Origin of the sequence: Luteimonas qiangzhengi, assembly GCF_039548515.1 — a bacterium.
Taxonomy (GTDB): Bacteria; Pseudomonadota; Gammaproteobacteria; order Xanthomonadales; family Xanthomonadaceae; genus Luteimonas.
In genome coordinates this window covers 1-57,192 of sequence record NZ_JBCLVE010000016.1, presented here as the reverse complement: position 1 = coordinate 57,192, position 57,192 = coordinate 1, and the positions used below count along the sequence as shown (strand labels likewise).

The following is a 57,192-nucleotide window of genomic DNA, read 5'->3' as shown; positions in this document are numbered from 1 at the left end:
CCTCGGATTTCAAGATCCTTACCCGTTCCACCCTGGCCTCCTCTGCGAAGGAGACGGTCAAGTGGGAAGACGGCAACGAATACCCGCTGGTCAAGGTCGAAGTTTCTTCGGCTTCGCACCCGTTCTACACGGGTCAGAACAAGATCGTTGACACCAGCGGCCGGGTCGACAAGTTCCGCAGGCGCTACTCCAAGTAATCGCCGCGTTCCCGCTGTGCGGGGCGTGTTCCGCAACGGCCGCCACTGGGCGGCCGTTTGCGTTCCTGAAGGGTCGCTTCCGGGCCCGGATTCCACCAGCGACGCAATGGACCACGCGCCCGGTGTGCGATAATCGGCCTGTTGCGGTGGCCGCGGTCACCGTTCCCCCTTACGCGAACTCACGCTTCTCCCCGGCCCTCGGCCCTGGATGACGAAGCGCTCTGAATAGGAGTGAACCGTGTCAGATTTTGACCAGGTCTCGCTGGACGCCGGCGGCAAGCCGGTGACCCTTCCGGTGCTCAAGGGCACCCTGGGCAATCCCTGCATCGACATTGCCACCCTGCCCAAGCAGACCGGCTGCTTTACCTACGATTCGGGCTTCACTGCCACGGCTTCGTGCAAGTCGGCCGTCACCTACATCGACGGCGATGAGGGCGTGTTGCTGTACCGCGGCTACCCGATCGACCAGCTGGCCGGAAAATCAAGCTTCCTGGAAGTGGCCTATCTGCTGATCAATGGCGAACTGCCGACGGCCGACCAGATGGCCGGCTTCGAGCATGACGTGACCCATCACACGATGATGCACGAGGCGTTGAAGAACTTCTTCACCGGCTTCCGTCACGATGCGCATCCGATGGCCATGCTGTGCGGTTCGGTGGCCTCGCTGTCCGCGTTCTACCACGACACCCTGGATCTGAACGATCCGGAGCAGCGGCGCATGGCCGCGATCCGGCTGATCGCCAAGATGCCGACCCTGGCAGCCGCCGCTTACCGCTATTCCATCGGCTGGCCGATCGCGCACCCGAAGAACAAGCTCGATTACTCCACCCGCTTCCTGCACATGATGTTCGAAGCCCCGGGTGACCAGCTTGAACTCAACCCGGTGGTGGCCAAGGCGCTGGATCTGCTGTTCATCCTGCATGCCGACCATGAGCAGAATGCGTCCACCTCCACCGTTCGCCTGGTGGGCTCCACCGGTGCCAACCCGTACGCCTGTGTCTCGGCCGGCATCGCCGCGCTGTGGGGACCTGCGCACGGTGGCGCCAACGAAGCCGTGCTCAAGATGCTGGAAGAGATCGGCACGCCGGACAACGTCGACGCGGCCATTGCCAAGGCCAAGGACCGCAGCTCCGGCTTCCGCCTGATGGGCTTTGGTCACCGCGTGTACAAGAACTTCGACCCGCGCGCCAAGATCATCCGCGAGATGACCCACAAGGTGCTGGACGAATTGGGCGTGGACGACCCGCTGCTGGACGTGGCGATGAAGCTGGAAGAAGCGGCGCTCAAGGACGACTACTTCGTCGAGCGCAAGCTGTATCCGAACGTCGATTTCTACAGCGGCATCATCTACAAGGCGCTGAAGATCCCGACCGAGATGTTCACCGTCATGTTCGCCATCGGCCGCACTGCCGGCTGGGTGGCGCACTGGCTGGAGCAGCAGGTGGATCCGGAAGCCAAGATCGGCCGCCCGCGGCAGATCTACACCGGCGCCGACGTGCGCGACTACGTACCGGTCGACAAGCGCTGACCCGCTGCTGCATCGTTTGAGAAACGCCCCGGCCATCCGGGGCGTTTTTATTTCCCCTCGTCCAGCAGCAGTTTCAGCTGCGCGGCGCTGGCCCGCGCCATGGGCTTTTCGTCGATGTTGGACAGCGGCGCCTGGCGCAATGCCAGCTGCGGCAACACGGTGAGGTCGATCGTCAGGTCGTCGGCGCTGAATACCCACACCGGGAAGTCCCCGCTGCGGCTGCGGTCCAGGCGGATCCTGCGGCTGCGCTCGGTTGCCGGGATGCCTTGTTCGTCCAGGAATACCGGCACCTCTTCCGCATGTTCCGGATAGAGCTGCAGCGTCACCGCCGAATTGGCGTCGGCCGTCCCTTCCAGCACCGGTCCCACCAGGCGCGGCTGGAACGGGGCGAAAAACTCCAGCGCGTTCAGCGCGGCTTGCCGGCGCAGACGCAGCGCGTCGCCCTGCTCCGGACCGTGGAACAGCCGTTGGTGCTCCCGCAACGCTTCCTCGACCTCGCTGTTGCGCGGCAGTGATGCGTCGTCGTTGATCCCCAGCCGGCTGGCGGCTTTGCGCTTGGCCAGGTGGAAATCGCTGATCCCGCCCTCGCTCATCAGTCGGGCGGCTTCATGGGCCAGCCGCAGCCGGCGCTCACGCGTGCGGCTGGCGCCCTGTTGGCGGGGACGTGACATGGCGGACTTCCTCAGGACACGAGGCCCTGACTGTAGCCCGGCCGATGTGAGAGTGCCGCACGGCAGGGCCCCGGCATTCAGAAAATATCGAACACCTCTTCAGCCGGCATCGAATCATCAAAGCCGTCGTCGATCTCCGCTGCCATCCGGTCCAGGTCCTCGATCTTGACGTATTCGGTGCGACCGCCGGAACCGGCCGGAAGCAGTCGGCCGCCTTCGCTCACGCTCACCTGTACCAGCCCGTCGGGGACCTCGTGTGGCATCAGCGGCTGGTCTTCCAGTGCCGCGGCCATGTAGTCGATCCAGATCGGCAGCGCCGAACGGCCGCCGTACTCGCGCCGGCCCAGTGAGCGGTTGTCATCGCGACCCACCCACACCGAGGTGGCCAGGTTGCCGCCGAAGCCGGCAAACCAGGCATCGCGGAAGTCGTTGGTGGAGCCGGTCTTCCCGCCCACGTCCTCACGCCCGATGGAACGTGCCGCGGTGCCGGTGCCGCGCTGGACGACATCGCGCATGATCGACACCAGCTGCCATGCCACGCGCTCATCGATCGCCCTTGGGGCGAGGATGAGCTCAGCATCGTCGTCAGCACCATTCAGGGCGATCGAGTCGTCCTGGGAGTCGTCTTCCGATTCCGCCGCCACCGGCGGCGGTGCGGGCGCGGGTGCCGGGGCCGGAGTGGCCGGGCCGAAGTCAAAACCGTCGACGATGTGCGACGGCGCCGCAGCCGCCGTTGTGCTCTGTCCCGGGCGTGCGCCACCGCCGCAGCCGCGGCAGGCGCGGGCAGGGTTCTCCTTGAAGATCAGCTCGCTGTTGCGGTCGCGCACTTCATCGATGAACCACGGTGTGACGCGGAAGCCGCCGTTGGCGAACACCGCATAACCGCGGGTGACATCCAGCGGAGTGAGCGAAGGCGTGCCCAGTGAGATCGACAGGTTGGGCGGCAGCTCGGATTCGTCAAACCCGAAGTGGCTGATGTAGCGGCGGGCGTAATCCACCCCGATCGCGTCCAGCAGTCGCACCGAGACCAGGTTGCGCGAAAGCGCCAGCGCATTGCGCAGCTGCATCGGGCCCATGAAGCGGCCATCGGCGTTCTGTGGGCGCCAGTCCTGTCCGCGACGCATGCGGAACACCACCGGAGCGTCAGGAACGATCGAGGCCGGGTTGAAACCGCGCTCGAACGCAGCCGCAAAAATGAAGGGTTTGAACGCCGAACCCGGCTGACGCCGCGCCTGGGTGGCGCGGTTGAATTTCTGCCCGGCAAAGCTGAAGCCGCCCACCAGCGCCCGCAGCGCACCGGTGTCGTATTCCATGGACACCAGCGTGGCCTGTCCGCGCGGCACCTGGCCAAGCTGGTAGCTGACTTCCGGCGGCGGTGCCGGCGCATCTTCAGGGGCGTCGGTGGCAGGCTTGACCGGCGTTTCGATCCGCTGCACCCGCACCAGGTCGCCACGCTCCATCAGCGCCGATGGCGCGCGCTGGGTCCAGCTGCTGGCCTTGGCATCCAGGGTCACTGCGGTGCCGTCGGCCATCACCACATCAGCGGTGCCGTCGCCGCTGCGCAGCACGATCGCCGGACGCAGCCCGGCCTGGGTCGGGATACCCCGCAGCCGCGCTGCCACGGTGGCGGCGTCTTCGTCGGCAGCCAGTTCGAACGACTGCTCCGCACCGTTCCAGCCATAGCGGCGGTCATACACGGTGAGCCCGTCGCGCAGTGAACGCTCAGCCGCGGCCTGGTAGTCGGGATCGATGGTGGTGGTGACGTGATAGCCCTTGGTCAATACGTCGCCGCCGTAGCGGGCGATCATCTCCTGGCGCACCATTTCCGCCACGTACGGTGCGTACACCTCCACCGGGCGTTCATGCGGCCGGGCGTGCATGGGCGTGGCCTTGCCGGCCATCTCGGCGGCCTGGTCGATATAGCCCAGCTCACGCATGCGCTGCATGGTGTAGTCGCGCCGGATCCTGGCGCGCTCGGGGTTGGTGACCGGATTGCCGCTGGACGGGAACTTGGGGATCGCCGCCAGGGTGGCCGATTCTTCCAGAGTCAGGTCATCAAGCGATTTGCCGTAATAGAACTCGGCCGCCGCGGCCACCCCGTAGGAGCGGTTGCCGAAGAAACTCTTGTTGAGATACAGCTCCAGGATCTCGTCCTTGCTCAGCTCGCGCTCCATCTTCAGCGCCAGCAGCATCTCGGCGAATTTGCGGGTGTAGCTGTACTCCGAGCTCAGGAAGAACTGGCGCGCCACCTGCTGGGTGATCGTTGAGCCGCCCGGTACGCGCCGGTCGTCGGTGGTGGCCAGCAGCCACACGGCGCGGGCCACACCCTTGGGATCCACCCCGTGGTGGCTGTAGAAGCGGGCGTCCTCAATGGCAATGAATGCCCGCTTGACCTGGTCCGGTACGTCGTCGATCTGCACCGGGTAGCGACGCGTTTCACCGAACAGCGCCATCAGGCGTCCGTCGCGGGAATACACGTACAATGGCTCCTGCATTTCGATGTCGCGCAGGGTCTGGACATCGGGCAGGCGCGCTGACACGACGTAATAGAGAGTGGCCAGTGTCAGGGCGCCGAGCACGCCAAGGGCCAGGGCCGCTATGGCGAGCCAGCGCAACACGCGTTTGAAGGTGGGCATGCGGACCTGTGGTCAAGTGGCAGCAGAGGCGCGGATTATAGATGACAGGGCGCCTTGCCCCGCACGGGTCGGGATCACTGTTCAGGGGCAAAGACGGGTAGAAGGGGGCACTGGGCCACGGTTTGGGCTCATGCAAGGTTGCCAAGGGGTAAAAAGTCCGTTATCTAATCCGTCGGGGCACGTTGCGCGTTCAAGCGCCCGTGACAATAGGGGAAATTCGTGGGTTTATTCACAAAAAGCCAGCCGCCAATCGTGGGCGTGGATATCAGCTCGACTGCCGTGAAGCTTCTGCAGCTCTCCCGCAACGGTGATCGCTACCGCGTTGAGCACTATGCCGTCGAGCCGCTGCCGCCGAATGCCGTGGTGGAAAAGAACATCGTCGAAGTGGAAGCCGTAGGCGAGGCGATCAGCCGCGCCATGGCCCGCTCCGGCAGCAAGGCCAAGCACGCCGCGGCCGCCGTTGCCGGTTCGGCCATCATCACCAAGACCATCCCGATGCCGGCCGACCTGGACGAGGAAGAGATGGAGTCGGCCGTCGAGCTGGAAGCGGTCAACTACATTCCCTACCCGATCGAAGAAGTGAACCTGGACTTCGAAGTGCTCGGTCCGATGCCGGGCAACGAGGAAATGGTGCAGGTGCTGCTGGCAGCGTCGCGCTCGGAGAACGTGGAAACGCGCGCCGACGCACTCAAGCTTGGCGGGCTGACGGCCAAGGTGATCGACGTGGAGGCATTCGCGATCGAGAACGCATTCAGCCTGCTGGCCGGAACGTTGAACGCGCCGCACGACGGCATCGTGGCTCTGGTGGACATCGGCGCCACCATGACCACCCTCAACATCATCCGCGAAGGCCGCAGCCTGTATCACCGCGAGCAGGTCTTCGGCGGCAAGCAGCTGACCGACGAGGTCATGCGTCGCTACGGCCTGAGCTACGAGGAAGCCGGCCTGGCCAAGCGCCAGGGCGGACTGCCCGAGAGCTACGAGATCGAGGTGCTGGAGCCGTTCAAGGAAGCACTGGTGCAGCAGATCAGCCGGCTGCTGCAGTTCTTCTATGCCGGCAGCGAGTTCAACCGCGTTGACCAGATCGTGCTGGCCGGCGGCTGCGCCTCGATTCCCGGCATGTCCGAAATGGTGGAAGAGCAGCTCGGAGTGCCTTCGACGGTGGCCAACCCGCTGGCGCACATGACCCTGGGGGCGCGGGTCCAGGCCCATGCGCTGGCCCAGGATGCTCCGGCGTTGATGATCGCCTGCGGACTCGCACTCAGGAGCTTTGACTGATGGCCAGGATCAACCTGCTTGCCTGGCGCGCCGAGCGCCGGGCCCAGCGGCAGAAAGAATTCGGATTGATGGTGGCCCTGTCCGTGGTGGCCGGGGCGCTGCTGTGGTTCCTGGTCAACGGCTATTACAACGCCCAGATCGAGGGCCAGCAAACCCGCAACCGTTATCTGGACCAGCAGATTTCCCAGGTCGACGAGACCATCAAGGAGATCGAGGAACTTGACCGCCAGCGCGCCCGCCTGCTGGCCCGCAAGGAAGTGATCGAGGAGTTGCAGGCCAGCCGTTCGCAGATGGTGCATCTGTTTGACGCGCTGGTGCGCACCATCCCTGACGGGGTGATGCTGACCACGCTCAAGCAGGAAGGCCAGAAGCTGACCCTGGAAGGGCGCGCGCAGTCCAACGCCCGGGTCAGTACCTACATGCGCAATCTTGAGGGGGCCGGCTGGATGGCCGATCCGCGCCTGGCGGTGATCGAGGCCCGGCCGGAAGGCGCCGGTGTGCACAGCGCCGCGCTGCCTTACGTGTTCAACCTTTCCGTGACCCTGACCACTCCGTCCGAGAGCGCCAACGAGGCGGTGGACGAAGTGGGCGGACAGCCCGACGCGGACGTGGCCCCGACGCAGGCCGATGAAGAAGGAGCCGCATCGTGAGTACAAGACGCAAGATGTCGCTGCGCGAGCTCGACTTCAACAACATGGGCTCGTGGCCGAAGGAGTACAAGATCGGCTTCTGCGTGCTCATCGGGCTGCTGGTGTTCGGCCTGCTCTGGTGGCTGGTGGTGCGTGACAAGCTGTCCACGCTGGAAGGGCTGGAGCGCCAGGAAACGCAGAAGCGCGCCGAGTTCTCGGAAAAGCAGGGCCGCGCCACCAACCTCGAGCCGCTCAAGCAGCAGCTGGCGCAGATGGAGCAGCAGCTCCAGCAGATGCTCAGGCAGCTGCCGAGCCGGACCGAGATGCCCGACCTGATCACCGATATTTCCCAGACCGCGGTCGCCACCGGCATCCAGAACGACCTGTTCCGGCCCGGTGCCGAGTCGCCCAAGGAGTTCTATGCCGAGCAGCCGATTTCGCTGCGCATGCGCGGCAGCTACCACCAGTTCGGAGCGTTCGTCAGCGGCGTGGCTTCCCTGCCGCGGGTGGTCATCATGACCATGCACGATATTTCGCTGCAGCCGCGCGACGGCGGGGCGATCCGGCCGGGCGCCAGCCTGGAGCTGGCGGGCACGGTCAAGACGTATCGCTATCTCGACGATGAAGAGACGGCCGAACAGCAGGCCGCCCAGGCCGCGGGGGGACGCTGACATGCGCACGATTGGACATGTGGCGCGGGTCGCGCTGGTCTCGATGCTGGTACTCGGCGTTGCCGGCTGCGGGCGCGGCGTCACCAGCAAGCCCGGTGATGCGCCGAACCTGGAAGAATGGGTCGCCAACGAGCGTGCGCGTCCTGCGCCGCCACTGGAGCCGCTGCCGGTCATGCAGCAGTTCGAGACGTTTGAATACGCCGCCCAGGATCTGCGCGATCCGTTCAGCGACGCCTTCGCCGATTCGGGCGGCGTCGGTCCACGACCGGATTCGGACCGCCGCAAGCACGAGCTGGAGGATTTCCCGCTCGACAGCCTGGAAATGGTTGGCACCATCGGTCGCGGCGCGTCGATCATCGGTCTGGTGATGGCGCCCAACAAGGTGACCCACCGGATCCGCAACGGCGACTACATGGGCCAGGCGGATGGTCGGATCACCTCGATCGCCGAAGACCGCATTGAACTCGTGGAACTGGTGCCTGACGGTGCCGGCGGCTGGCTGGAACGCCCTGCCGCAATTTCAATTGAATAACACGCCCTCGAACAACAAATCGATTAGGGATTAGGGGAAGTCAGATGATGAGCAACGGGCAAGATCCTCGGGCGACGCGTCGCATCCAGCCGCTCCGTTCGGCCACATTCGGCCTGGCGGTGGGCCTGCTGGCCGCGACGTCCGCAGCGCACGCAGCGCAGTCGCCCGGCATCGCGCCACGGATGGCAGCCCTGCAGGTTGCCATGACGGGAAGCGACCCGGCCAAACAGCTCCCCGGAGCGATTGCGGTCGATGACATCGACTTCCACCGCGGCGAAGGTGGGTCGGGCAAGCTGGTGCTGCGCTTCGACGGTGAAGGCGCGGTGCCGGATATGCGCACGCACGGCGCGAGCGTGGTGATCGAGGTGGGCAACGTCAATCTGCCGGGAAGCCTGCAGCGCCCGCTGGACGTGTCGGATTTCGCCACGCCGGTGCGTCGCATCGATGCGGTGCAGAGCGGCACCAATACCCGCATCGTGCTGACCGCCCATGGCGAGTTCGAGCCGATGGCGTATCAGTCCGGGCGCGAGTACATCGTCGAGCTGGTTCCCCGCGCCGATGTGCCGGGGCGTGCCGTTGGCGCCGTGGGTGCCATGGCCGCGGGTCAGCTCAGTGCCGCTGCGGTGGCCGAGGAGCGCACCTACTCCGGGCATCCGGTGGTGTTCAACTTCCAGGACGTGCCGGTGCGCACGGTGCTGCAGATGATCGCCGAGGAGTCGGACTTCAACGTGGTCGCCTCCGACAGCGTGACCGGCAACGTCACCCTGCGGCTGGACAACGTGCCGTGGGACCAGGCGCTGGACATCATCCTGCGCGCCAACTCGCTGGACAAGCGCCGCGACGGCAACGTGATCTGGATCGCGCCGCAGAGCGAAATCGCCGCCTACGAGCAGGCCCGTGAGGATGCGCGCGCCAATCTCCAGGAACGGGTCGAGATGGTCACCGAGTACATCCCGATCAGCTACGGCAACGCCGAGGACATCGCCACCCTTCTGACCGATGAAAGCAAGACCGGGCAGGGCGCGGGTGGTGGCAGCGGAACATCCAGCAGCCGCGGCTTCCTGTCCCAGCGCGGCAGCCTCAGCTTCGATCGGCGTACCAACACCCTGCTGGTGATCGACATCCCGACCCGGGTGGCCGAGATCCGCCGCCTGGTGCAGGAGCTGGACAAGCCGGTCGACCAGGTGGTGATCGAAGCACGCATCGTGATTGCCAATGAATCGTTTGCGCGGGATATCGGTGCACGCTTCGGGGTGTATGGCACTGACCGCAATGACTGGATCACATCCGGAAGCCTGGAAGGCAACCAGAGCGCGCTGGATGGCCTGATCGACGATCCGAACGGCCCGATTTCCTTCAACAATGCGCTCAATTTCGCCAACCCCGCAGATACTTCGCTCGGCGCAGGGTCGCTTGCCCTGACAATTCTGGGCAGGTATGTGAACTGGGACATGGAAATCTCCGCACTCCAGCAGGAAGGCCGCGGTGAAGTGATCTCCAACCCGCGTATCGTCACCAGCAACCAGCGCGAGGCGGTGATCCGCCAAGGCCAGGAAGTCGGCTACCTGACCGTGACCGGCGGACAGAGCAACAACGTGCCGACCGTGCAGTTCAAGGAAGTGCTGCTGGAGCTGAAGGTCACGCCGACCATCACCAACGACGGACGGGTGTTCCTGGCGATGGAAATCACCAAGGACGAGATCGCCGGGTACACCAACATGGGCGCTTACGGGTCCGTACCGAACCTCAACAAGCGTGAGATCACCACGGCGGTGCTGATCGATGACGGCCAGACGGTGTCAATCGGCGGTGTGTATGAGTTCCGCGACCGCAGCGAGATGTCCAAGGTGCCGTTCCTGGCTGATCTGCCGGTCATCGGCAACCTGTTCAAGCGTCGCGGCCGCGACCGCGAGAAGGCTGAGCTGCTGATCTTCGTCACCCCAAAGGTGATGCGCGTCAGCCAGCGCTGAGCGCTGCCATCGCTTGATTGAAACGGGGCCCTATGGCCCCGTTTCCTTTTGCGCCGCCGCGGCACCTTGTTCGCGCCGCTGCCTGCCACCGGTTCACCTGCCGGTGAACCTCGCCCGGCGCTTTGGGTCAAACTGGACCCTGGTGCGACCGGCGCCGCGAGCCTTCGGTAAACAATGCCCGACTCCGTTCCTGAGCAGTCCATGTCAGCGCATTCCACTCCAGAGCAGTCCGATATTCCCCGCCTGCACGATGCGTTCGTCGCCCTGCGCGCCGCGCTGTCGGCCGAGATCGTCGGCCAGGCCGACCTCATCGAGCGCCTGCTGATTGCGCTGCTGGCCGATGGCCATCTGCTGGTGGAAGGGGCGCCCGGTCTGGCCAAGACCAGCGCCATCCGCGCGCTGGCCGCGCGCATCGATGCGGATTTCGCACGGCTGCAGTTCACCCCCGACCTGCTGCCGGCCGATCTGACCGGAACCGATGTCTGGCGGCCGCAGGAGGGTCGGTTCGAGTTCCAGCCGGGCCCGGTGTTCCATCCGCTGCTGCTGGCCGATGAGATCAACCGCGCCCCGGCCAAGGTGCAGTCCGCCCTGCTGGAGGCGATGGGCGAGCGCCAGGTGACCGTAGGCGGAAAAACCTGGCCGCTGCCGGAACTGTTCCTGGTGATGGCCACCCAGAATCCGATCGAGCAGGAGGGCACGTTTCCCCTGCCCGAAGCGCAGCTGGACCGCTTCCTGATGTACGTGCGCGTGGGCTATCCGGATGCGTCGGCGGAAGCGGAGATCCTGCGCCTGGAGCGGGCGCGTGCGCGGCGCGTGCTGGATCACCAGGCGCCCGCGCCGGCACGCATGCCGCAGGCGGATGTGTTCGCTGCGCGTGGCGCCGTGCTGGATGTGCACATGGCCCCGCAGCTGGAGCGCTACCTGATCGAGCTGGTGCTGGCTTCCCGCGATGCCGGCCGTTACGACGAGGCGCTGGGCAGGCGGATCGCCTGGGGTGCCAGCCCGCGCGGATCCATCGCGCTTGAGCGCTGCGCCCGCGCCCGCGCCTGGCTGGCCGGTCGTGATTTCGTCACCCCGGAGGATGTGCAGCAGGTCGCGCCGGACGTGCTGCGCCACCGGGTGCTCCCCAGCTACGAGGCCACGGCCGAAGGCTGGGATGGTGACCGGCTGGTCGCCGAACTGCTGGAACAGGTTCCGCTGCCCTGAGGGCGGGCCTTGCAGGCGCAGACGGATGCACAGCAAGCGGACATCAAAGCCGGAGCAAGCGTTCAGCGGGGTGCAGCCGACGCTCGCCGAACTGGTAGCGCTGCGTGCGGCGGCACTCGCCCGCAGGCCGCCGCGCCGGGGACAGCTGGGAGCCGGCCAGGCACCCTCGCCGCTGCGCGGGCGGGGGATGGAATATGCGGAGTCCCGCGAGTACGCCGTTGGAGACGATGCCCGCCACATCGACTGGCGGGTCACCGCGCGCAGCGGCAAGCCGCATACCAAGCTGTTCCAGGCCGAGCGCGAGCGGGTGACGCTGGTGGTGGCCGATACCTCGCCGGCGCTGTATTTCGGTACCCGGGTGCGCTTCAAGTCGGTGCAGGCGGCACGCGCGGGTGCGTTGGCAGTGTGGGCAGCAGTGGGCGATGGCGATCGGGTGGCGGCACTGCGCGGCAGCTCCACGGAGCCTCCGGTGAAGCCGGCCGCCGGCCCGCGTGGCGCGCTGCGTGTACTGGATGCGCTGGTGCGCTGGTACGCGCAGCCGCCGCCGGAGGACGAAGGCCTGGATGTCGCCCTGGAACATGCAGCGCGGGTGTTGCGACCGGGCTCGCGGCTGCTGGTGCTGGCCGACCCGGCCAGCCTGGCGGCCGTTCCTGATCGACGCTGGCCAGCGCTGTCCATGCACAACCAGGTGACCGTGCTGTTGCCGGTCGATCCGCTGGAGTCCGACCCGCCGGCAGAAACGCTGGCACTGGAGATTGAAGGCGCCCGGCGGGATGTTGATCTGGGCAGTGGATCCGGGCGCGCACTCTGGGCTGGCGCTTTCGCGACGCCGCTGGAGTCCGCGCTCGCCCAGCTGCCCCGCTACGGCGTCCGCGCGATGGCGCTGCCCTGCGACAGCCCAGGGGACGAGTGGCTGCCGCTGTTCTCCGTTCCGGGGGCCGCGCGCGCATGATTCCCGGCGACGCGCTTCCGCTGCGTGACATCCATGTTCCCGCCGCCCCCGATTGGTGGCCGCCCGCCCCCGGCTGGTGGATGCTGGCGCTGCTGGTGCTGATTGTCGCGGGAGTGATCACCGCGCTGCTGTGGCGACGGGTGCGGCGCCAGCGCAGCCTGCGGAACATGTTCGACAGTCATGTGGCCACTGTGGATACGGCGCCGGAGCGCATCGCGGCAATGTCCGAATTGCTGCGCCGGGCGGTGCGGGAACACGACCCGGCGGCCGCCACCCTGCAGGGCGACGCATGGCTTGCCTACCTGCAGCGTGACCCCGCCATCCTCCAGCTCGACGGACAGTCACGCAGGATGCTGCTCGAGGGCGGCTATCGCCGTGACCTGGGTGATGTGGATCTGCAGGCGCTGCATGAGGCGACGCGCGCCTGCTTCCTGCGCCTGGCCGGGGGGCGGCATTGAACTGGTTGCCTGCAGCCTTCGCGGGATTCGCCTGGCCTTGGGCGCTGTTGGCGCTGCCACTGCCGTGGTTGGCCTGGCGCCTGTTGCCGCCGCGCCGGCCGTCTGGTGCAGCCTTGCGGATGCCCCACGCCGCACGGCTGGCGGAAGCGTCCGCCAGGCCCGGACGCGACAGACAGCCCCTGCGGAGCTGGCCGCTCGCGTTCGCCGCCTTGGCGTGGGTGCTGCTGTGCCTGGCGGCGGCGCGTCCGCAGCAGCTGGGTGATCCGCAGCAGCCGCCGCGGATCGGACGCGAGCTGATGCTGGCGGTGGACCTGTCGGGGAGCATGGGCGATGAAGACATGCTGCTTGGGGGCCGCCCCGTGGACCGCCTGACGGCAGCAAAGGCGGTGCTTGCCGACTTCCTGGATCGGCGCGAGGGCGATCTGGTGGGGCTGCTGGTCTTTGGCCGCCGCGCCTACGTGCTGGCACCGCCCACCCATGATCTGGATACGGTGCGTCAGCAGCTGATCGACAGCACGGTCGGGCTGGCCGGACGTGAAACCGCGATCGGCGACGCCATTGGCCTGGCGGTCAAGCGGCTGCGTGACCGGGACGCCGCGGACGGTGAAGCTTCGGAGCGTGAAGCGGGCGAGCGGGTGCTGGTGCTGTTGACCGATGGGGTGAACACGGCGGGACTGCTGGAGCCGTTGAAGGCCGCTGAGCTGGCTCGGGCCTACGGCGTGCGGGTGCATACCGTGGCCTTCGGCGGCGCCGGCGGCGAGCTGTCGATGTTCGGCTATCGCCTGCCGATGCCTGGCGGCGGCGATGAGATTGACGAAGCCACCCTGCAGGCCGTGGCCGAGACCACCGGCGGGCGCATGTTCCGCGCCCGTGACGCGCAGGAGCTGGCGGGAATCTACGCCGAAATCGACCGGCTTGAGCCGGTGGAGCGGCCGGGGCCCGCGGCGCGCCCGCGCATCGAGGTCTATCCATGGCCGCTTGGCCTGGCGCTGGCCTGTGCGCTGCTGGCGATGCTGGGCAGGCACGGCCGCTGGCGGCCGCTCGCATCGCGCGCGCGGGCAGTGAATCCCGGGGGCGGACCATGATCCAGACGCTGGCCGAAGTGCAGTTCATGCGTCCGCACTGGCTGTGGCTGCTGCTGGCCCTGCCACTGCTGGCGCTGTGGTGGGTGCGCCGGCGCAGCCGCGAGGATGCATGGCACCGCCGGGTTGATCCGCACCTGTTGCCGCACCTGCTGGCGCCCGGATCCGGGCGGCGGCGGGTGGCGGGCGCGGTGCTGGGGGTTTCCACATTCGGTCTGGCTGTCCTGGCGCTGGCCGGCCCGGGTTGGCGCGTGCAGCCGCAGCAGCTGTGGCAGGAGGCCTCGCCGCTGGTGATCGCGCTGGATCTGTCCAGCGCGACGGGCGCCGCGGACCTGCAGCCATCGCGCCTGCTGCAGGCGCGCGCTGTCATCGACAGCCTGCTTGAGGCAAGGACCGGCGGGCAGGTGGCGCTGGTGGCCTTTGCCGGCAGTGCGCATACGGTGGCGCCGCTGACCGGTGATGTGGACAACGTGGCGATCTTTCTGGATGCGCTGGCGCCGGACATCATGCCCACCGACGGCAGCGACCCGGCGCGCGCCATTGCCTGGTCGGCTGGATTGCTGGCGCAGGCGGGGCTGGAGCGTGGCGATATCCTGGTACTGACCCACGATGCCGACGCGGGCGCCCGGCGCGCCGCCGCCGCGGCTGCGCGGACGGGATACACCGTGTCGGTGCTTGGATTGGGCACCGGTGAAGGCGCCATGCATCGCGATGCGCGTGGTCGCGTGGTGCACAGCCACATGGCGGCCGGGGCACTGCAGGCGCTGGCCGATGCAGGCGCCGGGCGATTCGTGGCGCTGGCCGGAGCCGACGGCGCGCAGGAATTCGCCAACCTGGGTAATGGGGCGCGGGTGGACAGAGCGGACAGCGGCGCAGGCGCGGGCATCCGGGCCGATCAGGGCTACTGGCTGCTGCTGCCATTGATGTTGCTGGCGGCGCTGGCGTTCCGCCGCGGTGGCGGCCTGTTGCTGCTGGTTCTCATGCTGGGCCTGCCGCTGGGTCTGGTTCCAGCCCACGCCCAGGTCCGGGCTCAAACCCAGGCCCCGGCTCCTGAGGCCGGCACCCGTGAAGGTGCCCCTGAGGGCGACCTGTGGCGTCGCGCCGACCAGATTGGCCATGCGCGCGGCTTGGCCGCAGTGGAGGCTTACCGCCGCGGGGAATACGAGGCCGCCGCCCGCATCTGGGCCGAACTGCCCGGGGTGGACGACGCCTATAACCGCGGCAACGCGTTGGCCAGGGCGGGGCACCTGGAGCCGGCGCTTGAAGCCTATGACGAAGCGCTCGCACGTCAGCCGGATCTGGAAGATGCAGTGGCCAATCGCCGGGTGGTGGAGGAGGCGCTGCAGAAGCGGTCACCGCCGTCTGGTGACCAGGGCAACGAACAGGGCGACGACACTGATCCTCAGAATGCCGATGGGCAACAGCCGCCGCAGCCATCCCGGCAGCCCGGCAGTGAAGGCCAGCAGGGCGGGGCACAGGATCAGGACACAGATCAGGATCCGGGGCAGGAACAGGACGGACAGCAGAGCAGCCACGGGCAGGACAGCCAGACGCAGGAAGATGGCGACGCCGACCTGCAGCCGGATTCCGCCCGGCCGGATCCCGCCGATACCGATGCCCAGCAAACCGCCGATGAGGCCCTGCGCGAGCAGATGCAGCAGACTCTGGAAGGGGGTGAATCATCGGACGAAGACCCGCAGGATGCGCGCCAGGCGCTGGACGATATCCACGAGCAGGAGCGTCGCGAGGCCGACGAAGCCTGGCTGCGGCGGATTCCGGACGATCCCGGCGGCCTGCTGCGCGCCCGGTTCAGGCTCGAGCATGAACGCCGCGTCCGTGAAGGGGCAGACTGAACCCATGTTTCGCCCGCTGCCCACCGCCCTCGTGTTGATCGCCCTGCTGACGCTGCTGTCGGCCATGCCGGCGCGCGCCGATACCCGCGCCTGGCTGGACCGCGACCGGATCGCGTTTGGGGAAACGGCCACCCTCAACGTGGAAACCGACCAGGATGGGGTGACCGCGCCCGACTGGTCGCCGCTGGATGCGGATTTTGAAGTCAGCGGCCATACCAGCACGCGCCGGGTTGAACAGGTCAACGGCCAGACCCGGACGCAATCGCTGTTTGCGGTGGCTCTGCGGCCGCGGCGCGAGGGCGTGGTCAGTATTGCTCCGCTGCAGGTGCACCAGGAGCGCACTGCCGCGCTGACCCTGACTGTCTTGCCGGCAGAAGATACTCCCGCGCAGGCAGGGGCCGATGCCTTCATCGAGGCCGAGTTGGATACCGACCAGGCCTGGGTGCAGCAGGCGGTGGGCTACGTGCTGCGGCTGTACTACGCCACTTCGCTGGTGTCGGGTCAGCTGGAGCAGCCGCAGCCGGAAGGCGCCGCCCTGCAGCGGATCGGTGACGACCTGCAGTACAGCCGGGAGATCGCCGGCAGGCGCTACAGGGTGGTCGAGCGCAGGTTCCTGCTGTTGCCCGAGCGCAGCGGCGTGCTGGAGATCCCGCCGGCGAATTTCCGCGGACGCGGGGCCGGCGGCTTTTTCGATGACATGTTCGGCAACGCGCCGCGCAGCCTGCGCGCCACCGGCCAGTCGCAGCGGCTGCAGGTGCGGCCTATGCCGGATGCGGCTCCGACCCCGTGGCTGCCGCTGCGTGGGCTGGAGGGCCGTTTCCTCGAAGCACCGCAGACAGCACGGACCGGCGAAGCGCTGGAAGTGGTGGTGGAGCTGCGTGCGGATGGCGCCACCGCGGCGCAGATGCCCCAGCCCACGTTGCGCGCAGGTGATGGCGCCCAGGTGTTCGCCGAGCCGCCCGGCATCCAGGAGCACTTCGATCGCGGCCGGCCGCAGGTGGTGCTGACCCGACGCTTTTCCATCCTGCCCCGTGAGGCCGGACGCCTGCAGGTCGGGATGGAGCCGTTCGAGTGGTGGGACGCACAGGCCGGCGTCGCGCGCACGGTGGCGCTGCCACCGCTGGCCATCACTGTGGAACCCGGCATAGCGGGCGGCACCGGCGGCGCGACTTCCGCTGGCGATGAAGCGCGCTGGATCCGGGTGCCCGGGGTGCAGGGCGAAGTCCGGCCCTGGGCGGTGGCGACGGCGGGGTTCGCGTTGCTGTGGCTGGTGACGTTGATCTGGGCGCTGCACCGGCGACCCGTGTCCGACCCCGTCAGGAAGGGTGGTTCTGCCGTACTGCCGACGCTGGGCGGCACGGAACGGGCCGGGATGCGCCGGCTCAAGCTCAGCCTGGATACCGGCGAGCTTGGGGATGTGGAGCAGGCCCTGTGCGCACTGGCATCGCCACCGGTGGCAGATCTGGATGCCCTGCGCGTGCGTCTGGGTGATCCGGTCCAGGTGGCCGCCATCGAAGGCCTGCAGCGTGCGCGCTGGGCCGGTGGAGAGCCCGCCAAGGCCCGCTCCGGCGTGCGCACGGCGTTTGCCAAAGGGCCGCGCTGGAGCGGCGCTGATGCCGCGCAGCGCCCGGAGGAGCCGGTGCCCCCGCTGTATCCGGACTGATCGGTTGTACGTGCCTGCAAGGCCGGGCGTGACCAAAGTCATCATCATCATCCGCAGGACCGGAACGCGTTGCGGCTTTGTTAAGCTGCCCGATTCCCGACTTTCCGGAGTGCAGTGCCAATGACTTCAACCAAGGCGCCCGGTCGCAGTATCCCGCTGCACACGCAAATGCTGATCGGCTTCGCCGTGGGTGCCGTGCTGGGCCTGGCCGCCAACGTGTTCGTCAGTGGCGAGGCGGGCTGGCTGCAGGGCACGATCGAGTACGTGACCGAGCCGATTGGCCAGCTGTTCCTGCGCCTGTTGTTCATGCTGGTGGTGCCGCTGGTGTTCTCGGCGCTGATCCTGGGCGTGGTGGAAATCGGTGATCCGCGTTCGCTGGGACGTCTGGGCGCCAAGGCGCTGCTGTGGGTGCTGGGGACCACCACCATCGCGGTGATCATCGGCCTGGTGGTGACCACCATCATGCAGCCGGGCGCCGGTATCGACCCCGCGCTGCGCGACGCCTTCATGGCCGATGCGGCGCAGACAGGGTCGGTGGCCGTTGGCGCGCAGCCCGTTGGTGTGGTCGACATGCTGTTGAACATGGTCCCGCGCAGCCCGGTGCAGGCGGCCGCGGACAACGACCTGATCGCGGTGATGTTCTTCTCGCTGATGTTCGGCGTCGCCGCGACCGTGGTGAACAGCGTCGGCACCCGCAGTTTCGTCAGCGCGGTGCAGGGTGTATTCGACATCAGCCTGAAGCTGATCGACTGGGTTATCCGCACTGCGCCGTATGCCGTGGCCGCGCTGCTGTTCACCCTGACCGCGCGCATGGGCCTGGACCTGATGGTGCAGCTGGGCTGGTTCGTGCTGACAGTAACATTGGCGCTGGCAATCCACTTCACAGGCACGTTCTCGGTCCTGATCGCGCTGATTGGCAGGCGCAATCCGATCGAGGTGTTCAAGCGCGCCCAGCCGGCGCTGCTGACCGCGTTTTCCACGTCGTCCAGTGCGGCAACGCTGCCGACCTCGCTCAAGGTGGCCGAGCACAACCTCGGCGTGCCCCGGCGGGTGGCGCGATTTGTCTGCACCCTGGGCGCCACGGTGAACATGAACGGCACCGCGCTCTATGAAGGTGTGACGGTGCTGTTCCTGGCCCAGCTGTTCGGCGTGGACCTGACCCTGACCCAGCAGGTCATGATCCTGATCATGTGCATCATGGGTGGGATCGGCGCGGCCAGCGTGCCGGGTGGATCGCTGCCTGTGATCGCCGCGATCCTGGTGATGTTCAATATTCCGCCCGAGGGCCTGGCGATCATCCTGGGCGTGGACCGGTTCCTGGACATGTGTCGGACCATGGTCAATATCGGCGGTGATATGGCCGGGGCGGTGGTGATCGGGCGTAGCGAGGGCCGCTACGACCAGGACGACATCAGCCTGGATGAGGGCGAACCGGCACCAGCCGAATCCGGTCTGGTCTGAGCGCAGGACCGGGTCAGGCGCTCCGGGTCAGACGCTCATGGGATAATAAGCGCCCCTGCGCCACGGGGCGCCGTCCACTACCTGCCGGATTCCATGACCCAGCCGACTCGCCGCGAACTCGCCAACGCCATCCGTTTCCTCGCCATCGACGCGGTCGAGGCCGCCAGGTCCGGCCACCCGGGTATGCCCATGGGCATGGCCGACATCGCCGAGGTGTTGTGGAACGACCACCTGAGCCACAGCCCGGCCAACCCGAAGTGGTTCAACCGCGACCGCTTCGTGCTGTCCAACGGGCACGGATCGATGCTGATCTACGCCCTGCTGCACCTGACCGGTTACGACCTGCCGATCGGGGAGCTGAAGAACTTCCGCCAGCTCGGCCACCGCACCCCGGGACATCCGGAGAATTTCGTCACCGACGGCGTGGAAACCACCACCGGGCCGCTCGGCCAGGGGCTCGCCAACGCGGTTGGTTTCGCGCTGGCCGAGAAGCTGCTGGCCCGGCGCTTCAACCGCCCCGGCCATGACATCGTTGACCACCGCACCTGGGTGTTCCTCGGCGACGGCTGCCTGATGGAGGGTATCTCGCACGAGGTTGCCTCGCTGGCCGGTACCTGGGGCCTGGGCAAGCTGGTGGCGTTCTGGGATGACAACCGCATTTCAATCGACGGCGATACCGCCGGCTGGTTCACCGATGACACCCCGGCCCGGTTCGAGGCCTACGGCTGGCGCGTAATCCGCGACGTTGACGGCCATGACCCGGACGCCATCAACGCGGCAATCCAGGCCGCGACCGCCAGCGACGACCGTCCGGTGCTGGTCTGCTGCCGCACCACCATTGGCTTCGGTTCGCCGAACAAGGCCGGCAGCGAAGCCACCCACGGCGCGCCGCTGGGGGCAGACGAGATCGCCGCCACGCGCAAGCAGCTGGGCTGGGAGCACGGTCCGTTCGAAATTCCGCAGCCGGTGGCCGAAGACTGGAACGCCCGCGAAGCCGGCAGCGAGCGCGAGGCGCGCTGGAACAAGGTGTTCGACGCCTACGCCGAGGCCCATCCGGAACTGGCCGCGGAGCTGCTGCGCCGCTCACGTGCCGATCTGCCGGAAGGCTTCACCGTCGCGGCCGACGCCTACATCGCCAAGCTGCAGGCCGACGGCCCGACGGTCGCCTCGCGCAAGGCTTCGCAGATGGCGATCGAAGCCTATGCCCCGCACCTGCCCGAGCTGGTGGGCGGTTCGGCCGACCTGGCCGGCTCCAACCTCACCATGTGGAGCGGCAGCAAGGATGTAGCCGGCGAGTACGGACCCGATGAGGGCCGCGACGCCAACTACGTGTATTACGGCGTGCGCGAGTTCGGTATGAGCGCGATCAGCAACGGCCTGGCACTGCATGGGGGCTTTCTGCCCTACGACGCTACCTTCCTGGTGTTCTCCGACTACGCCCGCAACGCGGTGCGCATGAGCGCGCTGATGGGCGCGCGTGCGATCCACGTCTATACCCACGATTCGATCGGCCTGGGCGAGGACGGCCCCACCCACCAGCCGGTGGAGCACCTGGTGTCGCTGCGCGCCATTCCGAACAACGATGTCTGGCGTCCATGTGATGCGGTGGAATCGGCGGTGGCATGGAAGGCCGCCATTGAACGCCACGACGGACCGGGCTGCCTGGTGTTCTCGCGCCAGAACCTGGCCCACCAGGCCCGCAGCGACGAGCAGGTCCAGCAGATCGCCCGCGGCGGCTACGTGCTGGCCGACGCCGAAAGCGGCGCGCCGGAGGTCATCCTGATCGCGACCGGCTCTGAAGTGGGCATTGCGATGGAGGCCAAGGCCGCGCTGGACGCTGCCGGCACGTCCACCCGGGTGGTGTCGATGCCGTCGACCGACGTGTTCGACCGTCAGGATGCGGCGTATCGCGAGTCGGTGCTGCCGAACGCCGTGCGCAAGCGCGTGGCGGTGGAAGCCGGGATCACCGACTTCTGGCGCAAGTACGTGGGCCTGGACGGCGCGGTGATCGGCATTGACCGCTTTGGCGCATCCGCGCCGGGCGACGTGCTGTTCAAGCACTTCGGGTTTACGGCCGAGGCGATCGTTGAAGCCGCCACGGCGCTCTGAATGTAGGTCGGCCCTACGCGGCCGACGCGAGGGATGCATGGGGCGCGGCGAACGCGGGGTCGCGTGATTCGTGGGGCGTCGGGGGCGTAGCCCCGACCTACGAAAAACCCGGTACACGTAGGTCGGGGCTACGCCCCCGACGCACGGGGCCCGGCCCACGGGATTTCCCCGGCCCGAAGGGCAGGGGAATCAGGCGCCGGCGTCGTGCTTGCTGCCACCGCGGCAGCGCGGTGATTCGGGCGCTGCGCCTTGGGCGGCCCATTCTTCGGGCGTGTAGGTGTGCAGGGCCAGCGCGTGGATCTCCTGCATCAGCGGGCCCAGCGCGGCATACACCGCCTGATGCCGACGCACGCGCATCTTCCCGGCGAAGGCCTCGCTGGCGATCACCACCTTGTAGTGGGTTTCCAGCCCGCGGCTGTGCATGTGGCTTTCGTCCAGCACCTCAAGGTGCGTGGGAGCCATGGCCTGCAGGGCGCCGTTGATCTGCTCAAGCTTGTTTTTCATGCGGCCATTATCGCCGATCAACCGCAGGACGATTGAAGCGTAGCCGGCATGGTCCGGCCCCGTAGGTCGGGGCTACGCCCCCGACACCCCGCTTGACACGACAAATTACAAGTGTAATCTCTGGCTCATCGGATTACAGGTGTAAACAATGCAGGTCAGCGAAGCCGAATCGATCGTGATGGAAGTGCTCTGGGGGCGGAGCCCGCTCGGCTCCGATGAAGTGGTCGCCGCGCTCGCCGCGCGTAGCGACTGGGCCGAGCCCACCATCAAGACCCTGCTCAACCGGTTGCTGAAGAAGGGCGCGATCCGCGCCGAGCGCGACGGTCGGCGCTATCTGTATTCGCCCGTGCTGACCCGCGATGCCTGGGTCGCCAGCCAGAGTGAAGGCGTACTTGATCGCCTGTTTGGCGGCCGGGTTGCGCCGCTGGTGGCGCACTTCAGTGAGCGCGGCAAGCTCAGCCAGGACGATATCGATGAACTCAAACGCCTGATCGGGGAGATCGACGATGAGCGCTGAACTGATGCTGCGCTGGCTGATGGACGGGACCCTGGCCGTGACGGCGGCGGTCGTGCTGGTGCTGATCGTGCGCGTTGCGCTGCGGCACCTGTTCGGCGCCAGGGTGGCCTATGCGGCGTGGGCATTGGTGCCGCTGGCGCTGATGGTCGCCGTCCTGCCGCGTCCCGGCGCCGGCCTGGCGCTGGCACCCGAGCTGCTGGCCCTGCATCCCGGCGTACTGGTGGTCGCTTCGTCAGGCACCGCCTCCGGCGCGGCGAACACCGCCATCGGATGGCCATTGCTCGTGGCAGGGATGTGGCTGGTCGGTGCCGTGTTGTCGGCGCTGTGGTTCGGCCGCCAGCAGCGGGCATTCGTGACCGGCCTTGGCCGTCTCCAGCGCGGCGGCGACGGTGCCTGGCGCGGGGAAGGCGTGCCCGGGCCTGCGGTAGTCGGCGCCCTGCGGCCGCGCATCGTCCTGCCCGCTGATTTCGAATCACGCTTCGGCCCCGGTGAGGCGGTGCTGGTCCTCGCCCACGAACGCGCCCATGTGGCCCGGGGCGATACGCGCGCCAACCTGCTGGTGGCTGCCCTGCGCTGCCTGCAATGGTTCAACCCGCTGCTGCACCTGGCCGCGCGCAGCTTCCGCCTCGATCAGGAGCTGGCCTGCGACGCCACCGTGGTCGCAGGCCATCCCCACGCTCGCCGCCAGTACGCGGGCGCCATGTTGAACGTGCAGCTGGCCGTCCCTGGACTGCCGGTCGGCTGCCATTGGCAGTCCAGCCAATCGTTGAAGGAGAGAATCCTCATGTTGAAGCAATCAGAACCGGGGGCGCGTGTGCGCCGGGCCGGTGCCGTCGCGGTCTGTGTGCTGGTATCGGTCACCAGCTACGGCGCATGGGCCTTCCGGCCCGCCGACACAGTCGCAACGGCGGCAACCGGGTCGAGCCAGACACCGGTTGCCCCGGTCGATCAGGAGGCGGGTGTGCAGAAGGAATCGTGGGCGCTCGCGCCCCCACGCTACCCCGCCGACGCCATCGCTTCGCAGACCAGCGGCAAAGTGGTGATGCGGGTGCTGGTGGGCGCCGATGGCAGCGTCAAGGACGTGGTGGTGGAAGAGTCCGTACCGGCAGGTGTCTTTGATGCGGTGGCCGTCGAGGCGGCGCACAAATGGCAGTTCACGCCGGCAGTCAAGGATGGCGAGCCGGTGGAAGGCTGGGTGCGCGTGCCGGTGCACTTCGACCTTGACCCGCCGGAGGAACCGGAGGAATCGGAAAGCTCCGAAGTCTGAGCGAAGCCGCCTGGCTTCAGTCCAGCCTGTGAATGGCTGAGGCCAGGCGCCGGACTTCTTCGGCGTGATGACTGACGTAGAGCATCGGCAGGCGGATCTCGTCGCGCACCCGCAGCAGCCACGGGATCAATTCCTCGCGCCGGGCTTCGTCAAGCGCCGAAAACGGTTCATCGAACAAAAGGATTTCAGGCTGCGAGAGCAGTGCGCGGCCGATCGCCACCCGCTGGGCCTCGCCGCCGGAAAGGTTGGCGGTGCGTCGCTCCAGCAGGGCGCCGATGCCGAGCAGCCCGACGACCGCATCGAGGTCGAACCGCCGCGCCTGCCCGCGCCCGGCGTGGCGCCCGTAGAGCAGGTTGTTGCGCACATCCAGGTGCGGAAACAGCCGGGCATCCTGGAACACGTAGCCCACCTGGCGACGGTGGGCAGGCAGGTTGATGCCGCGCGCGCTGTCGTACAGCACCCGGCCGTCGACTTCGATGCGTCCCGCCTGCGGGCGCAGCAGCCCTGCGATGGCATTGAGCACCGAGGTCTTGCCGGCCCCGGAAGGCCCGACCAGGGCAAGGATGCGCGCATCCTCCTCGATCCGCACATGGCGCGCGAAGCCCCCGCGACGCAGCTGGATATCCACGCTCAGCACAGCACACCCCCCGTAGGAGCGCGCCATGCGCGCGAAGCCGCATGAACCTTCATGGCTCGTCCTCGCGGCCGCGCTGGCGGCGGACCAGCCACTCCGAAGCCAGCAGGGCCGCAAACGAGATCAGCACCGCCACCGCCGCCAGGCGCCAGATCCCGGCTTCGCCGCCGGGCACTTGCATCAGGCCGTAGATGGCGGTGGACAGCGTGCGCGTCTCCCCCGGGATGGCGGACACAAAGGTGATGGTGGCGCCGAATTCGCCCAGCGCCTTGGCAAAGCCGAGCACGGCGCCGGCCACCAGGCCAGGCCAGGCCAGCGGCAGGGTGATGGTGAAGAAGCGGCGCCACGGCGATGCGCCGAGGGTGGCCGCGGCCTGCTCCAGCCGGCGATCGACGTTTTCGATCGACAGGCGGATGGTGCGGACCATCAGCGGGAAACCCATGATTGCCGCGGCCAGCGCGGCGCCGGTCCAGCGGAAGGCAAACTCAATCCCGAAGCGTTCCAGAAACTGGCCCACCGCGCCCTGACTGCCGAAGGTGACCAGCAGCGCGTAGCCCACCACGACCGGGGGCAGCACCAGTGGCAGGTGCACCAGTGCATCCAGCAGCGCCTTGCCCGGAAAGCGCTTGCGCGCAAGCAGCCAGCCCACCGCAACGGCCAGCGGCAGGCTGGCCAGCGCGGCCACGCCGGCCACCCGCACGCTCAGGGCGATGGTGGTCAGTTCTTCGGGCGTGAACATCCGGCGGCCGGCTCAGTGGACGCTGAAGCCGTGACGACGGAAGATCCCGCCGGCCTCGGGCGAGGACAGCCAGCCGATGAATTCCGTGGCGCCCTCATGGCTGCTCGCGGCGGTCCGCGCCGCCGGGTACACGATGGGCGGATGCGAGCCGGCGGGGAAGGTCGCCACCACCTGCACCCGCGGTTCGGCCCGTGCGTCGCTGCCGTACACCACGCCCAGCGGGGCCTCGCCGCGCGCGACCAGCATCAACGCCGCGCGTACGCTGTCACCCTCGGCCACGCGGGGCGCCAGTGCCGGCCACAGGTCCAGCGATTCAAACGCCTGGCGGGCGTATTTGCCGGCCGGCACGCTGTCGACCATGGCCAGGGCAAGGTGTCCATTTCCGAGTCGTGGCAGCAGGTCGGTCCCGGCTTCCAGGTCCACCGGCGTCACATTGCCGTTGGCGGGAGCCACCAGCACCAGATCGTTGCCGAGCAGGTCGCGGCGGCTGCCAGCGTCGATCAGCTGCTGTTCGCCGAGCCAGTCCATCCACTCCCGGTCGGCGGAAATGAACACGTCGGCCGGCGCCCCCTGGGCAATTTGCCGGGCCAGGGTGGAGCTGGCGGCGTAGGACACCCGCAGCGGCGGCCCCCCGGCAGCGGTCCAGGCGGCGCCGGCTTCGTCCAGGGATTCCTTCAGGCTGGCAGCGGCAAAGACCAGCAGCGCCTGTTCTTCCGGACCCGCCGGGTCATCGCGTCCGTCGCAGGCGACGAGCGTGCCGACGAGCCCCAGTGCCAGCGCCAGTGCCAGTGCCAGAAATGGGAAGCGTAGGCGGGTCAAGACGGGTGCCTCAGGGGCCGCGGTCCAGCAAGCGGTTCAGCAGCGTCGCCAGCCGCTGGCCGGCGATCACGACGCGCTCTTCAGCTGCAGGCCGCCAGCGGTAGACATAGTCCATGCCGACGCGCGTGTCCTGTGGTGCTACCGATGGATCCACGGCGATGCGGCAGGACTCCTCGGCCCAGGTGGCGGGTGCATCGGCCGGCGGCACGCTGACCTGCAGCTTGCCCAGTTCGCGCAGGTGGCGCTCCTCGGACTCACGCAGGTTGTAGAACAGCCCGCCGTCCCACAGCGCGTGCAGATTGGTGCCGTAGCCGTTGCGGGTGCCGTCGCGCAGGTTCAGCTGCACGTCGTTGCCGCCGCGGTCATGGGCGTAGCCGGCGTGCATGGGCTGATGGACGTCGCCCACGAAATGGACCACGAATTTCAGCGCCTGCAGGCGCTCGGCATCGCTGCGCGACTGGTCGCCAAGGATGGCGGCCTGGTCGTCGATCGCAGCGACGATGCAGTTGCCGCCGGGGCAATGCCGGTCCGCCTGGTAGGTGCAGTCGTCCTCGCCGATGTTGACGTAGTGCCAGCCTGCGCTCCGACGGCCCAGGACGGGGTCGGAGCCGCGCAGCTCATCGGCCCAGGTGGCGATGCCGGCCAGCGAGCGCTTCTCTGCGTCCTGTTCGCCCTGCAGCAGCCTTTCCGCTTCGGCACGGGCGGCGGGAGTCAGGCCGGATTCGGCCACATGGCCCACCAGACGGTGGCCCCGGGCGCTCCAAGCGTGGGCGGGGGCGGGGGCGGCAATCACGCACAGCAGTGCGGCAAACAGGAGGGTTCTCATGGATGGGATTGTAGCCGCGCACAAAAAGAAGCGCCGCCGCGGGGGGAGAGCCGCGGCGGCGCCGGTGCCGGGGGTTGAACCCCAGCGGGAGGTCAGAACTTGACTACATAGGCCGCGCCGTAGACCAGCGGGTCGATGTTGGCGGTGCCAAGCTTCACGCCGTCCACTGTCACGTCGCTGTCGATATCCATCCAGCGCACGTCCACACGGATCGCACCACGCTCGCCGACGTCGAAATCGATACCGGCATGCGCTGCCAGGCCCCAGGAATCACCCAGGTCCAGATCGGAACCGGTCAGCGCGCCGGTGGTGCCTTCGCTGAAGAAGGTGGTGTAGTTCACACCCAGGCCCAGCAGCGGACGCACCGTGCCTTCGCGGTTGAAGTGGTACTGCAGGCTGACGGTGGGCGGCAGGTGCTTGGTGCTGCCAACCTTGCCCAGGCCGTCGATGTTGATGTCATGGCTGAACGGAGTGGCCGCCAGCACTTCCAGGCCCCAGCCATCGGCCAGGAAGTATTCAAAAGCGATGGTCGGACGGACGCTGCTGCTGATGTCCAGATCCATGGTGCCGCCGGCCAATGAGCCGTTGTCACTCTTGGGGGCGACCTGGTGGGCACCAAAGGCGAGGGTCCAGTCGCCGGCGGACTGGGCGGCGGCGGGCAGCGCGAAACAGGCCGCTGCGATGGCAAGCAAAGTGGGGGTGAGCAGTTTCATGTTTTTCCTTGGGTTCAAACAGCCCCGCTACTTTCGCGTTTCCAAAACAGCGTGTCGTTGACCGTGATCAAGGCGAGCGCAAATTTATTTTCTGCGCAGCTGCTAAAATGGGCGGATTATCCCCACCCATAATCCGCCGCCCGGTGCGGTGGTCAGGAGTCGAGTAGCTCATGGCGATCAAGGTTGGCATCAACGGGTTTGGCCGCATCGGCCGCAACGTGCTGCGTGCAGCAGTGCAGAATTTCGGTAGCGACATCGAGGTCGTGGCCATCAACGACCTGCTGGAGCCGGATTACCTGGCCTACATGCTGCGTTTCGACTCCGTGCACGGCCGCTTCGAAGGCGACGTGTCGGTGGATGGCAACTATCTGGTCATCAATGGCAAGCGCATCCGCCTGAGCGCCGAGCGCGATCCGGCCAACCTGAAGTGGGACGAAGTGGGTGCGGACGTGGTGATCGAGTCCACCGGCATCTTCCTCACCGCCGAGGGTGCGCAGAAGCACATCGACGCTGGTGCAAAGAAGGTGATCCTGTCGGCGCCGTCCAAGGACGCCACGCCGATGTTCGTGTACGGCGTGAACCACGACAAGTACAACGGCGAGGCGATCATTTCCAACGCTTCGTGCACCACCAACTGCCTGGCCCCGGTGGCCAAGGTGCTCAACGACAAGTGGGGCATCAAGCGCGGCCTGATGACCACGGTGCACGCTGCCACCGCCAGCCAGAAGGTGGTGGACGGCCCGTCGCAGAAGGACTGGCGCGGCGGCCGCGGCATCCTGGAGAACATCATTCCTTCGTCCACCGGTGCGGCCAAGGCCGTGGGCAAGGTGATTCCGGAGCTCAACGGCAAGCTGACCGGCATGTCGTTCCGGGTGCCGACCTCCAACGTGTCGGTGGTGGACCTGACCGTTGAGCTGGACAAGGGCGCCAGCTACGAGGAGATCTGCGCGGAGATGAAGGCGCAGTCGGAAGGCGCGCTGAAGGGCGTGCTGGGCTACACGGAGGAGATGGTGGTCGGCACCGATTTCCGCGGCGATGCGCGCACTTCGGTGTTCGATGTGCACGCGGGCATCCAGATGGACGAGACCTTCGTCAAGCTGGTGGCCTGGTACGACAACGAGTGGGGCTATTCCAACAAGTGTCTGGAAATGGTCCGCGTGGTCGCTGGCTGACCCAGCCGCGTGCTCCTGCATTTGCGCGCGCTGCTGCCCTTGTAGGAGCGCGCCACGCGCGAAGCCGCGTGACATCTGGCGTTGCGGTGAGATATCCGCTGCAACGCCATCCCCGAAGCCCCGCCCTGTGCGGGGCTTTGGTTTTTTCGGGGGTGCGCTTCTTCGGTCGTGATCGCGGTGACCTGACGGGCCCCGCCGCGGCCGGCAGGCCTTTGCGCTTCATGTCCCCCGGCCTGCGCCAAGGCGCAGGCCTCCTCCTTTACTTACGCGCAAAGGCCTCCCGGCCACGACGGGGCTCGGTTTGCTCGGGGTCACTGTGCTTTCGTAGGTCGGCCCTACGTGGCCGAAGCGAGTGGTGTCGAGTGCGCGGGGCTCGGTTTGCTCGGGGCGTCGGGGGGCGGCTGGGGGTATTGTTGCTCGCGTTGCCAGGGATCAGGGAAGGCCAGGGACGATGGAAGGGTTGATCTTGCTGCTGGCCCTGGGGCTGCTGGCCGTGCCGGTGCTGCTGGTGGTGGCGCTGGTGATGATCGGCAATCTGCATCGCCGGGTGGGTGAGCTGGAAGTCCAGTTGCGGCAGGGGGCGCAGGCTGCGCAGTCAGGGGAAGGCCGCGGGCAGGTGCCGGACTTCGCGGCGCCGGTGTCAGCGCGGCAGGAAGTGAACATGCAGCCAGTGTCGACGCATCCGTCGACCGGCACTCCGAGCCCTTCGCCGGAGCCGTCACCTTCGTCCAGGACAACCGGTTCGCAAACCTCTGCATCGGCCGTGCCTGTGTCGCAGCGGCCGGAGACAACAGCCCGGCGCACAGCCGATGACCGCGCTCCCGAAGACCGCGCAGCCGCGCGGCTGCTGCGCTGGTTCACTACCGGCAACGTGATTGCGAAGGTCGGGATGCTGGTATTGCTGGCCGGGGTGGCGGCGCTGCTGAAGTACGCCAGTGACCAGGGCTGGCTGGCGGTGCCTATCGGGTGGCGTCTGGTGGGGGTGGCCGCGGCGGCGCTGGCGGGGCTCGGATTCGGCTGGCGCCAGCGCGAGGAGCGGCGGACGTTTGCGCTGACCCTGCAGGGCGGGGCGATCGGGGTGTTGCTGCTGGTGGTGTTTGCGGCGTTCCAGCTATACGGGCTGGTGCCTGCGGTGCCGGCGTTCGCGCTGAGCGTGGCCCTGGTGGCGGGGCTGTGCGTACTGGCGGTGCTGCAGGAATCACGCACCCTGGCGATCTTCGGCATCCTGGCCGGCTTCATGGCGCCCCTGTGGCTGTCGACGGGCGCCGGCGATCACGTGGTGCTGTTCTCCTACTACGCGCTGTTCAACCTCGGCGTGCTGGCGATGGCGTGGCTGCGACCGTGGCGGGAGCTGAACCTGCTTGGTTTCGCGTTCACCTGGGGTATCGGTGTCGCCTGGGGCGTGCTGGGCTACGTGCCGGCCGATTACCCGACGGCGCAGGGGTTCCTGCTGCTGTTCTTCGCGTTCTACCTGGCCATTCCGCTGCTGTATCTGCGGCTGCGGCCGGGGCATGGCTATGACCGCATCGACGGGGCGCTGGTGTTTGGCACGCCGCTGGTCGCGTTCCCGCTGCAGGCGCTGCTGCTGGAGGGTGAGCGGCTCCCACTGGCGCTGTGCGCGCTGGGATTGGCGGCCGTGTACGCGGCGCTGGCGTGGCCACTGCTGCCCCGGGCGCAGTGGCGCGCCATGGGCGTGGCCAAGGCGATCCTGGCGGTTGGGTTCGCGACCTTGGCGGTGCCGCTGGCGTTCTCGGCGCGGGTCACGGGGTGCCTGTTCGCGCTGGAGGGCGCTGCGCTGATCTGGCTGGGGCTGCAGCAGGGACGCCGGCTGCCACAGGTGACCGGCGTGGCGCTGCAGTTGCTGGCGGCGCTGGCCTATGCGCTGTCGATGATCTGGGCCGGGGTTGGCGGGGAGCGGATGTTCGCCAACCCGGCTTATCTGGCGGCGCTGCTGATTGCGGTGGCCGGGTTCGCCAGCGCATGGGCACTGTGGCGCGGTGGGAAACATGGGGCGGCGCTGCTGGCGTTTCTCTGGGGGATGGCCTGGTGGCTGCTGGCCGTGATGGCCGAGATCGAACGCTACGTGCCGTCGGCCTGGGCCCTGCACGCGCAGGCGGTGCTGCTGGTGGTGACCGCGTGGCTGGCGGCCGAGGCGCGACGATGGGTGCGGGCGTCGGCGCTCACCGCGACCGTCGCGGCCATGTTCGCGCTGGTGCTGACGACGGTGCTGGCGATGGCCGGGGACAGCGTGCATCCGCTTGCGCCCGGGGGGTGGTGGGCGTGGGCGGCGTTCGTGCTGGCCGGTGCGCGGGCGCTGTGGTGCCTGCGCGTCGACGGCGGCCGCGGCGCACGGTTGGCGCAGGGCCTGTGGTGGCTGGCCTGGCCGCTTGCCGTGTCGGTTTCTGCCTGGCATGTGGCCGGGCAGGCGTCGCTGGCGCCGGGATGGCGCTGGGCGGCCGGGGCCTTGCCGTGGCTGCTGTCCGCTGCCGCGGCCACGTGGCGCTGGCGCTGGCTGCGGCTGGCGCAGGGACAGGGCTTCGACGCAGCCCGTCCGGCGCTGCAGATCGCGCTGTTCGCAGGCTTGGGCCTGTGGTGCCTGTACGGGCTGACGCTGGCCGGCGATGCGGCGCCGCTGCCGTGGATCCCGCTGCTCAATCCGCTGGAGGCGGTGCAGGTCCTGGGCTGGGCGTTGTTCGCGAACTGGCTGCTGCGTCGGAAGCTCGCGGCGCAGGCGCCCCGCTCGCAACTGCTGGCCGGTGTGCTGCTGTTCACGCTGTTGACCGTGGCGGTGCTGCGTACGGTGCACCACTGGACCGGGGTGGAATGGTCGGATGCGCTGTGGCGCGACGGCATGGCCCAGACCTCAATCACGGTGTTGTGGAGCCTGCTCGGCATGGCAGCGTGGATTGCAGGGTCCAGGCGCGGCGAGCGCGGCCTGTGGCTGGCCGGCGCGGTGCTGATGGGGCTGGTGCTGGCCAAGCTGGCACTGGTGGACTGGCAGCACCTGGGCAACCTGCCCGGCATCCTGTCGTTCATCGCCTACGGACTGCTGTGTCTTGCGGTGGGGTATTTCGCGCCCGCGCCGCCGCGGCGCGATGTGCCTGCGACGGGGTAGCGGTTCGACCAGGTGCGGTTTGCTACTGCGGCACAACAGGCGGACAATGCGCGGCCTGTGGCAGCAGTCACATGCACGTGGACCGGGAAAACGCGAGGTCTGCGGGCGCTTAACCCACTGATCGCGAGCAGATATTTCCTATGTCCATCGTGCGAATGACCGACCTCGACCTGTCCGGAAAGCGCGTGCTGATCCGGCAGGACCTGAACGTGCCCCTCGACGGCGACCGCATCACCTCAGACCAGCGCATCGTGGCGTCGCTGCCTACCCTGCGCCGCGCGCTGGAACAGGGCGCGGCGGTGATGGTGATGGCCCACCTGGGCAGGCCGGTGGAAGGCGAGTGGTCCGGGGAGTTTTCCCTCGCGCCGGTGGCCAGGCGGCTGTCGGAACTGCTGGAGGTCGAAGTCCCGCTGGTGCGCGACTGGCTCGACGGCGTAACAGTGCAGCCCGGACAGATCGTGCTGCTTGAAAACTGCCGCATGAACGTGGGCGAGAAGGCGGACGACCCGGCGCTGGCAAAGAAATATGCAGCGCTGTGCGATGTGTTCGTGATGGATGCCTTCGGCTGCGCGCATCGTGCCCAGGCCTCCACCCACGGTGTGATCCAGCAGGCGGCCGTGGCTGCCGGCGGTCCGCTGCTGATGTCCGAGCTCGACGCGCTGGCCAAGGCGCTGGACGATCCCGAGCGTCCGCTGCTGGCGATCGTGGCCGGCAGCAAGGTGTCGTCAAAGCTTGAGCTGCTGACCAACCTGTGCGGCCGGGTGGATCAGTTGATCGTTGGCGGCGGTATTGCCAACACCTTTATCGCCGCGGCGGGCCATCCGGTCGGCAAGTCGCTGCACGAGCCGGATCTGATCCCGACTGCGCGCGAAATCATGGACCGCGCCAGCACCCAGCACGCCACTATCCCCCTGCCGGTGGACGTGGTTGTGGCCAAGGAGTTTTCCGCGGATGCGGAACCGGTGGTCAAGCTGCTCGACCAGGTGGCCGATGACGAGATGATCCTGGATATCGGGCCCAAGACCGCCAAGCGCTATGCCGAGCTGATCGGCCAGGCCGGCACCCTGGTGTGGAACGGCCCGGTCGGCGTGTTCGAGTTTGATGCGTTTGGCCGCGGTACCGAAGTGGTGGCCCGTGCCATCGCCAAGTCGCACGCGTTCTCGATTGCCGGTGGCGGCGATACCCTGGCGGCGGTGGAGAAGTACGGCATCGGTGGCGACATCGGCTATATCTCGACCGGCGGCGGCGCGTTCCTGGAGTTCCTTGAAGGTCGCCAGCTGCCGGCAGTGACGGCGCTCAAGCAGCGCAGCCCGGAAGAGTGAGACCGGTGCCGCGCCGGAGCGGCGCGGCTTTGTGCTAGGTTTCCGGGCGATCCCCGGAGACCGAATGTGACAACCCACCAGCGTCGTACCCGCATCCTTGCCACCCTCGGCCCAGCCAGTGATGGGCCGGGCGTGCTCGAAGATCTGCTCAACGCGGGCGTTGACGCGGTGCGGCTCAACTTTTCCCACGGCAATCGTGACGAACACCGGGCCCGCGCCGCCGCCGTGCGCGAAACAGCGGCCCGGCTCGGCAAGGAAGTCGGCATCCTGGCCGACCTTCCGGGTCCCAAGATCCGCATCGACCGCTTCCGCGATTCACGCGTTGACCTGCAGGCCGGTCAGCGCTTTGACCTGGTGGCCGATGGCTCGGTCGAGGAAGGCGATGCAAACCAGGTGGGCGTGAGCTACACCCAGCTGCCGCAGGACCTGGCGGCTGGGGACGTCCTGCTGCTCGACGACGGCATCGTGCAGATGCAGGTGGAATCGATCGAAGGCGCGCGCATCATCACCCGCGTGCTCAATGACAGCCCGCTGTCGGATCGCAAGGGCCTCAATCGTCTGGGCGGTGGTCTGTCGCTGGGCGCGCTGACCGATGAGGACCGCGAGTGGATCGGGTTTGCTGCAGAACTGGGCGTGGACTTCATCGCGGTGTCGTTCTGCCGCAGCGCGGCCGACATGGAAGAAGCCCGCAACCTGGCCCGCGCGGCGGGCTCGGATGCGTTCATGGTGTCCAAGATCGAGCGCGCCGAAGCGATTGAAAACCTGGGCGAGATCATCGATGCCAGCGACGTGGTGATGGTGGCCCGTGGCGATCTGGGCGTGGAGATCGGTGATGCCGAGCTGCCGGGCCTGCAGAAGAAAATCATCCGCGAATCGCTGGCCCGCAACCGGGTGGTGATCACCGCCACCCAGATGCTGCAGTCGATGGTGGACAGCCCCATCCCGACCCGGGCGGAAGTGCTGGACGTGGCCAACTCGGTCATCGACGGCACCGATGCGGTGATGCTCTCGGCCGAGACCGCTGCCGGCAACTATCCGGTGCGCGCGGTCGAGGCCATGGCGCGGGTGTGCGTGGGAGCCGAACGTCAGTTCACCCACGAGATCGATTTCGGCCGCACCGGGCGCAACCTTGAGCGGGCCGACCAGGCCATCGCCATGGCCGCCATGTTCGTGAGCGAGCACGTCGGCGTGCGGGCGATCGTGGCCATGACCGAATCCGGCGGCACCGCCCGTTACCTGTCGCGCTTCCGTGCGGCTGCGCCGATCTATGCGTTCTCGCGCCACGCCGGTGCACGCCGGCGCATGTCGCTGATGCGCGAGGTGTTCCCGATCGATTACGACAGCCGCGGACAGACCCCGCGCGAAGCGGCGCGGGGCAGCGTGGCGCGGCTGGTGGAAGACGGGCTGCTGTCCGACGGCGAGCGGATCATCTTCACCAGCGGCGAGCACATGGAAACCCTGGGCGCGACCAACACGCTGCGCCTGCTGCGGGTGGGCGAGGGCGGCCGCGCCGAAGGGCTGGGCGAGCTTTAGCGCCCGGTCGCAGGCCTATACTGGCGGTCCGCCACGCGACGTTACCGGACCTCCCCCATGAGCATCGAAGATCTTGCACAGACCGCCCAGGCCATGATGGCCGCGGGCAAGGGCATCATTGCCCTGGACGAATCACCCGGCACCATCGGCAAGCGCTTCGACGCGGTGGGCGTGGCCAATTCCAGCGACAACCGCCGCGCCTGGCGCGAGGTGCTGCTGAGCACGCCCGGCCTGGGCGAATACATCAGCGGCGCGATCCTGCACGAGGAAACGCTGCGCCAGTCCACGTCTGCGGGCATTCCGTTCGCGCAGGTGATGGCCGAGGCCGGCATCATCCCCGGCGTCAAGGTGGACGCCGGCACCCATCCGCTGGCCGGCTTCCCCGGTGAGACGGTCACCGAGGGCCTGGATGGCCTGCGCAACCGGCTCAAGGAGTTCTACCGGCTGGGCGCGCGCTTCGCCAAGTGGCGCGCGGTGATCCATATCGGTGAAGACACCCCTTCGGGCACATGCATCGAGGCCAACGCACACGCCCTGGCCCGCTACGCCGCGCTGTGCCAGGAGCAGGGCCTGGTGCCGATCGTGGAGCCGGAAGTGCTGATGGAAGGCGATCACGACATCGAATCGTGCTACGAGGTCAGCGAGATCACCCTGCGCGGTGTGTTCGATGCGCTGTACAACCAGCAGGTCATGTTTGAAGGCACGATCCTGAAGCCTTCGATGGTCCTGCCGGGGAGCGACTGCGCTGAGCAGGCCGCGGTGGACGAGGTGGCCGAGGCCACGCTGATGTGCCTGAAGTCGAGCGTGCCGGCGATCCTTCCGGGCATCGTGTTCCTGTCCGGCGGCCAGTCCGATGAGGACGCCACCGCCCATCTGGACGCGATGAACCGGCTGCGTCCGCACCCGTGGCCGCTGTCGTTCTCCTACGGGCGGGCGATGCAGCAGGCGGCGCTGAAGGAATGGGGCAAGGACCCGGCAGCAAACGTCGCCAGGGCCCAGGAAATCGTGCTCGGCCGCGCCCGCGCCAACAGCATGGCCGCCCTCGGCGAATGGGACGGCCAGGGCTGACCCGCGCGTTACAGGCCGGCCAGCCACTCGTCGTCGGAGCCTTCGTTGACGTCCTGGAACAGGGGCGTGGAGAAGTAGCGCTCGCCGGTGTCCGGCAGCATGGCCAGGATCACTGAACCTTCGTCGGCTTCGCGGGCCACTTCCAGCGCCGCAGCCACCGTGGCGCCGGCTGAAATGCCGGTGAAGATACCTTCCTCCGCCGCCAGCCGGCGCGCGGTGGCGATGGCCTCCTCGTCGTCGACCGACACCACGCGATCGGCGACTTCGCGGTTGAGGACCTCGGGCACGAAGTCGGGCGTCCAACCCTGGATCTTGTGCGAGCTGAACTCCTGCCCCTGCAGCATTGCCGCCTGAGCCGGCTCGGCCGCGACCACTTTCACGTCCGGGCGTGCCACTTTGAGCACCTCGCCGACGCCGGTCAGGGTGCCGCCGGTGCCCCAGCCGGTGACGAAGTGGTCGAGTTGGCGCCCGGCGAAGGCCAGCAGGATCTCCGCTGCGGTGGTCTGGCGGTGCCAGGCCGGGTTGGCGGTGTTGGTGAACTGGCTGGCCAGGAACCAGCCGTGTTCGTCGGCCAGCTCACGCGCCCGACGGACCATGCCCGTGCCGCGCTCGGCCGCCGGGGTCAGGATCACCCGGGCACCATAGGCGCGCATCAGCTTGCGTCGCTCAACGGAAAACGTCTCCACCATGGTGGCCACGAATTTGTATCCGCGCGCTGCGCAGACCATCGCCAGAGCGATCCCGGTGTTGCCCGAGGTGGCTTCAACCACGGTATCGCCGGGCTTGAGCAGGCCTTTCTCCTCGGCATCGAGAATGATGGCCAGCGCCAGCCGGTCCTTGACCGAGCCGCCCGGATTGAAACTCTCCACCTTCACGTACAGGCTGACGTGGTCGGGAGCAAGGCGGTGCAGGCGCACGATCGGGGTCTTGCCGATCGTGTCGAGGATGGATTCATGGATCATGGGGGGGCTCCGGTTTCAGTGGGGGGATCCGGGCGCACCTAGGGGCCGCCCGCGGGGCGCACCCGAGTGTAACGCGCAGGTGGTGCACTGGTTGACAGGACTCCAGTCGCAGCCGCCTGTGTCGGACGACACAGGGCGATGACGCCCCCAACCTCTAGAATCGGTCCGGTTGCCGTATCCCTCCCCCTGGTATGCAGACTCCCCCTATCCAACGCCTCCGCCCAATCACCGCAATCCGCTCGATCCTTCCGCACGCTGCGCTTCTGGTTGCCGGCCTGATGTTGGCCGCGTGCGGTGGCAACGATGCCCCCACGGCTGGCAGGCCGGCTTCGGCCGCCACCGTCACCACCGCGGTCGTCGCCAACGAGTCCTGGAACGACACCATCGATGCCCTGGGCACGGTGGCGGCGCGCGAATCGGTGGTGGTGACCGCCAAGGTCAGCGAAACCGTGCAGCAGGTGCACTTTGAAAGCGGCGACATCGTGGACGCAGGCGCAGTGCTGGTGACCCTGAGCGGTGACCAGCAGCAGGCGGCGCTGAATGCGGCCGTGGCTTCGGCGAACGAGGCCGACCGCCTGTTCCAGCGCCAGGAACAGCTGGCCGAGCAGCAGCTGATCGCCAGCGCCATGCTGGATACCCAGCGTGCGACCCGCGACGCGGCCCGCGCCAGGGTGGCCGAGATCCGCGCCAACCTGGGGGATCGTTCCATCCGCGCGCCGTTTGCCGGGGTGCTGGGTATCCGCCGGGTCAGCCCGGGTGCGCTGGTGCAGCCGGGCACCGAGATTGCTTCCCTGGATGATATTTCCCGGGTGTACGTGGATTTCCCCGTCCCCGAGGTGCAGCTGGCCCATCTGGCGCCGGGCCAGCAGCTGACCGGCCGCAGCTCGGCGTGGCCGGGGCGCGACTTCGAAGGCGAGGTCGCGATGATTGATTCGCGGGTGGATTCGAGCACGCGCGCAGTGACCGTGCGCGGCAGCTTCCCCAACGCTGAACGTGAGCTGCGCCCGGGCATGCTGATCCGGGTGCGCCTGGACCGGCCGGCGCGCGAGGCGCTGGTGGTGCCGGAGATCTCGGTGGTGCAGGTGGGCCGCGACACCTTCGTCTATCGGGTCGGCGAAGACCAGACCGTGGAACAGGTGCGGATCCAGGTGGGTGCACGCGTGGCCGGCCGGGCCGAAGTGGTTGACGGCCTGGCGCCGGGCGACCGGATCGTGGTGGACGGCACCGGCAAGCTGCGCCCGGGCCTGGAGGTGATGGATGTCAGCCCGGATTCCTACGTGGAATCGCCGCCATCCATTGACGACCGCCCCTCCGACGACGTCACCATCCAGTAACCCGCCGCCCTCCCGACCTCACCGGATCCAGCCAGTCGATGCGCATTTCTGATCTTTCCATCAAACGCCCGGTCTTTGCCGTGGTGATGAGCCTGCTCCTGGTGGTGCTGGGGTTGATGGCTTTCATGCGCCTGACCCTGCGCGAGATGCCCAACATCGATCCGCCCATCGTGTCGGTGGACGTGACCTATCCGGGCGCGTCGGCGGCGGTGGTGGAAACCCGCATCACCCAGATCCTGGAAGACGCCCTGGCCGGGATCGAGGGCATCAACACGATCCAGTCGCGCAGCCGCAACGGCCGTTCCGACGTGACGATCGAGTTCAATATTTCCCGCGATATCGAGGCCGCGGCCAACGATGTCCGCGATGCGATCAGCCGGGTGGCCGACCGCCTGCCGATCGAAGCCGACGCGCCGGATATTTCCAAGGTGGAAGCCGACGCCGACGCGATCCTGTGGTTGAACATGCGCTCGGCAACGATGGATACGCTGGAGCTGAGCGACTACGCGGACCGCTACGTGATGGACCGCCTGTCGGCGCTCGACGGCGTGGCCCGGGTGCAGCTGAGTGGCAGCCAGCGCTATGCGATGCGGATATGGCTGGACCGCGACGCCATGGCCGCCCGCGGGATTACCGCTGCAGACATTGAGAGCTCGCTGCGCAGCCAAAATGTGGAACTGCCCGCCGGGCGGATCGAATCGGAAACACGCGACTTCACCCTGCGGGTGGAGCGTGGTTACCAGACGCCCGAAGAGTTCGCCGCGCTGCCACTGCGCCGCGGCAGCGATGGTTACGTGGTGCGCCTGGGCGACGTGGCCGAGGTGGAGGTCGGGCCGCGCGAGCGCCGCTCCTACATGCGCAGCAATTCGATCCCGAACGTGGGTCTGGGGATCGTGCGTACGTCCACCGCCAACGCGCTGGACGTGGCCCGCGCCGCGCGTGAGGAGGCGGTGCGGGTCCAGGAAACCCTGCCGCAGGGCACGGAAATCTTCGTCGCCTCGGACAACACGCAGTTCATCGAGGCCGCGGTGGACCGGGTGTACTGGACCTTGGCCGAGGCCATGTTGCTGGTGTTCCTGGTGATCTGGCTGTTTCTGGGCAAACTGCGCGCGGCGCTGATTCCGGCAATCACCGTGCCGGTGTGCCTGGTGGCGGCGTTCATTGCCCTGTACGCGTTCGGGTTCTCGATCAACCTGTTGACCCTGCTTGCGCTGGTGCTGTGTATCGGGCTGGTGGTGGATGACGCCATCATCGTGTTGGAGAACGTGCAGCGCCGGGCCGACCTCGGCGAGCCGCCGCTGGTTGCCGCCAAGCGCGGCACCGCGCAGGTGGCCTTCGCAGTGATCGCGACCACCGCGGTGCTGGTGGCGGTGTTCCTGCCGGTCGGCTTCATGGAGGGCAACAGCGGGCGCCTGTTCCGCGAACTGTCCGTGGCGCTGGCCGCAGCGGTGACGCTGTCGGCATTCGTGGCCCTGACCCTGACCCCGATGATGTGCTCCAAGCTGGTGCGGCCAAACGTCGAACCTACCGGCTTCAATGGCTGGGTCACCCGGCTGCTGCGGCGCACCAGCAGTGCCTATGGCGGCGGGATCGGGAAGATGGTGGCCATGCCCACGCTGCGTCTGGCGGCGCTGGTGTCGCTGGCCATGCTGGCCTGCCTGGTGGCTGCGGCGCTGCTGTTCTGGCGCGTGCCCAGCGAGCTGTCACCGGCCGAGGACCGCGGCCGCTTCTTCGTCGCCGTGGATGGGCCGGAGGGTGCGGGCTTTGATTACACCGTGTCCCAGCTGCAAGGGGTAGAGCGGATCTTCGCCGACTACGTGGGCGGTGACGGGCCGATCGAGCGGGCCAATTCACGCGCACCGCGCGGCTGGGGTGGCACCGAGGAAATGCATTCGGGCGCGGTGATCGTATTCCTGAAGGACTGGCGCGAACGTGAGGAAAGCACCGCCGAAGTGGTTGCCTCGCTGCGCGACAGCTTCGTTGACCTGCCGGGCGTGGAGGTGCGCGCCAACGTGCCGGGCGGCCTGATCGGCTCGCGCGGCCAGCGCTATCAGCTGGTGCTGGGCGGACCCGACTACGAGGACCTGGCCGAATGGCGCGACCGCATGCTGGTGCGCATGGAAGGCAACCCAGGCATCCAGGATCCGGATTCGGACTACAAGGAAACCCGGCCGCAGATGCGGGTGGAGATCGACCGCGCGCGCGCTGCCGATCTTGGTGTGTCGGTGCAGGAAATCGGGCGCACGCTGGAAACCATGATGGGCTCGCGCCAGGTCACCACCTATATCGATGACGGCGAGGAGTACGACGTGATGCTCCAGGCCGGGCGCGAGAACCGGATGGAGCCCGACGACCTGGCCAATACCTGGGTGCGTGGTGACGACGGCACGCTGGTGCCGCTGTCCAGCCTGGTGACGCTGCGCGAAGTGGCCGAGCCGGGCAGTTTCAACCGCTTCAACCGCCTGCGCGCGATCACCATCAGCGCCGGTCTGGCGCCGGGCTACACCATGGGCGAGGCGCTGGAATGGACCTACCAGACGGTGGCCGAGGAGCTGCCAGGCCACGCCCAGATCGACTGGAAGGGCGAGTCGCGCGAGTTCCAGGAGGCCGGCGGCGCAATCGTCCTCACCTTCGCCCTGGCCCTGGTGATCGTGTACCTGGTGATGGCGGCGCAGTTTGAAAGCTTCCTGCATCCGCTGGTGATCATGCTCACCGTGCCGTTGGCGGTGCTGGGCGCACTGCTGGGGCTGTGGGCCACCGGCGGCACGCTCAACCTGTTCAGCCAGATCGGCATCGTCATGCTGGTCGGGCTTGCGGCCAAGAACGGCATTCTGATCGTTGAATTCGCCAACCAGCTGCGCGATGAAGGCCGCAGCGTGCGTGAGGCGATCGAGGAGGCGTCCGCCGTGCGCCTGCGGCCGATCCTGATGACCGCGGCGGCCACCATCATGGGCGCAATCCCGCTGGTGACCGCCGGCGGCCCGGGCTCGGCCAGCCGCGCCACGATCGGCGTGGTGATCATGTCCGGCGTGGCCTTTGCCACCCTGCTGTCACTGTTCGTGGTGCCGGCGCTGTATGCGCTGCTGGCGCCCTACACCCGCTCGCCCGACGCGCTGGCGCGGAAGCTGGAAGCGCTGGAGGCGGAAACTGCGCCGGTCAGCGGTCACGGCTGAGCGGCAGTGCTGGAGCGGGCGGTTTCACGACGCGGGCTGATGGGTGAGAATCGACCGGCCCGCCATGTCGCGGGCCGAGGAATTAAACGTTCGGGGAGAAATGCGTGGAGCAGTTCGTTGAAGCCGTAAACGGCTATGTGTGGAGCATGCCGCTGATCGTCCTGTGCCTGGGGGCGGGCCTGTGGTTCTCCATCCGCACCCGGTTCTTGCAGTTCCGCCAGGTGCCGGAAATGGTGCGCCTGCTGCTCAGCGGCACCAAGTCCGAAGCCGGGGTGTCGTCGTTCCAGGCGCTGGCGATGTCGCTGTCAGGACGCGTGGGCATCGGCAACATCGCCGGCGTGGCCACCGCGATCGCATTCGGTGGACCCGGGGCGGTGTTCTGGATGTGGGTGATGGCGGCGCTGGGAGCGTCGACGGCCTTCATCGAATCCACGCTCGCGCAGATCTACAAGGAAAAGGACGCGCAGGGGCGCTACCGCGGCGGCCCGGCGTACTACATCGAGAAGGCCATGGGCCAGAAGTGGTACGCGTGGATCTTCGCGGTGGTGACGATCATTGCTGCCGGTTTCCTGATGCCGGGCGTGCAGGCCAACGGTATTTCATCGGCCGCGTTCAATGCCTGGGAAGTGCCAACCACGGTCACCGCCGTGGTGCTGGTGATCGGGCTGGGCTTCATCATCTTCGGTGGCATCACCCGCATCGCGCGTTTCGCCGAACTGGTGGTGCCGTTCATGGCGCTGGCCTACATCCTGATGGCGCTGGTGATCATGTTCCTCAACATGTCGCAGATCCCGGCGATGTTCCTGCTGGTGTTCGAGAGTGCGTTCGGCATGCACGCCGGCTTCGGCGCGATGCTCGGCCTGGCGGTGGAATGGGGCGTCAAGCGCGGCATCTACTCCAACGAGGCCGGCCAGGGCACCGGGCCGCACCATGCGGCCGCGGCCGAGGTCTCGCATCCGGCCAAGCAGGGTTACGTGCAGGCATTCTCGGTCTACGTGGACACCCTGCTGGTGTGTTCGGCCACCGCCTTCATGATCCTGTCGACCGGCATGTACAACGTGGTCGGACGCGGCGGCGAGATGCTGGCCGAAGCGCTCCCCGGCGTGGAGCCCGGGCCGGGCTTTGCCCAGTTCGCGGTGGAGGCGGTGATGCCCGGCTATGGCGCCGGCTTCGTGGCGATGGCGCTGTTCTTCTTCGCCTTCACCACGATCATCGCCTACTACTACATGGCCGAGACCAACATCGCCTACATCAACCGCAGGATCCACCGGCCGTGGATGATCTTCGCGCTGCGCATCCTGATCCTGGCCGCGGTCACCTTCGGCTGCGTGCGCACCGCCGGCATGGCCTGGACCCTGGGCGACATCGGCGTGGGCCTGATGGCGTGGCTGAACCTGATCGCCATCCTGATCCTGCAGAAGCCGGCGCTGGTCGCCCTGCGTGATTACGAGGTACAGAAGAAAATGGGGCTGGATCCAACCTTCGATCCGCTCAAACTTGAAATCCGCAACGCCGACTTCTGGGTCGGCAAGGCAGCAGGAAAATGAGCACACCAGGTGGTGGTGGGGACGGTGGACCCTGGAAGCAGCGCGGGCGACGTTCCGCTGGAAAAGTCGCAGACGAACGGTCGTCGAAGCGCCCCGAAGGATCGCCGCGCCCGGCACCGTCGCATGTGCCGGCACCTGGTGAAAGCCGGCCGGACCGGCGCGCCGAGCAGCGCCTGCACGGGCTCAACGCGATCAGGGCCGTATTCGCCAGCCGACCGCAGGCGATCCGCAAACTGTATTTGACTGGCGCGCGTATCCCGGATCTGCAGCCGCTGCTCAAGTGGTGCGTGGCGAACCGGGTCGGCTACCGGGTGGTCGAAGACGAAGCAGAACTGGTACGGCTTGCCGGCAGCGGCCATCACGAGGGTGTGGTGGCCGATGTGCTGCGCGCTGCCGAACCGTCCCTTGGCGACTGGCTGCCCACGCTGGCGGACGGCCCCCAATGCCTGCTGTGGCTGGACGGCGTCGGCAACCCGCACAACCTGGGTGCGATCCTGCGTTCATCCGCGCACTTCGGCGTTGCGGCGGTGCTGTTGCCGGAAGGGGCCGACCTGGCGCTGTCAGGCGCGGCCGCCCGCGTTGCCGAGGGCGGTGCGGAGGCGCTGCCCCTGGTACGCATGGGTTCGGCGGAAGCCTCGATGGAGCAGCTGCGAAGCGCGGGTTTCTCGCTTGCCGCCACCGTGATTGAAGACGGGCAGGACCTGTTTTCCACGACCCTGCCGCAACGCCTCGTCTACGTGATTGGCGCCGAGGGCGAGGGCATGGACCGCGGCCTGGCCGATGCCTGTGACCTGCGCATCTCGATTCCCGGCACCGGCGCCGTGGAGAGCCTCAACGTCGCCGCCGCCACCGCGGTCCTCCTGGCCGCCTGGTCACATCCCCACCCGTAAGCGTCACGTCCCGCCTGTAGGAGCGCGCCATGCGCGCGAAGCCGCGTGAACCCGATACCGGCAGATCGCGACCAAAGTTGAGGGGCCGGTGGGGCATTCCAGGGCGGGACTATCGGCGCCATGGACGGCGCCGATAAGCCTACATGGACGTATTTACGTGCGTGTCCCGTCCTGGAATGCCCCGCCGGCCCGCCTGCGCAAGCCAATCACTGTCACGCGGCTTCGCGCGCGTGGCGCGCTCCTACGGAGAGTCGGCGGTGGGGGCGCTGCCGAAGTCGCCTTCGGCCTCGGCGGCCAGGTACGCGAAGACCACATACGCTGCGGTGTTCTGGGCCAGATCAGCGGGATCAACCTTGTCCAGGGTGTCGTTGGCGTTGTGGTGCAGGTCGAAGTATTTGCTGCCGTCCTGCCCCAACCAGGCCCAGGTCACGCCGGCCTGGGCCATGGGGATCATGTCCGGGCCGGGGCTGCCTTCGCCTTCCATGTATTCGATGCCCAGCGGCGCCAGCACTTCGGCGATCTGCCGGGTGGCTTCGCGCGCGTACTCCGCGGCGCCCGTGTCGAAGCCGTAGATGCGGCCGGCACCGAAGTCGCTTTCAGCGGCGAGCAGGTGCAGGCCGATGTGGTCGGAATGACGCTCCGCATACTGGCGTGCGCCGATCAGCCCCTGCTCCTCGTTGGCGAAAGCGATCACCCGGATGCTGCGCGCCGGCCGCTGCTCCAGCTGGCCGATCAGGTGGCCGGCGGCCATGGTGATGCCCACACCGGAGGCGTCGTCGATCGCGCCGGTGCCAAGGTCCCAGGAATCCAGATGCGAAGCGATCACCACGAACTCGTCGCCGGTGCCGCTGCCGGTGATCTCGCCGATCACGTTGTGCGAGGTGTATTCGCCGTCGAAGCCGACATCCAGGGCAAGGTTCACGGTGACCTCGCCGCGCTGCAGCAGACGGCCCAGCTGGTCTGCGTCAGGCAGTGACAGCGCGGCGGCCGGGATCGGCTCCACGCCCTCTGCGAAGCGGGTGATGCCGGTGTTGGCAACGCGGGCGTGGCTGGTGCCGAGCGAGCGCATCAGAAAGCCCGCCGCGCCCTTGCTGCTCGCCACCGACGGACCGCGCCCACGGACCGGGCCGGCGGCCCCATAGCCGCTGCCATCGGCCGTGCGTTCCATCTGGAAATCGACAAAAGCGATGCGGCCCTGCAGGGATCCTTCGGGCGCCGCATCCAGCGCTTCGAAGTCGGCGAAGCGCACGATCGACGCCTCCACCTCGCCGCCGGGACTGCCGCCGAGCGCGGTCACCACCAGCGGCTGGGCGAAGTCGCCCACGACGCGTGCGCTTTCGCTGCGACGCTCCCACCTGGGAAAAGTGACCGGCTCGGTCCAGACCCGGTCATAGCCCAACTCGGCGAACTTCGCCTTGGCCCATGCCACGGCGCGCGCATCGGCCTCGCTGCCTGGCAGGCGCGGGCCGACTTCAGTGGTCAGCGACTCGGTGACCCGCCACGACGTGTCATCCGCCAACGCCTGCTCGCGCAGCTCGGCGGCAGTCTGCAGCGCGGCATCCGGGATACGGGTGGGCTCCTGCGCGGTGGCGGGCAGGCAGACGGCGAATACGAGCAGCAGTGAAGCCAGGCGCATGGACAACCCCGAAGCGGAAAAAAGAATGCCGCGAGCTTATCAGCCCGCGGCATTGTCCCGGCGCTTCTGGCGCGGCCTTCAGGCCGGTGTGGCGTTGGACTCCGCCGGATCAGCGGGTCTTCAGCGAGTCGCGGATTTCGCGCAGCAGCAGCACGTCTTCCGTCGGCGCTTCGGGTGCGGCAGGCTCATCTTCAACGGCCTTTTTGCGGTTCAGGCGGTTGATGCCCTTGATCACCATGAAGATCGCGAAGGCGATGATCAGGAACTGGATCACCGCGTTGAGGAACTCGCCGATGCCGATCACCACGGCCGGGATCTCCTCGCCGGCAGCGTCAATCGCCGCTTCGCGCAGGGTGATCACCCAGTCGGCGAAGTCCACCCCGCCGACCAGCAGCCCGATCGGCGGCATGATCACCTTGTCCACGAACGCGGTGACGATATTGCCGAACGCCGCGCCGATCACCACGCCCACGGCGAGGTCGACGACGCTGCCGCGCATGGCAAATTCCTTGAACTCCGAAGCGATGCTCATCGATGGTTTCCTTTACTGGGTTCAGGCAAGCGTAGGGAGAATAACGCAGTCCAGCGAGAGCAGGTCATCCAGCCGCGCGCTGCAGCGATCGCCGGGCTGCAGTGCGGCCACCCCGGCGGGCGTGCCCATGAACACCAGGTCGCCGGCGCGCAGGTGATACAGCTGCGACAGCTCGTGCAGGATGTCGGCCACGTTCCAGATCATCTGGTCCAGGCGCGAGGACTGGCGCAGCTCACCGTTGACCTCAAATGACAGCGTGCGCTCGTGCAACTGGCCGATTTCAGCGGCAGGGACCAGCTCGCTTGCCGGAGCGGAATGATCAAAGCCCTTGGCGATATCCCACGGCAGGCCGGCGGCCTTGGCCTGGGCCTGCAGATCGCGTCGGGTCAGGTCCAGGCCGATGCCGTAACCGAGCACCAGCGCGGACGCCTGTGCGGGGTCAAGAATGCCCGGCTCGGCGTCGCGGCCGATTGCCACGGTCAGTTCCACCTCGTGGTGAAGCTCCGAAGTGGCCGGGGGATAGGGCACCCGGCCATCCAGCACCAGCGCATCGGCAGGCTTGCTGAAAAACACCGGGCGGCCGCGGGCTTCGGGCGAGGTCGGAGCCTGGGCTCCCATTTCGCGGGCGTGATCAGCGAAATTGCGGCCGACACAGTAAACGCGTCGTACCGGAAACGTGCCGCCGCCGCGCACCGGGATCCGCGGCGGTTCGCACGCGGCAATCAGGTCTGCCATGGCCGGACTCAGCGCAGGACCGGCTTGTCGACCACGCGGTAGTCGCCGTCAAGCACGGTGCCGCCGCTGCCGGTACGGCCCACGGCCCTGCGCGGCTTGCCAAGCAGGCGCAGCGCCATGCCGACAGCCAGCATCGCCGCACCGATCACCACCCCGAATACCAGCAGTATTGCCAGCAGGGCGACGCCGGCCAGGCCGAACAGCAGCCGGACCAGAGGATGGCGGGGTTTGCGCGGTGCGAAAACGGCGGTGAAGCCGGTGGCGCGGTAGCGCAGCAGCAGGTTTTGCAGGAAACGTGGGGTCATCAGTAACTTGGGCGTGACACAATGCGGCGCGCGGCCGGGACATACAGTATCGGCCCCATGCCGCCCCGGTTTGTAACGTTCCTGTTAAACGGTTGTGAAGACGTGTCCCTGATTACCTTTGAACAAATCCCCGATGGCGGCCTGGTCGAGGTCGAAGCCGATATCGACGGCGCGGTTGAATCGCTGATCGTCCACCGGCAGGGCGATGCCGTACGCGCCTGGCTCAACGTCTGCCCGCACGCGGGACGCCGGCTGGACTACGCGCCGGGACAGTTCCTGAAGTCGAAGGAAGGCCAGCTGGTATGCGCGGTGCACGGCGCCAGCTTCGAGCTTGCCGCGGGAGAATGTACCGCCGGCCCCTGTCGCGGGGATCGCCTGCGCGATATCCCGGTCAAGGTCGAAGGCGGCCAGGTCCTCCTCGCCACCGCGCTCAGAACAACAGGTTGACCATCAGCACCACGATCGCGATGTAGACCAGCGACAGCGGGCCGCACACGATCCACAGCTGCCTGGCGCGATAGCCGCCGGGTCCGGTGATCATCGACATCACCGGGTTGGACTGGGTCATGAAATTGTTGGACGCCGCCAGCGCCACGATCAATGCGAACGACGTCGGATCCGCGCCCACCGCCAGCGCCAGGTTGATCGCCAGCGGCACCATCACGATCGTGGCGCCCACGTGGCTGATTACCAGCGAGAACCCGGCGGTGAGGATGGCCACCGCCACCTGGATCAGCCACACCGGCAGACCGTCGGGTAGCTGTTCGATCGAGGCTCCCGCCACCCACGCCGCCGCGCCGCTGCGGTCCATGGCCCAGCCCAGCGGGATCAGGCAGGCCATCAGGAACACGGTCTTCCAGTTGATCGCGCCGTAGGCCTCGTCCATCTTCAGCACGCCGGTGACCAGCATGCCGGCCACGCCGGTCATCAGTGCGATGGCGGTCGGCACCCGTCCGGACACGGCGATCAGGATCGTGACCGCGAAGATCGCCATGGCGATCTTGAACTTGTGCGGGCGCTGCTCGCCCTTCGGATAGTCGGTCACCACCACGAAGTCGCGGTCGCTGGCGGCCTCCACCAGATTCTTCCAGAAGCTGTGCAGCACCAGCATGTCGCCCGCGCGCAGCGGCAGATCGCGCACGTTTTCCCGGATCACCTTGTCTTTGTCGCGGTTGACGGCCAGCAGGCGCAGACCATGGTGGCGGCGCAGCTGCAGCTCATTGGCGGTCTTGCCCACGTAGTCCGAGTTCGGCGGCACCACCGCTTCGGAAATCCCTCCGCGCGCCGGGTTGAACAGATCGCCGAACTGGCGCAGCCGGGTGCTCATGCGCAGGAAGTTGTTCTGGGCGAAATCCGATACCTGCTCGCGGGTGCCCATCGCCCCGATCACGCTGCCCACCCAGATGCGTACATCGGCTGCCGGTGCCAGGCGCGCTTCATCCTCGACCTTCAGTGCCAGCAGCACCGGCGCATTGTGCAGCGATTCCGCCTCACCGAAGGTCATGCCCACCAGCGGGCTGTCGGCGCTGACGGTGAGTTCGAACATGTCGCCGTCGATGCCATAGACGCGGGCGAAGTAACTCTGCGTGCGCCCGGGGGCCACGCCGGCATCCTTGCCGCCGCGCAGCTGGCGGTTGCCCCAGAAGTGGAAGTAGGCCAGCCCCGCTGCCAGCAGGGCCAGGCCGATCGGTGCCGGCGCAAACATGTTCAGCGGGGTCAGCGTGGCCGCGCCGGAGGGCAGGTTGGCGTTGGCCGACACCAGCAGGTCGTTGAGCATGATCAGCGGCGAGTTGCCGACCATGGTCAGGGTGCCGCCCATCACGATCGCCACGCCCACCGGCAGCAGCATCCGCGCCAGGCTGATGCCGGTGCGCGATGACAGGCGCGAGATCACCGGCAGGTACAGCGCCATGACCGACGGGTTCTGCATGATCGAGGAGTTGAGGCCGGCCACGGTTGCGGTCAGCAGCAGCAGACGTTCCTCAACGCCGCGCGCGCGGCGTAGCAGCCAGCCGGCCAGCCGGTTGAGGGCGCCGGTGCGGTCCAGGCCCAGGCCCAGGATCATCGTGGCGATCACGCTGATCACCGCGTTGGAAGAGAAACCGTTGAAGACGTCTTCCGGCGCCACCTGGCCGGTCAGGCCCAGCAATACCAGCACCACCAGCGCCACCAGGTCGGCGCGCACGCGCTGGAACAGGAACAGCACCATGGTCAGCGCCACCAGACCGAGAACGATCTGCATATCGGTGGTGAGCGCGAGAGCGGTGTCCATGCCCGGTTGTTGGTCTCAGCAGGTCAGGTGATGCGGTCGGTACGGTCGTAGAGCAGGTCCCAGACGCCGTGGCCCAGCCGCTGGCCGCGGGTCTCGAAGTGGGTCTGGGCACGCCAGTCGGGGCGCGGTACATGCCCGCGTTCGCCGGCACGGTTGCGCAGGCCCGGCGTGGCTTCCAGTACGTCCCACATGTGCTCGGCATAGTCCCGCCAATCAGTGGCCAGGTGCAAGCGGCCACCCGGCGCGAGCTTGCGCACCAGCAGTTCGGCGAAGGCAGGCTGCACCAGCCGGCGCTTGTTGTGGCGTTTCTTGTGCCAGGGATCGGGGAAGTAGATGCGCACCTCGTCCAGGCTGGCATCGGCAATTTCGTGCTCGAGCACTTCGACCGCGTCGTGGTGATAGACGCGCACGTTGTCGCTGTTGTCTTCGGCCAGCGCGTTCAACAGTCGGCCTACACCGGGCGCGTGCACTTCGATGCCGATGTGGTCGCGGGCCGGGTCACGGGCGGCTGCGTAACGCAGCGCCTCGCCGTTGCCGGTGCCGATCTCGAGCACCCGCGGCGCGCTGCGTCCGAACTCGGCATCAAAATCGCGCGGCGTGCTTCCGCTTTCCTTCGGTGTGAAGTCGAGCCCAAAGCGCGGCCACTGTTCATCGAACGCGCGCTGTTGGGCCTCGCTGAAGCGGCCTTGGCGCAGCACGAAGCTGCGGATCCTGCGCCGCTCCGGATCCTCGGTATAAGGCTTCCCGCGCCCGGTCTGGTTCATGCCACCCCCCGTAGGAGCGCGCCATGCGCGCGAAGCCGCGTGACATCGATCCGCAGGTGTTCCATCAGCCCAGCAGCCCGTCCTCGGGGGAGGAGGCGCTGGCATAGCGCTTGCGCGGGATGCGGCCGGCCAGGAACGCATCGCGCCCGGCCCGCACCGCGTAGTTCATCGCCCGGGCCATGCGCACCGGATCCTTCGCACCGGCAATGGCTGTGTTCATCAGCACGCCGTCGCAGCCCAGCTCCATCGCGATCGCCGCGTCCGAGGCGGTGCCCACGCCGGCGTCGACCAGGATCGGCACCTTGGCGTTGTCAACGATCTCGCGCAGGTTCCAGTGGTTCTGGATGCCCAGGCCCGAGCCGATCGGTGCGGCCAGCGGCATCACCGCCACGCAGCCGATCTCTTCCAGCTGCTTGCACAGCAGCGGATCGTCGCTGGTGTAGACCATCACCTGGAAGCCGTCGGCAACCAGCATCTCGGCGGCTTTGAGGGTCTGCACCACGTCCGGGTACAGGGTGCGCTCATCGCCCAGCACTTCCAGCTTGGTCAGCTGATGGCCGTCGAGCAGTTCGCGCCCCAGGCGGCAGGTGCGCACGGCCTCTTCGGCGGTGTAGCAGCCGGCGGTGTTGGGCAGGATGGTGTAGCGGTCCGGCGGCAGCACATCGAGCAGGTTCGGCTCGCCCGGGTCCTGACCGATGTTGGTGCGGCGGATGGCCACGGTCACGATCTGGGCGCCTGCAGCCTCGGTGGCGCGGCGGGTCTCGTCCAGGTCCTTGAACTTGCCGGTGCCGGTGAGCAGGCGCGAGGAATAGGCCTTGCCGGCAATGACAAGGGCGTCGTCTTGGTTGGAGGTGTGCTGTGCGGTCATCGACAGATTATCGCGCAGATGGCGCGCTGCGGCTGCATCTTCCTGCGGGTCGGTTCATGCGGCCCGCAGGAACGTGTCAGCTGCGCCTGGGACGGCTCAGCCGCCGCCCAGTGCGTGCACGATTTCTACCCGGTCACCGGCGGCAAGCACGTGCTCCGCATGTCGGCCACGGGGCAGGATGTCTCCGTTCACTTCCACCGCCACGCGACGTTCGCCCAGGCCCTTGGCCTGCAGCAGGGTAGCCACCGTGGAGTCCGCGTCCACCGTTACGGTGTCGCCATTGAGTACGATTTCCATGTTGCCATTGTCGCCGTTTGTGTCGGTTGTGGCCAAAGGGTGGCAGATGGGGTCGCAAATGGATGACGCACTGCGGCGTGAGGGTTGCGATTGATCGTGGAACGATGGCGCCCCCGCGCCGGGGTATGACCCCGTGGCGCGTCCAGGCCAGCCCCATTGATCAGGAGGATCCCCATGACCCTGCGCCGCTTCGTCCCGACCATTCTCGCCGTCGCCGCCGCCACACTGGCAGCCGCGCCCGCCTTCGCGCAGGACAGCCGGTTTTCGCGCACCGTGTTCTTCGGCGACAGCCTGACCGACGCCGGCTTCTTCCGGCCGCTGCTGCCGCCGGAAGTGCAGGCGGTCACCGGCCAGTTCACCACCAACCCGGGCTGGGTGTGGGCGCAGCATCTGGGCAATCGCTATGGCACGGACGCGTCGGCCAACGGCAATGGCCAGTCGGGCGACAACTACGCCGTGGGCGGTGCGCTCGTGGCCACAGACGTGATCGGCGCGCTCGGGCCGACGCCGTCGATGGCCAGCCAGGTGCGGCGTTTCATGGGAACGGGCGCAGTGGATCCCAACGCGCTGTATTCGCTGTGGGGCGGCGCCAACGACGTGTTCGCCATCGCCGCCGGCGCGCCACCGGAGCAGACCATCGGCACGGCGGTCAGCACGCAGATCGGGCTGGTGGGTGCACTGCAGGGCGCCGGTGCGCGCTACGTGCTGGTGCCGACCCTGCCCGACATGGGCATCACCCCGGCCGCACGTGCCCAAGGGCCCCTGGCCCAGGCGCAGCTGAGTGCGCTGGCCGGGGCGTACAACGATGCCCTGTTCGGTGGACTGGCTGGCAACGGCCTGCGGGTGATCCCGCTGGATACCTTCAGCTTCCTGCGTGAAATCGCGGCCAGCCCGGGCGAGTATGGATTCACGAACGTCACCGGCACCGCCTGCGAGCCGCAGATCACCGCCCAGTCACTGACCTGCAGCCCGGCCAGCTATACCCATCCGGACGCGGCGAAGACGTATCTGTTCGCCGACGGTGTGCACCCGACCGACGCAGGCCACGCCGCGCTGGCGGATTTCGCCGCGTCGGTGCTGGAGGCACCGGCGCTGGTGGCGGCACTGCCCCAGGCTGCGGCAGCCACCGGGCGGGCCCGCGCCGAACGGGTGGCCTGGCACGTTGAGGGCAGGCCGGAAGCGGGCGGCTGGTGGGTCGATGTGGCCGGCAACTACCTGCGCCGCGACGATGGTGACTTCCACGACGGCTTCGGGCCGGCGCTGACCGTGGGTCTGGACTGGGTGCGGGGCAACGCGGTGTTCGGCGCCTTTGGCGGGTACGGCGCGACCCGCCAGCAGTGGGGCATGAATCGCGGTGATTTCCGCTATGAGGACCTGACCATCGGCGGCTTCGCCGGCTGGTTCAGCGATGGTGGCGGCTGGGGCGTGGCCCAGCTGAGCTGGTCGCAGCTGGATTTCGACAGCCATCGCCGGGTGCAGTTGGGACAGGGCGTGCGCAGCCATCGCGGCTCGACCGACGGCGAGAGCCTGACCCTGGCCACGCACGTTGGCTGGGACTTCCAGCGCGGCACCCTGCGCCACGGTCCGGTGCTGGGGCTGGTGTTCCAGCAGGTCGACATGGATGGTTTCGCCGAGAGCGATCCGACCCTGTCGACTTCGCTGGCGTATCCGGACCAGGACTTCGACTCGCTGATCGCCAGCGTCGGCTGGCAGCTTGCCGTGACGGGCGACGGGGCGATGCGCCCGTACGCGCGATTTACCTGGGACAACGAGCTGGAAGACGCGCCGGAAGAGGCCTTTGCCATCGCCCAGACCATGGCCAGCAGCGGCCCGTACGCCGTGCCCACCTATGGGCACGACGACAGCTACGGAACCGTGACCTTGGGTGCGCGCACCGCGCTGTTCGGGCTGGACGCCAACTTCGGCATCAGCGGCACCGTCGGCCATGACGGCGGCGGCAACACCGCCGTGTTCCTGAGTCTGGGCCGCGGTTTCTAGCGGCTCCGCTGGCGCTCGGGCTCAGGCGGCCCGCGCCGGGTCCTCCGGCTGCTGCACCTCCGGGTGCCGCACCTGGCCGGCGCCGCGAACCACCCAGCGCTCGATGGTCAGCGACTCCAGGCCCATCGGGCCGTAGGCGTGCAGGCGGGTGGTGGAAATGCCGATCTCCGCGCCCAGGCCGAGCTGGCCGCCGTCGTTGAAGCGCGAAGAAGCGTTGACCATCACCGCCGAGCTGCGGATCGCACGCACGAAGCGGTCGGCCGCGGCCTGGTCTTCGCTGCAGATGGTTTCGGTGTGGTCGGACGTGTGGCGCTGGATGTGGGCGATGGCATCGTTGATGGAGTCGACCACGCGCACGGCCAGGATCGGCGCCAGGTACTCGGCGTCGTAATCCTCTTCCGTCGCCGGCTTCGCATCGGCGAACAGCGCCTGGGTGCGCTCACAGCCGCGGATCTCCGCGCCGCCGCGGGCCAGCGTGGCCAATGCGTCGGGCAGCCACGCCTCGGCGATATCGGCATGCACCAGCAGCGTTTCCAGCGCGTTGCACACGCCCGGGCGCGAGAGCTTGCCGTCCACCGCCAGGCGAGTCGCGGTGACGGGATCAGCGGCGGCGTCCACGTACAGGTGGCACACGCCCTTGTAGTGCTTGATCACCGGCACCCGCGCGTTCTCGGCCACGAAGCGGATCAGGCGCTCGCCGCCGCGCGGGATCGCCAGGTCCACCAGGTCGGTCAACTGCAGCAGCTCCAGCACGTGCTCGCGTGCGGTGTCCTCCACCAGCGCCACGGCCTCGGCCGACAGGTCGAATTCGGCCAGCGCGGCGTGCAGACAGCGGGCGATGGCGATGTTGCTTGCGCGTGCCTCCGACCCGCCGCGCAGCAGCACCGCGTTGCCGGCGCGCAGGCACAGCGCGGCGGCGTCGGCGGTCACGTTGGGGCGGGCCTCGTAGATCATCGCGATCAGGCCCAGCGGGATGCGCACCTTTTCAACGGTCATGCCGTTGGCGTGGATTTCGCTGCGGGTGACCTGGCCGACCGGGTCGGGCAGGGCGGCGATCTCGTCGATCGCCTGCACGATGCCGTCGATGCGTGCGTCGTCCAGCATCAGCCGGTCGAGCATGGCGCCGGTGGTGCCGGCCTCTTCGGCGCGCTGCATGTCGCCGGCGTTGGCGGCCAGGATGCCGGCGCGGCCGCTGTCGACGGCCTTGGCCATCGCGCGCAGCAGCGCGGCGCGACGTTCGGGTTCAAGCGCGGCGATCGCGTGGGAAGCATCGCGTGCGCGTTCGGCGAGTGAGCGGATATAGGACATGGGGAACTCCTTCAATGGGGGGTCGTGGCGTCCTGGTCCAGCAGGACCAGGTCGTCGCGGCGGATGACGGTGCTGCCGTTGTGGAAGCCGAGCACGTCCTCGATTTCCTGGCTGTGGCAGCCGGCGATGCGCTGCAGGTCGCTGGCGTGGTACTGGACCAGGCCGCGGCCGATGCGGCGACCCGTCCGGCTCACCAGATCAACTACCGCGCGGCAGCTGAAGTCACCTTCCACGCCGGTTACGCCGCCGGGCAGCAGCGAGGCGCCGCATTCGGACAGCGCGTGGCAGGCGCCATCGTCGATCTGCACGCGGTTGAGGCTGGCCGGCTGGTGGCGCAGCCACAGCTTGCGGGCAAGCAGGCGCGGACCGTGCGCGGGGATCAGGGTGCCGAGCAGCTGGTCATTGGCCAGCGCGTCCAGGGCTCGCGCATCGTGACCGCAGAACAGGGCGGTATCGATACCGGCCGCGGCGGCCTTGCTTGCCGCCTCCAGCTTGGTGGCCATGCCGCCGGTGCCGAGTGCGCCGGCGCCGCCGGCCGTCATGGCCATCACCTTCGGGGTGATGGCCTTCACCAGCGGCAGCGGAACCGCGTCGGGATCGCGCACCGGGTGGCCGGTGTACAGGCCGGGGATATCCGTGGCGATCATCAATACGTCCGCATCGACCAGAGTGGCGACGGCCGCGGCCAGGTTGTCGTTGTCGCCGAGCTTGAGCTCGTCGATGGCCACGGTGTCGTTCTCGTTGATGATTGGCAGCGCACCACTGCGCAACAGTTCATGCAGCGTTGCCTGGGCGTTGAGGTAGCGGCGGCGATTGCGCAGGTCGTCGTGGCTGAGCAGCACCTGGGCAACGGGCTGCTTTACCAGGTCCTGCCACAGGGCCAGCATCGGAGTCTGGCCGAGCGAGGCAAGTGCCTGGCGCTGCACCAGCCCGCCGCCGCGCTTCGCCACCAGGCCGCGACCGGCAGCCACCGCACCCGAAGACACCAGCAGTACCTCGCGTCCCTGGTCGCGGAAACGCGCCACCAGCGCAGCCAGTGCGGCGGCGTTGTGCCGGCCGAGATTGCCGCGGCCGTCGGTCAGCAGGCTGCTGCCGATCTTGATCACCGCGCGTCGCCACGGTGGCAGCGGCTGGGATGGGAATGGATGGGCTTGGGGGTTGTCTTCTTGCATGGGGCGGAAGTTCCTCCTGGTTTTATTCGGGGGTCCTGATTGCCGGCGGGACATATCGTCCCCGGCGGCGCGCAAAGCGCCGCGCAAGCCCGGGAAGGGTGCTCGGACACGCGGAAAACGCGCACGAAAAAAGGACCGGCAAGGGGTCCTGGGTACGCAAACGATCAGGGAAGATCACAAGCGCAGTGCGGCGCGAGAGCTGGCTCGATCGCGCGCCTGGTTGTGGGGTCCGACAGCTGCCGCAGCGAAGGGAAAACGTGTGGGCAGTTCGAACTGAACGCCGGCAAGTTTAACAGAAAGCGCCTTCACACGCTTGGCAAACAGCGCCCGCGCACCCTAGACTGCTGGCCACAGGCGGGTGTAGCTCAATGGTAGAGCAGAAGCTTCCCAAGCTTAAGACGAGGGTTCGATTCCCTTCACCCGCTCCAGTGTTGCCTGGGAGATGAAGTTGGGTTCGATCCTGATGCCGATGTCGATTGGCGAGCTGCTCGACAAGATCACCATCCTGGAGATCAAGTCCGAGCGCATCACCGATGCTGAAAAGCGCGGCAACGTGCTGATTGAACTGCAGGGGCTGACCACGATCTGGAAAGGCCTTCGTGATCGTCACCCCGGGGTCGAAGAGCTCAAGCAGCAGCTCAAGGTGGCCAATGAGGCGATGTGGGACGTGCAGGATGACCTGCGTGACCGCGAGGCGGCCAAGAACTTCGATGACAAATTCGTCCGCCTGGCCTGTGCGGTAGGGCGGGAAAATGCGGTGCGTGTCGGTCTGAAGAACGACATCAACCGTCTGGTCGGCTCAGCCTTCATCGACGAAAAGGAATACCAGGCCGACGCCGCTCCCGGCGCCTGATTGCCGATTGTGCAGTGCATCAGGTACCGTGCCCGGATCGCAATCCCCCAGCCGCGCCTTGACCACTCCCCGCAGTTCGACCTCACGTCTTGCGCGCTTCCGGGCGGCGCTGTCGGCTTCCCCACCGCTGTGGTGGGCGCTGCTGTATTTCTTCTGCCTGCTATGCGGCTATTACGTGCTGCGTCCGGTGCGCGACGCCATGGGTGCATCCAGCGATCCGGCCACCGTGTTCCCGGCCTGGCTGCTGGACTGGTCCGCGCAGCGCGGGATAGCGCTTGGCGACTACACCCTGCAGGTGCTGTTCAGCGGCACATTCATCGCCATGCTGGTGCTGCAGCCGGTCTACGGCGGGCTGGTGGCCCGCTTCCCGCGGCGGGTGTTCCTGCCGGTGGTGTATCTGGTGTTCATCACCTGCCTGCTGGGGTTCTGGTGGGCGTTTGATACCGGCGCGTCCGGGCGCGGGGCGGTGTTTTTCATCTTCATCGCGGTGTTCAACCTGTTCGCGGTGATGGTGTTCTGGAGCTTCATGGCCGACGTGTTCGACAACGAGCACGCCAAGCAGGTGTACGGCTATATCGGTGCGGGCGGCACCATCGGCGCCTTGTCAGGTCCGGCGATCACCCGTCTGCTGGTGGAACAGATCGGCGTGGCCAACCTGCTGTTGGTCTCCGCAGCGTTCCTCAGCGTGTGCCTGCTGTGCATCATCAAGCTGCGGCCCTGGGCCATGCGGCGCGAAGCCGAGCACGGCGAACAGAGCGGCGAGCAGGCCATGGGCGGCTCGGTGTGGGCCGGGCTGGTGCGGGTCTGGAATGACCCGCTGCTGCGCGCGCTGGCGATGCTGATGTTCTTTGGCGTGGGCATCGGCACGCTGCTCTACAACGAGCAGGCGGCGATCGTGCGCCAGTACTTCCCGACCGCCGAGGGCGCAACCCGCTATTACTCGACGCTGGACTGGGCGGTGAACGGGCTGACGATCCTGATCCAGCTTTTTGCCACCCGCTGGCTGCTGCGCCGCTACGGCGTGGCGCCGCTGCTGCTGCTGCCGGCGGTGGCGATCCTGCTGGGATTCTGCCTGCTGTCGGCCTCACCGCTGCCAATGCTGGTGGCCATGGTGCAGGTGATGACCCGGGCGAGCGAGTTCTCGCTCAACAAGCCGGCGCGCGAGACGCTGTACACGCGCATGGACCGTGAGTCCCGTTACAAGGCCAAGGCGGTGATCGATACCGCGATCTACCGCGGTGGCGACGTCACCTTCGTGTGGGTGCACAAGGCGCTGGCGGCGTTTGGTTCAGGGGTGGTGTTCCTGGCCGGTATCGGCGTCGCGCTCGGCTTCAGCTTCAGCGCCTGGCGGGTGATCCGCGAGCAGCGCCGCCTGCCCGAGCATTCCAGCGAAGCCACGAAGCCATGAACCCGTAGGAGCG

49 protein-coding genes and 1 tRNA gene (1 of these 50 only partly in view) are annotated in these 57,192 nt (G+C 67.8%); 31 read left to right on the top strand and 19 right to left on the bottom strand.

Annotated features, from left to right (window positions below):
• Together WCE59_RS12675 and WCE59_RS12670 are read left to right on the top strand one after the other, a co-directional pair.
• Window positions 1-197, top strand: the 3' portion of a protein-coding gene (locus WCE59_RS12675) for a type B 50S ribosomal protein L31 (RefSeq protein WP_343259141.1). 52 nt of this gene lie to the left of the window's left edge; 197 of the gene's 249 nt are visible here — the last part of the coding sequence; its start codon lies off the left edge, out of view; it ends in the stop codon at window positions 195-197.
• A gap of 238 nt (window positions 198-435) precedes the next feature.
• Window positions 436-1,725 carry a citrate synthase gene (locus tag WCE59_RS12670; RefSeq protein WP_343259140.1) on the top strand — a complete coding sequence of 430 codons (1,290 nt, stop codon included), beginning with the start codon at window positions 436-438 and terminating at the stop codon, window positions 1,723-1,725.
• 47 nt (window positions 1,726-1,772) lie between these two features.
• On the opposite strand, the gene WCE59_RS12665 is transcribed toward WCE59_RS12670, so the two are convergent.
• Both WCE59_RS12665 and WCE59_RS12660 read right to left on the bottom strand, forming a co-directional pair.
• A complete protein-coding gene (locus WCE59_RS12665) occupies window positions 1,773-2,396 on the bottom strand; it encodes a hypothetical protein (protein ID WP_343259139.1) in 624 nt (207 codons plus the stop codon).
• Window positions 2,397-2,473: 77 nt separating this feature from the next.
• Entirely contained in the window at window positions 2,474-5,032 is a 2,559-nt protein-coding gene (locus WCE59_RS12660) for a penicillin-binding protein 1A (RefSeq protein WP_343259138.1), read from the bottom strand.
• A 219-nt stretch (window positions 5,033-5,251) separates the two neighbouring features.
• On the opposite strand from WCE59_RS12660, the gene WCE59_RS12655 reads away from it, so the two are divergent.
• The 13 genes from WCE59_RS12655 to tkt all read left to right on the top strand — a co-directional run bounded on the left by WCE59_RS12655 (window position 5,252) and on the right by tkt (window position 20,896).
• Window positions 5,252-6,310 carry a pilus assembly protein PilM gene (locus tag WCE59_RS12655; protein ID WP_343259137.1) on the top strand — a complete coding sequence of 353 codons (1,059 nt, stop codon included), beginning with the start codon at window positions 5,252-5,254 and terminating at the stop codon, window positions 6,308-6,310.
• Window positions 6,310-6,960 (top strand): PilN domain-containing protein, encoded by a 651-nt coding sequence (locus WCE59_RS12650; protein ID WP_343259136.1) that lies wholly within the window; start codon window positions 6,310-6,312, stop codon window positions 6,958-6,960. Before WCE59_RS12655 ends, WCE59_RS12650 begins: the two co-directional genes overlap by 1 nt.
• Before the next feature lie 14 nt (window positions 6,961-6,974).
• Entirely contained in the window at window positions 6,975-7,610 is a 636-nt protein-coding gene (pilO, locus tag WCE59_RS12645; RefSeq protein ID WP_343259163.1) for a type IV pilus inner membrane component PilO, read from the top strand.
• 1 nt (window position 7,611) lies between these two features.
• Entirely contained in the window at window positions 7,612-8,142 is a 531-nt protein-coding gene (locus WCE59_RS12640; protein WP_343259135.1) for a pilus assembly protein PilP, read from the top strand.
• Window positions 8,143-8,186: 44 nt separating this feature from the next.
• Window positions 8,187-10,112: a type IV pilus secretin PilQ gene (locus WCE59_RS12635; RefSeq protein WP_449284166.1), complete on the top strand. Its 1,926-nt coding sequence runs from the start codon at window positions 8,187-8,189 to the stop codon at window positions 10,110-10,112.
• Between the two features lie 201 nt (window positions 10,113-10,313).
• Window positions 10,314-11,318: an AAA family ATPase gene (locus WCE59_RS12630; RefSeq protein ID WP_343259133.1), complete on the top strand. Its 1,005-nt coding sequence runs from the start codon at window positions 10,314-10,316 to the stop codon at window positions 11,316-11,318.
• Window positions 11,319-11,343: 25 nt separating this feature from the next.
• Window positions 11,344-12,270 (top strand): DUF58 domain-containing protein, encoded by a 927-nt coding sequence (locus WCE59_RS12625; RefSeq protein WP_343259132.1) that lies wholly within the window; start codon window positions 11,344-11,346, stop codon window positions 12,268-12,270.
• Window positions 12,267-12,728: a DUF4381 domain-containing protein gene (locus tag WCE59_RS12620; RefSeq protein ID WP_343259131.1), complete on the top strand. Its 462-nt coding sequence runs from the start codon at window positions 12,267-12,269 to the stop codon at window positions 12,726-12,728. The genes WCE59_RS12625 and WCE59_RS12620 overlap by 4 nt, the downstream gene beginning before the upstream one ends.
• A complete protein-coding gene (locus tag WCE59_RS12615; protein ID WP_343259130.1) occupies window positions 12,725-13,813 on the top strand; it encodes a vWA domain-containing protein in 1,089 nt (362 codons plus the stop codon). Before WCE59_RS12620 ends, WCE59_RS12615 begins: the two co-directional genes overlap by 4 nt.
• Window positions 13,810-15,663, top strand: coding sequence for a VWA domain-containing protein (locus WCE59_RS12610; protein ID WP_343259129.1), 1,854 nt, complete (start codon window positions 13,810-13,812; stop codon window positions 15,661-15,663). The genes WCE59_RS12615 and WCE59_RS12610 overlap by 4 nt, the downstream gene beginning before the upstream one ends.
• Before the next feature lie 4 nt (window positions 15,664-15,667).
• Window positions 15,668-17,326 (top strand): BatD family protein, encoded by a 1,659-nt coding sequence (locus WCE59_RS12605; RefSeq protein ID WP_343259128.1) that lies wholly within the window; start codon window positions 15,668-15,670, stop codon window positions 17,324-17,326.
• Between the two features lie 120 nt (window positions 17,327-17,446).
• The gene (locus WCE59_RS12600) at window positions 17,447-18,787 is read left to right on the top strand and encodes a dicarboxylate/amino acid:cation symporter (RefSeq protein WP_343259127.1); all 1,341 of its coding nucleotides are present in this window, start codon (window positions 17,447-17,449) and stop codon (window positions 18,785-18,787) included.
• Between the two features lie 93 nt (window positions 18,788-18,880).
• On the top strand, window positions 18,881-20,896 hold the full coding sequence (gene tkt, locus WCE59_RS12595; protein WP_343259126.1) for a transketolase: 2,016 nt from the start codon (window positions 18,881-18,883) through the stop codon (window positions 20,894-20,896).
• 189 nt (window positions 20,897-21,085) lie between these two features.
• Here tkt and WCE59_RS12590 read toward each other — a convergent pair whose 3' ends face one another.
• Entirely contained in the window at window positions 21,086-21,400 is a 315-nt protein-coding gene (locus WCE59_RS12590) for a BolA family protein (RefSeq protein WP_343259125.1), read from the bottom strand.
• A 148-nt stretch (window positions 21,401-21,548) separates the two neighbouring features.
• Here WCE59_RS12590 and WCE59_RS12585 point away from each other — a divergent pair, with 148 nt between their 5' ends.
• A complete protein-coding gene (locus tag WCE59_RS12585) occupies window positions 21,549-21,917 on the top strand; it encodes a BlaI/MecI/CopY family transcriptional regulator (protein ID WP_343259124.1) in 369 nt (122 codons plus the stop codon).
• Entirely contained in the window at window positions 21,907-23,184 is a 1,278-nt protein-coding gene (locus WCE59_RS12580) for a TonB family protein (RefSeq protein WP_343259123.1), read from the top strand. Before WCE59_RS12585 ends, WCE59_RS12580 begins: the two co-directional genes overlap by 11 nt.
• Before the next feature lie 16 nt (window positions 23,185-23,200).
• Here WCE59_RS12580 and WCE59_RS12575 read toward each other — a convergent pair whose 3' ends face one another.
• The 5 genes from WCE59_RS12575 to WCE59_RS12555 form a co-directional block, all read right to left on the bottom strand.
• Window positions 23,201-23,821, bottom strand: coding sequence for a molybdenum ABC transporter ATP-binding protein (locus WCE59_RS12575; RefSeq protein WP_343259162.1), 621 nt, complete (start codon window positions 23,819-23,821; stop codon window positions 23,201-23,203).
• A 49-nt stretch (window positions 23,822-23,870) separates the two neighbouring features.
• On the bottom strand, window positions 23,871-24,557 hold the full coding sequence (modB, locus tag WCE59_RS12570; RefSeq protein WP_343259122.1) for a molybdate ABC transporter permease subunit: 687 nt from the start codon (window positions 24,555-24,557) through the stop codon (window positions 23,871-23,873).
• A 12-nt stretch (window positions 24,558-24,569) separates the two neighbouring features.
• Window positions 24,570-25,376 (bottom strand): molybdate ABC transporter substrate-binding protein, encoded by an 807-nt coding sequence (modA, locus tag WCE59_RS12565; protein WP_343259121.1) that lies wholly within the window; start codon window positions 25,374-25,376, stop codon window positions 24,570-24,572.
• Window positions 25,377-25,386: 10 nt separating this feature from the next.
• Window positions 25,387-26,211, bottom strand: a complete 825-nt coding sequence (locus tag WCE59_RS12560; RefSeq protein WP_449284167.1) for a S1/P1 nuclease — start codon at window positions 26,209-26,211, stop codon at window positions 25,387-25,389.
• 83 nt (window positions 26,212-26,294) lie between these two features.
• Entirely contained in the window at window positions 26,295-26,915 is a 621-nt protein-coding gene (locus tag WCE59_RS12555; protein WP_343259119.1) for an OmpW/AlkL family protein, read from the bottom strand.
• Between the two features lie 170 nt (window positions 26,916-27,085).
• On the opposite strand from WCE59_RS12555, the gene gap reads away from it, so the two are divergent.
• The 5 genes from gap to WCE59_RS12530 all read left to right on the top strand — a co-directional run bounded on the left by gap (window position 27,086) and on the right by WCE59_RS12530 (window position 35,125).
• Window positions 27,086-28,087: a type I glyceraldehyde-3-phosphate dehydrogenase gene (gene gap / locus WCE59_RS12550; RefSeq protein WP_343259118.1), complete on the top strand. Its 1,002-nt coding sequence runs from the start codon at window positions 27,086-27,088 to the stop codon at window positions 28,085-28,087.
• A gap of 451 nt (window positions 28,088-28,538) precedes the next feature.
• Window positions 28,539-31,202 carry a DUF2339 domain-containing protein gene (locus WCE59_RS12545; RefSeq protein WP_343259117.1) on the top strand — a complete coding sequence of 888 codons (2,664 nt, stop codon included), beginning with the start codon at window positions 28,539-28,541 and terminating at the stop codon, window positions 31,200-31,202.
• Between the two features lie 140 nt (window positions 31,203-31,342).
• Window positions 31,343-32,524, top strand: a complete 1,182-nt coding sequence (locus tag WCE59_RS12540; RefSeq protein ID WP_343259116.1) for a phosphoglycerate kinase — start codon at window positions 31,343-31,345, stop codon at window positions 32,522-32,524.
• A 66-nt stretch (window positions 32,525-32,590) separates the two neighbouring features.
• Window positions 32,591-34,057: a pyruvate kinase gene (gene pyk, locus WCE59_RS12535; RefSeq protein ID WP_343259115.1), complete on the top strand. Its 1,467-nt coding sequence runs from the start codon at window positions 32,591-32,593 to the stop codon at window positions 34,055-34,057.
• 57 nt (window positions 34,058-34,114) lie between these two features.
• Window positions 34,115-35,125 carry a class I fructose-bisphosphate aldolase gene (locus WCE59_RS12530; protein ID WP_343259114.1) on the top strand — a complete coding sequence of 337 codons (1,011 nt, stop codon included), beginning with the start codon at window positions 34,115-34,117 and terminating at the stop codon, window positions 35,123-35,125.
• An 8-nt stretch (window positions 35,126-35,133) separates the two neighbouring features.
• On the opposite strand, the gene cysK is transcribed toward WCE59_RS12530, so the two are convergent.
• Entirely contained in the window at window positions 35,134-36,087 is a 954-nt protein-coding gene (gene cysK, locus WCE59_RS12525; protein ID WP_343259113.1) for a cysteine synthase A, read from the bottom strand.
• A gap of 278 nt (window positions 36,088-36,365) precedes the next feature.
• Between cysK and WCE59_RS12520 the strand changes: the two genes are divergently transcribed.
• The 4 genes from WCE59_RS12520 to WCE59_RS12505 all read left to right on the top strand — a co-directional run bounded on the left by WCE59_RS12520 (window position 36,366) and on the right by WCE59_RS12505 (window position 43,031).
• Window positions 36,366-37,421, top strand: a complete 1,056-nt coding sequence (locus WCE59_RS12520) for an efflux RND transporter periplasmic adaptor subunit (RefSeq protein WP_343259112.1) — start codon at window positions 36,366-36,368, stop codon at window positions 37,419-37,421.
• Window positions 37,422-37,459: 38 nt separating this feature from the next.
• A complete protein-coding gene (locus WCE59_RS12515; protein ID WP_343259111.1) occupies window positions 37,460-40,594 on the top strand; it encodes an efflux RND transporter permease subunit in 3,135 nt (1,044 codons plus the stop codon).
• Between the two features lie 104 nt (window positions 40,595-40,698).
• Window positions 40,699-42,141, top strand: a complete 1,443-nt coding sequence (locus WCE59_RS12510; protein WP_449284165.1) for an alanine/glycine:cation symporter family protein — start codon at window positions 40,699-40,701, stop codon at window positions 42,139-42,141.
• Window positions 42,138-43,031 (top strand): TrmH family RNA methyltransferase, encoded by an 894-nt coding sequence (locus tag WCE59_RS12505; protein ID WP_449284164.1) that lies wholly within the window; start codon window positions 42,138-42,140, stop codon window positions 43,029-43,031. The genes WCE59_RS12510 and WCE59_RS12505 overlap by 4 nt, the downstream gene beginning before the upstream one ends.
• Window positions 43,032-43,272: 241 nt before the next feature.
• On the opposite strand, the gene WCE59_RS12500 is transcribed toward WCE59_RS12505, so the two are convergent.
• From WCE59_RS12500 to WCE59_RS12485, 4 genes are all read right to left on the bottom strand, one after another.
• Window positions 43,273-44,667, bottom strand: a complete 1,395-nt coding sequence (locus tag WCE59_RS12500; RefSeq protein WP_343259110.1) for a M28 family peptidase — start codon at window positions 44,665-44,667, stop codon at window positions 43,273-43,275.
• A 109-nt stretch (window positions 44,668-44,776) separates the two neighbouring features.
• A complete protein-coding gene (gene mscL, locus WCE59_RS12495) occupies window positions 44,777-45,199 on the bottom strand; it encodes a large-conductance mechanosensitive channel protein MscL (protein ID WP_343259109.1) in 423 nt (140 codons plus the stop codon).
• Window positions 45,200-45,220: 21 nt separating this feature from the next.
• Complete coding sequence (locus tag WCE59_RS12490) at window positions 45,221-45,934, bottom strand: fumarylacetoacetate hydrolase family protein (protein ID WP_343259108.1); 714 nt, start codon at window positions 45,932-45,934, stop codon at window positions 45,221-45,223.
• Between the two features lie 8 nt (window positions 45,935-45,942).
• The gene (locus tag WCE59_RS12485) at window positions 45,943-46,239 is read right to left on the bottom strand and encodes a hypothetical protein (protein ID WP_343259107.1); all 297 of its coding nucleotides are present in this window, start codon (window positions 46,237-46,239) and stop codon (window positions 45,943-45,945) included.
• Window positions 46,240-46,296: 57 nt separating this feature from the next.
• Here WCE59_RS12485 and WCE59_RS12480 point away from each other — a divergent pair, with 57 nt between their 5' ends.
• The gene (locus WCE59_RS12480; RefSeq protein ID WP_343259106.1) at window positions 46,297-46,686 is read left to right on the top strand and encodes a Rieske (2Fe-2S) protein; all 390 of its coding nucleotides are present in this window, start codon (window positions 46,297-46,299) and stop codon (window positions 46,684-46,686) included.
• On the opposite strand, the gene WCE59_RS12475 is transcribed toward WCE59_RS12480, so the two are convergent.
• The 4 genes from WCE59_RS12475 to thiS all read right to left on the bottom strand — a co-directional run bounded on the left by WCE59_RS12475 (window position 46,670) and on the right by thiS (window position 50,440).
• Window positions 46,670-48,511, bottom strand: a complete 1,842-nt coding sequence (locus WCE59_RS12475) for an SLC13 family permease (protein WP_343259105.1) — start codon at window positions 48,509-48,511, stop codon at window positions 46,670-46,672. The two genes, WCE59_RS12480 and WCE59_RS12475, sit on opposite strands and share 17 nt — an antisense overlap.
• A 23-nt stretch (window positions 48,512-48,534) precedes the next feature.
• Entirely contained in the window at window positions 48,535-49,275 is a 741-nt protein-coding gene (gene trmB, locus WCE59_RS12470) for a tRNA (guanosine(46)-N7)-methyltransferase TrmB (RefSeq protein ID WP_343259104.1), read from the bottom strand.
• A gap of 64 nt (window positions 49,276-49,339) precedes the next feature.
• Window positions 49,340-50,143: a thiazole synthase gene (locus WCE59_RS12465; RefSeq protein ID WP_343259103.1), complete on the bottom strand. Its 804-nt coding sequence runs from the start codon at window positions 50,141-50,143 to the stop codon at window positions 49,340-49,342.
• A gap of 96 nt (window positions 50,144-50,239) precedes the next feature.
• Entirely contained in the window at window positions 50,240-50,440 is a 201-nt protein-coding gene (gene thiS / locus WCE59_RS12460; RefSeq protein ID WP_343259102.1) for a sulfur carrier protein ThiS, read from the bottom strand.
• A gap of 174 nt (window positions 50,441-50,614) precedes the next feature.
• Here thiS and WCE59_RS12455 point away from each other — a divergent pair, with 174 nt between their 5' ends.
• Window positions 50,615-52,438, top strand: a complete 1,824-nt coding sequence (locus WCE59_RS12455) for an autotransporter domain-containing protein (RefSeq protein ID WP_343259101.1) — start codon at window positions 50,615-50,617, stop codon at window positions 52,436-52,438.
• A 21-nt stretch (window positions 52,439-52,459) separates the two neighbouring features.
• On the opposite strand, the gene WCE59_RS12450 is transcribed toward WCE59_RS12455, so the two are convergent.
• Window positions 52,460-53,746, bottom strand: a complete 1,287-nt coding sequence (locus WCE59_RS12450; protein WP_343259100.1) for a glutamate-5-semialdehyde dehydrogenase — start codon at window positions 53,744-53,746, stop codon at window positions 52,460-52,462.
• 11 nt (window positions 53,747-53,757) lie between these two features.
• Complete coding sequence (gene proB / locus WCE59_RS12445) at window positions 53,758-54,918, bottom strand: glutamate 5-kinase (protein WP_343259099.1); 1,161 nt, start codon at window positions 54,916-54,918, stop codon at window positions 53,758-53,760.
• Window positions 54,919-55,272: 354 nt separating this feature from the next.
• Between proB and WCE59_RS12440 the strand changes: the two genes are divergently transcribed.
• The 3 genes from WCE59_RS12440 (at window position 55,273) to WCE59_RS12430 (ending at window position 57,179) form a co-directional block, all read left to right on the top strand.
• Window positions 55,273-55,346, top strand: a tRNA-Gly gene (locus WCE59_RS12440).
• 14 nt (window positions 55,347-55,360) lie between these two features.
• Complete coding sequence (locus tag WCE59_RS12435; protein WP_343259098.1) at window positions 55,361-55,771, top strand: DUF6165 family protein; 411 nt, start codon at window positions 55,361-55,363, stop codon at window positions 55,769-55,771.
• Between the two features lie 58 nt (window positions 55,772-55,829).
• The gene (locus tag WCE59_RS12430) at window positions 55,830-57,179 is read left to right on the top strand and encodes an NTP/NDP exchange transporter (RefSeq protein ID WP_343259097.1); all 1,350 of its coding nucleotides are present in this window, start codon (window positions 55,830-55,832) and stop codon (window positions 57,177-57,179) included.
• Window positions 57,180-57,192: the final 13 nt, after the last annotated feature.

Excerpts from the sequence above, each read along its gene's own strand:
- WCE59_RS12665 (WP_343259139.1), bottom strand. The coding sequence starts at position 2,396 with ATGTCACGTCCCCGCCAACAGGGCGCCAGCCGCACGCGTGAGCGCCGG.
- WCE59_RS12660 (WP_343259138.1), bottom strand. The coding sequence starts at position 5,032 with ATGCCCACCTTCAAACGCGTGTTGCGCTGGCTCGCCATAGCGGCCCTG.
- WCE59_RS12650 (WP_343259136.1), top strand. The coding sequence starts at position 6,310 with ATGGCCAGGATCAACCTGCTTGCCTGGCGCGCCGAGCGCCGGGCCCAG.
- pilO (WP_343259163.1), top strand. The coding sequence starts at position 6,975 with ATGTCGCTGCGCGAGCTCGACTTCAACAACATGGGCTCGTGGCCGAAG.
- WCE59_RS12640 (WP_343259135.1), top strand. The coding sequence starts at position 7,612 with ATGCGCACGATTGGACATGTGGCGCGGGTCGCGCTGGTCTCGATGCTG.
- WCE59_RS12635 (WP_449284166.1), top strand. The coding sequence starts at position 8,187 with ATGATGAGCAACGGGCAAGATCCTCGGGCGACGCGTCGCATCCAGCCG.
- WCE59_RS12630 (WP_343259133.1), top strand. The coding sequence starts at position 10,314 with ATGTCAGCGCATTCCACTCCAGAGCAGTCCGATATTCCCCGCCTGCAC.
- WCE59_RS12625 (WP_343259132.1), top strand. The coding sequence starts at position 11,344 with ATGCACAGCAAGCGGACATCAAAGCCGGAGCAAGCGTTCAGCGGGGTG.
- WCE59_RS12620 (WP_343259131.1), top strand. The coding sequence starts at position 12,267 with ATGATTCCCGGCGACGCGCTTCCGCTGCGTGACATCCATGTTCCCGCC.
- WCE59_RS12610 (WP_343259129.1), top strand. The coding sequence starts at position 13,810 with ATGATCCAGACGCTGGCCGAAGTGCAGTTCATGCGTCCGCACTGGCTG.
- WCE59_RS12605 (WP_343259128.1), top strand. The coding sequence starts at position 15,668 with ATGTTTCGCCCGCTGCCCACCGCCCTCGTGTTGATCGCCCTGCTGACG.
- WCE59_RS12600 (WP_343259127.1), top strand. The coding sequence starts at position 17,447 with ATGACTTCAACCAAGGCGCCCGGTCGCAGTATCCCGCTGCACACGCAA.
- tkt (WP_343259126.1), top strand. The coding sequence starts at position 18,881 with ATGACCCAGCCGACTCGCCGCGAACTCGCCAACGCCATCCGTTTCCTC.
- WCE59_RS12590 (WP_343259125.1), bottom strand. The coding sequence starts at position 21,400 with ATGAAAAACAAGCTTGAGCAGATCAACGGCGCCCTGCAGGCCATGGCT.
- WCE59_RS12585 (WP_343259124.1), top strand. The coding sequence starts at position 21,549 with ATGCAGGTCAGCGAAGCCGAATCGATCGTGATGGAAGTGCTCTGGGGG.
- WCE59_RS12580 (WP_343259123.1), top strand. The coding sequence starts at position 21,907 with ATGAGCGCTGAACTGATGCTGCGCTGGCTGATGGACGGGACCCTGGCC.
- modB (WP_343259122.1), bottom strand. The coding sequence starts at position 24,557 with ATGTTCACGCCCGAAGAACTGACCACCATCGCCCTGAGCGTGCGGGTG.
- WCE59_RS12555 (WP_343259119.1), bottom strand. The coding sequence starts at position 26,915 with ATGAAACTGCTCACCCCCACTTTGCTTGCCATCGCAGCGGCCTGTTTC.
- gap (WP_343259118.1), top strand. The coding sequence starts at position 27,086 with ATGGCGATCAAGGTTGGCATCAACGGGTTTGGCCGCATCGGCCGCAAC.
- WCE59_RS12545 (WP_343259117.1), top strand. The coding sequence starts at position 28,539 with ATGGAAGGGTTGATCTTGCTGCTGGCCCTGGGGCTGCTGGCCGTGCCG.
- WCE59_RS12540 (WP_343259116.1), top strand. The coding sequence starts at position 31,343 with ATGTCCATCGTGCGAATGACCGACCTCGACCTGTCCGGAAAGCGCGTG.
- WCE59_RS12530 (WP_343259114.1), top strand. The coding sequence starts at position 34,115 with ATGAGCATCGAAGATCTTGCACAGACCGCCCAGGCCATGATGGCCGCG.
- cysK (WP_343259113.1), bottom strand. The coding sequence starts at position 36,087 with ATGATCCATGAATCCATCCTCGACACGATCGGCAAGACCCCGATCGTG.
- WCE59_RS12520 (WP_343259112.1), top strand. The coding sequence starts at position 36,366 with ATGTTGGCCGCGTGCGGTGGCAACGATGCCCCCACGGCTGGCAGGCCG.
- WCE59_RS12515 (WP_343259111.1), top strand. The coding sequence starts at position 37,460 with ATGCGCATTTCTGATCTTTCCATCAAACGCCCGGTCTTTGCCGTGGTG.
- WCE59_RS12505 (WP_449284164.1), top strand. The coding sequence starts at position 42,138 with ATGAGCACACCAGGTGGTGGTGGGGACGGTGGACCCTGGAAGCAGCGC.
- WCE59_RS12500 (WP_343259110.1), bottom strand. The coding sequence starts at position 44,667 with ATGCGCCTGGCTTCACTGCTGCTCGTATTCGCCGTCTGCCTGCCCGCC.
- mscL (WP_343259109.1), bottom strand. The coding sequence starts at position 45,199 with ATGAGCATCGCTTCGGAGTTCAAGGAATTTGCCATGCGCGGCAGCGTC.
- WCE59_RS12490 (WP_343259108.1), bottom strand. The coding sequence starts at position 45,934 with ATGGCAGACCTGATTGCCGCGTGCGAACCGCCGCGGATCCCGGTGCGC.
- WCE59_RS12485 (WP_343259107.1), bottom strand. The coding sequence starts at position 46,239 with ATGACCCCACGTTTCCTGCAAAACCTGCTGCTGCGCTACCGCGCCACC.
- WCE59_RS12480 (WP_343259106.1), top strand. The coding sequence starts at position 46,297 with ATGCCGCCCCGGTTTGTAACGTTCCTGTTAAACGGTTGTGAAGACGTG.
- WCE59_RS12475 (WP_343259105.1), bottom strand. The coding sequence starts at position 48,511 with ATGGACACCGCTCTCGCGCTCACCACCGATATGCAGATCGTTCTCGGT.
- trmB (WP_343259104.1), bottom strand. The coding sequence starts at position 49,275 with ATGAACCAGACCGGGCGCGGGAAGCCTTATACCGAGGATCCGGAGCGG.
- WCE59_RS12465 (WP_343259103.1), bottom strand. The coding sequence starts at position 50,143 with ATGACCGCACAGCACACCTCCAACCAAGACGACGCCCTTGTCATTGCC.
- thiS (WP_343259102.1), bottom strand. The coding sequence starts at position 50,440 with ATGGAAATCGTACTCAATGGCGACACCGTAACGGTGGACGCGGACTCC.
- WCE59_RS12455 (WP_343259101.1), top strand. The coding sequence starts at position 50,615 with ATGACCCTGCGCCGCTTCGTCCCGACCATTCTCGCCGTCGCCGCCGCC.
- WCE59_RS12450 (WP_343259100.1), bottom strand. The coding sequence starts at position 53,746 with ATGTCCTATATCCGCTCACTCGCCGAACGCGCACGCGATGCTTCCCAC.
- proB (WP_343259099.1), bottom strand. The coding sequence starts at position 54,918 with ATGCAAGAAGACAACCCCCAAGCCCATCCATTCCCATCCCAGCCGCTG.
- WCE59_RS12435 (WP_343259098.1), top strand. The coding sequence starts at position 55,361 with ATGAAGTTGGGTTCGATCCTGATGCCGATGTCGATTGGCGAGCTGCTC.